47 protein-coding genes and 1 riboswitch (2 of these 48 cut by a window edge) are annotated in these 57,671 nt (G+C 45.4%); of the genes, 29 read left to right on the top strand and 18 right to left on the bottom strand.

All coding sequences use genetic code 11. The features are described 5' to 3' along the window. Positions 1-1,289, top strand: the 3' portion of a protein-coding gene (locus LX99_RS22090; RefSeq protein ID WP_109609808.1) for a carboxypeptidase-like regulatory domain-containing protein. It extends 100 nt beyond the left edge of the window; 1,289 of the gene's 1,389 nt are visible here — the last part of the coding sequence; its start codon lies off the left edge, out of view; it ends in the stop codon at positions 1,287-1,289. A 172-nt stretch (positions 1,290-1,461) separates the two neighbouring features. Here LX99_RS22090 and LX99_RS22095 read toward each other — a convergent pair whose 3' ends face one another. From LX99_RS22095 to LX99_RS22130, 8 genes are read right to left on the bottom strand one after another with little or no spacing between them, the layout of a single operon-like run. After that, on the bottom strand, positions 1,462-2,190 hold the full coding sequence (locus LX99_RS22095) for a DUF4197 domain-containing protein (RefSeq protein WP_109609809.1): 729 nt from the start codon (positions 2,188-2,190) through the stop codon (positions 1,462-1,464). A gap of 31 nt (positions 2,191-2,221) precedes the next feature. After that, positions 2,222-3,232 carry an inorganic phosphate transporter gene (locus LX99_RS22100; protein ID WP_022833995.1) on the bottom strand — a complete coding sequence of 337 codons (1,011 nt, stop codon included), beginning with the start codon at positions 3,230-3,232 and terminating at the stop codon, positions 2,222-2,224. Positions 3,233-3,254: 22 nt separating this feature from the next. Further along, positions 3,255-3,905, bottom strand: a complete 651-nt coding sequence (locus LX99_RS22105) for a DUF47 domain-containing protein (protein ID WP_022833994.1) — start codon at positions 3,903-3,905, stop codon at positions 3,255-3,257. A gap of 47 nt (positions 3,906-3,952) precedes the next feature. Further along, complete coding sequence (locus tag LX99_RS22110; protein ID WP_022833993.1) at positions 3,953-5,017, bottom strand: sensor histidine kinase; 1,065 nt, start codon at positions 5,015-5,017, stop codon at positions 3,953-3,955. A 9-nt stretch (positions 5,018-5,026) separates the two neighbouring features. After that, positions 5,027-5,725, bottom strand: a complete 699-nt coding sequence (locus tag LX99_RS22115) for a methyltransferase domain-containing protein (RefSeq protein ID WP_109609810.1) — start codon at positions 5,723-5,725, stop codon at positions 5,027-5,029. Between the two features lie 19 nt (positions 5,726-5,744). Next, on the bottom strand, positions 5,745-6,869 hold the full coding sequence (locus LX99_RS22120) for an NAD(P)/FAD-dependent oxidoreductase (protein ID WP_109609849.1): 1,125 nt from the start codon (positions 6,867-6,869) through the stop codon (positions 5,745-5,747). Between the two features lie 8 nt (positions 6,870-6,877). Beyond that, entirely contained in the window at positions 6,878-7,984 is a 1,107-nt protein-coding gene (locus LX99_RS22125) for a type III polyketide synthase (protein ID WP_109609811.1), read from the bottom strand. Between the two features lie 17 nt (positions 7,985-8,001). Continuing rightward, a complete protein-coding gene (locus LX99_RS22130; protein ID WP_109609812.1) occupies positions 8,002-8,529 on the bottom strand; it encodes a YceI family protein in 528 nt (175 codons plus the stop codon). 132 nt (positions 8,530-8,661) lie between these two features. Between LX99_RS22130 and LX99_RS22135 the strand changes: the two genes are divergently transcribed. Continuing rightward, complete coding sequence (locus LX99_RS22135) at positions 8,662-9,546, top strand: UbiA family prenyltransferase (RefSeq protein ID WP_109609850.1); 885 nt, start codon at positions 8,662-8,664, stop codon at positions 9,544-9,546. A gap of 263 nt (positions 9,547-9,809) precedes the next feature. Here the strand turns inward: LX99_RS22135 and LX99_RS22140 are convergent, their stop codons facing one another. Continuing rightward, positions 9,810-13,232, bottom strand: a complete 3,423-nt coding sequence (locus tag LX99_RS22140) for a ThuA domain-containing protein (protein ID WP_109609813.1) — start codon at positions 13,230-13,232, stop codon at positions 9,810-9,812. 413 nt (positions 13,233-13,645) lie between these two features. On the opposite strand from LX99_RS22140, the gene LX99_RS22145 reads away from it, so the two are divergent. Beyond that, positions 13,646-14,110 carry a hypothetical protein gene (locus LX99_RS22145; protein ID WP_109609814.1) on the top strand — a complete coding sequence of 155 codons (465 nt, stop codon included), beginning with the start codon at positions 13,646-13,648 and terminating at the stop codon, positions 14,108-14,110. A 64-nt stretch (positions 14,111-14,174) separates the two neighbouring features. On the opposite strand, the gene LX99_RS22150 is transcribed toward LX99_RS22145, so the two are convergent. After that, positions 14,175-14,597, bottom strand: a complete 423-nt coding sequence (locus LX99_RS22150; protein WP_170122768.1) for a VOC family protein — start codon at positions 14,595-14,597, stop codon at positions 14,175-14,177. A gap of 164 nt (positions 14,598-14,761) precedes the next feature. On the opposite strand from LX99_RS22150, the gene bshA reads away from it, so the two are divergent. From bshA to LX99_RS22165, 3 genes are all read left to right on the top strand, one after another. Continuing rightward, on the top strand, positions 14,762-15,904 hold the full coding sequence (bshA, locus tag LX99_RS22155; RefSeq protein WP_109609816.1) for an N-acetyl-alpha-D-glucosaminyl L-malate synthase BshA: 1,143 nt from the start codon (positions 14,762-14,764) through the stop codon (positions 15,902-15,904). Positions 15,905-16,009: 105 nt separating this feature from the next. Continuing rightward, complete coding sequence (locus LX99_RS22160) at positions 16,010-16,201, top strand: hypothetical protein (RefSeq protein WP_022830213.1); 192 nt, start codon at positions 16,010-16,012, stop codon at positions 16,199-16,201. Between the two features lie 109 nt (positions 16,202-16,310). Beyond that, positions 16,311-16,375: riboswitch (Fluoride riboswitch) on the top strand. Positions 16,376-16,434: 59 nt separating this feature from the next. Beyond that, positions 16,435-17,811 carry a voltage-gated chloride channel family protein gene (locus tag LX99_RS22165; RefSeq protein ID WP_109609817.1) on the top strand — a complete coding sequence of 459 codons (1,377 nt, stop codon included), beginning with the start codon at positions 16,435-16,437 and terminating at the stop codon, positions 17,809-17,811. A 303-nt stretch (positions 17,812-18,114) separates the two neighbouring features. Here the strand turns inward: LX99_RS22165 and LX99_RS22170 are convergent, their stop codons facing one another. Beyond that, positions 18,115-18,966 carry a DUF4198 domain-containing protein gene (locus tag LX99_RS22170; RefSeq protein WP_170122769.1) on the bottom strand — a complete coding sequence of 284 codons (852 nt, stop codon included), beginning with the start codon at positions 18,964-18,966 and terminating at the stop codon, positions 18,115-18,117. 59 nt (positions 18,967-19,025) lie between these two features. Here LX99_RS22170 and LX99_RS22175 point away from each other — a divergent pair, with 59 nt between their 5' ends. The 6 genes from LX99_RS22175 (at position 19,026) to LX99_RS22200 (ending at position 28,267) form a co-directional block, all read left to right on the top strand. Further along, positions 19,026-21,005: an alpha-ketoacid dehydrogenase subunit alpha/beta gene (locus LX99_RS22175; protein WP_109609819.1), complete on the top strand. Its 1,980-nt coding sequence runs from the start codon at positions 19,026-19,028 to the stop codon at positions 21,003-21,005. A 343-nt stretch (positions 21,006-21,348) separates the two neighbouring features. Continuing rightward, positions 21,349-21,921: a thiamine diphosphokinase gene (locus LX99_RS22180; RefSeq protein WP_109609820.1), complete on the top strand. Its 573-nt coding sequence runs from the start codon at positions 21,349-21,351 to the stop codon at positions 21,919-21,921. 150 nt (positions 21,922-22,071) lie between these two features. Further along, positions 22,072-23,214: a DUF6515 family protein gene (locus LX99_RS22185; RefSeq protein WP_109609821.1), complete on the top strand. Its 1,143-nt coding sequence runs from the start codon at positions 22,072-22,074 to the stop codon at positions 23,212-23,214. A gap of 1,055 nt (positions 23,215-24,269) precedes the next feature. Next, on the top strand, positions 24,270-25,904 hold the full coding sequence (locus LX99_RS22190; RefSeq protein ID WP_109609822.1) for an ABC-F family ATP-binding cassette domain-containing protein: 1,635 nt from the start codon (positions 24,270-24,272) through the stop codon (positions 25,902-25,904). A gap of 517 nt (positions 25,905-26,421) precedes the next feature. Next, positions 26,422-27,393 (top strand): aldo/keto reductase, encoded by a 972-nt coding sequence (locus LX99_RS22195; protein ID WP_109609823.1) that lies wholly within the window; start codon positions 26,422-26,424, stop codon positions 27,391-27,393. A 61-nt stretch (positions 27,394-27,454) separates the two neighbouring features. Then, positions 27,455-28,267 carry a helix-turn-helix domain-containing protein gene (locus LX99_RS22200; protein ID WP_109609824.1) on the top strand — a complete coding sequence of 271 codons (813 nt, stop codon included), beginning with the start codon at positions 27,455-27,457 and terminating at the stop codon, positions 28,265-28,267. A gap of 99 nt (positions 28,268-28,366) precedes the next feature. On the opposite strand, the gene LX99_RS22205 is transcribed toward LX99_RS22200, so the two are convergent. Continuing rightward, positions 28,367-30,928, bottom strand: a complete 2,562-nt coding sequence (locus tag LX99_RS22205) for a polynucleotide kinase-phosphatase (protein ID WP_109609825.1) — start codon at positions 30,926-30,928, stop codon at positions 28,367-28,369. 16 nt (positions 30,929-30,944) lie between these two features. Next, positions 30,945-32,375, bottom strand: coding sequence for a 3' terminal RNA ribose 2'-O-methyltransferase Hen1 (locus tag LX99_RS22210; RefSeq protein ID WP_109609826.1), 1,431 nt, complete (start codon positions 32,373-32,375; stop codon positions 30,945-30,947). A gap of 533 nt (positions 32,376-32,908) precedes the next feature. On the opposite strand from LX99_RS22210, the gene LX99_RS22215 reads away from it, so the two are divergent. From LX99_RS22215 to LX99_RS22250, 8 genes are all read left to right on the top strand, one after another. Next, complete coding sequence (locus LX99_RS22215; protein ID WP_109609827.1) at positions 32,909-34,312, top strand: RtcB family protein; 1,404 nt, start codon at positions 32,909-32,911, stop codon at positions 34,310-34,312. Further along, entirely contained in the window at positions 34,312-34,932 is a 621-nt protein-coding gene (gene prfH, locus LX99_RS22220; RefSeq protein ID WP_170122770.1) for a peptide chain release factor H, read from the top strand. Before LX99_RS22215 ends, prfH begins: the two co-directional genes overlap by 1 nt. A 27-nt stretch (positions 34,933-34,959) precedes the next feature. Further along, positions 34,960-35,151: a hypothetical protein gene (locus LX99_RS22225; RefSeq protein WP_109609829.1), complete on the top strand. Its 192-nt coding sequence runs from the start codon at positions 34,960-34,962 to the stop codon at positions 35,149-35,151. A gap of 194 nt (positions 35,152-35,345) precedes the next feature. Then, complete coding sequence (locus LX99_RS22230) at positions 35,346-37,706, top strand: glycoside hydrolase family 127 protein (protein WP_109609830.1); 2,361 nt, start codon at positions 35,346-35,348, stop codon at positions 37,704-37,706. 123 nt (positions 37,707-37,829) lie between these two features. Then, complete coding sequence (locus LX99_RS22235) at positions 37,830-39,083, top strand: MFS transporter (protein ID WP_211319073.1); 1,254 nt, start codon at positions 37,830-37,832, stop codon at positions 39,081-39,083. After that, positions 39,080-40,324 carry an arsenic transporter gene (locus tag LX99_RS22240; protein ID WP_109609831.1) on the top strand — a complete coding sequence of 415 codons (1,245 nt, stop codon included), beginning with the start codon at positions 39,080-39,082 and terminating at the stop codon, positions 40,322-40,324. The genes LX99_RS22235 and LX99_RS22240 overlap by 4 nt, the downstream gene beginning before the upstream one ends. Positions 40,325-40,540: 216 nt before the next feature. Next, entirely contained in the window at positions 40,541-40,903 is a 363-nt protein-coding gene (locus LX99_RS22245; protein WP_109609832.1) for a response regulator transcription factor, read from the top strand. Positions 40,904-41,197: 294 nt separating this feature from the next. Then, on the top strand, positions 41,198-41,725 hold the full coding sequence (locus LX99_RS22250) for a DUF892 family protein (RefSeq protein ID WP_109609833.1): 528 nt from the start codon (positions 41,198-41,200) through the stop codon (positions 41,723-41,725). A gap of 134 nt (positions 41,726-41,859) precedes the next feature. Here LX99_RS22250 and LX99_RS22255 read toward each other — a convergent pair whose 3' ends face one another. Continuing rightward, the gene (locus LX99_RS22255; RefSeq protein ID WP_022834258.1) at positions 41,860-42,051 is read right to left on the bottom strand and encodes a cold-shock protein; all 192 of its coding nucleotides are present in this window, start codon (positions 42,049-42,051) and stop codon (positions 41,860-41,862) included. A gap of 509 nt (positions 42,052-42,560) precedes the next feature. Between LX99_RS22255 and cysS the strand changes: the two genes are divergently transcribed. After that, positions 42,561-44,027: a cysteine--tRNA ligase gene (gene cysS, locus LX99_RS22260; protein ID WP_022834256.1), complete on the top strand. Its 1,467-nt coding sequence runs from the start codon at positions 42,561-42,563 to the stop codon at positions 44,025-44,027. Between the two features lie 403 nt (positions 44,028-44,430). Beyond that, on the top strand, positions 44,431-45,294 hold the full coding sequence (locus LX99_RS22265) for a Cif family virulence factor (protein WP_109609834.1): 864 nt from the start codon (positions 44,431-44,433) through the stop codon (positions 45,292-45,294). 140 nt (positions 45,295-45,434) lie between these two features. Here the strand turns inward: LX99_RS22265 and LX99_RS22270 are convergent, their stop codons facing one another. Then, a complete protein-coding gene (locus tag LX99_RS22270) occupies positions 45,435-46,397 on the bottom strand; it encodes an AAA family ATPase (protein WP_109609835.1) in 963 nt (320 codons plus the stop codon). Positions 46,398-46,400: 3 nt separating this feature from the next. Continuing rightward, positions 46,401-47,867 carry a peptidylprolyl isomerase gene (locus LX99_RS22275; protein ID WP_109609836.1) on the bottom strand — a complete coding sequence of 489 codons (1,467 nt, stop codon included), beginning with the start codon at positions 47,865-47,867 and terminating at the stop codon, positions 46,401-46,403. A 179-nt stretch (positions 47,868-48,046) separates the two neighbouring features. Here LX99_RS22275 and LX99_RS22280 point away from each other — a divergent pair, with 179 nt between their 5' ends. The 4 genes from LX99_RS22280 (at position 48,047) to LX99_RS22290 (ending at position 50,246) form a co-directional block, all read left to right on the top strand. Beyond that, on the top strand, positions 48,047-48,706 hold the full coding sequence (locus tag LX99_RS22280) for a hypothetical protein (protein ID WP_109609837.1): 660 nt from the start codon (positions 48,047-48,049) through the stop codon (positions 48,704-48,706). A 10-nt stretch (positions 48,707-48,716) separates the two neighbouring features. Continuing rightward, the gene (locus LX99_RS22285) at positions 48,717-49,295 is read left to right on the top strand and encodes a non-canonical purine NTP diphosphatase (protein ID WP_109609838.1); all 579 of its coding nucleotides are present in this window, start codon (positions 48,717-48,719) and stop codon (positions 49,293-49,295) included. Between the two features lie 252 nt (positions 49,296-49,547). Beyond that, positions 49,548-49,715, top strand: a complete 168-nt coding sequence (locus LX99_RS25800; protein WP_022834250.1) for a hypothetical protein — start codon at positions 49,548-49,550, stop codon at positions 49,713-49,715. 51 nt (positions 49,716-49,766) lie between these two features. Next, positions 49,767-50,246, top strand: a complete 480-nt coding sequence (locus LX99_RS22290; protein WP_109609839.1) for a hypothetical protein — start codon at positions 49,767-49,769, stop codon at positions 50,244-50,246. A gap of 188 nt (positions 50,247-50,434) precedes the next feature. Here LX99_RS22290 and LX99_RS22295 read toward each other — a convergent pair whose 3' ends face one another. Next, positions 50,435-51,568 (bottom strand): lactonase family protein, encoded by a 1,134-nt coding sequence (locus LX99_RS22295; protein WP_109609840.1) that lies wholly within the window; start codon positions 51,566-51,568, stop codon positions 50,435-50,437. A gap of 83 nt (positions 51,569-51,651) precedes the next feature. Continuing rightward, positions 51,652-52,992, bottom strand: a complete 1,341-nt coding sequence (locus LX99_RS22300; RefSeq protein WP_109609841.1) for a pseudouridine synthase — start codon at positions 52,990-52,992, stop codon at positions 51,652-51,654. Positions 52,993-53,223: 231 nt separating this feature from the next. Between LX99_RS22300 and LX99_RS22305 the strand changes: the two genes are divergently transcribed. The 3 genes from LX99_RS22305 to LX99_RS22315 all read left to right on the top strand — a co-directional run. Continuing rightward, on the top strand, positions 53,224-54,012 hold the full coding sequence (locus LX99_RS22305; protein WP_245927992.1) for a lytic transglycosylase domain-containing protein: 789 nt from the start codon (positions 53,224-53,226) through the stop codon (positions 54,010-54,012). Positions 54,013-54,265: 253 nt separating this feature from the next. Beyond that, on the top strand, positions 54,266-57,112 hold the full coding sequence (uvrA, locus tag LX99_RS22310) for an excinuclease ABC subunit UvrA (protein WP_109609842.1): 2,847 nt from the start codon (positions 54,266-54,268) through the stop codon (positions 57,110-57,112). Between the two features lie 12 nt (positions 57,113-57,124). After that, positions 57,125-57,671: the 5' portion of a hypothetical protein gene (locus LX99_RS22315; RefSeq protein ID WP_109609843.1), read on the top strand. It continues 47 nt past the right edge of the window; 547 of the gene's 594 nt are visible here — the first part of the coding sequence; the start codon lies at positions 57,125-57,127; the stop codon falls past the right edge of the window.

Consider the following 57,671-nt stretch of genomic DNA (forward strand, 5'->3'; position numbering starts at 1 on the left):
ATCCCTTTTTAATGGATGCCATTGAAGGCTACGGAAGTGTAAAAGCCGATCAGCAACTTAACCTCGACGATCTGTCACAACGTTTGCAGAAACGCACCCGGGAAGAAAGAGGCTTTGTTATACCCTGGAAGGTTTGGCCTATTGCCGCTTCAGTTTTAATGGTGCTCACTATTGGCGGGCTTTATGTTAGAAGATCTGCAAATAACCAACTTAAACCGGAGAAAAACATTGCAGCCAATAACGCTTTACCCCCTGCGCCAGTTGCCGGCGATACTATAAAAAAAGCGGATACCACAAAAGCCACACTGCTTGCCAGGCGGGCTCCGAAGTTTGTTGTTCCCGTACACAAAGCAAAGTCGACTAAACCATTATCAAATTCTATTTATCAGCAGGAAATTTCGGCGGGCGATAAGGTGGCTAATAATGTTGCTCCTGCTGCTAATAGCGGTTTTGGCTCAGCGCCACCACCTGCATCAGATACCAAAGCTAATTATCAGTACGATACAAAACCGGATGTGAGCCTTGATGAAAGGGTTGCTTTCGGTTATATGTCTTCTGCCAAAAAAGATTCGGCAGCTCAAAACCTGTTGGGCCTAAGGGCAAAAACCACCAAAACATCGTCCGCGCCTGCATTGCTTAAATTACAGGGGAAGGTTGATGGGGTAATTTCAACACCAGCGCCGGGTTATAGCGGTAAAAACGCTGCCGAATCGCGGTATATAGCGGGTACCATTATTTCGAGAAACGATGGTTCGCCTTTAATAGGCGCTGCCATCAGGATCAAAGGCACTAACCGCAGTACCGTAACCGATGTTAACGGGAAATTTTCACTCTCATCCCCGGTTGATAACGCTACGCTTGACGTGGCCTATATCGGTTACCAGCGCAGGCAGGTAAACGCCACCCGCGGCGATAGCGTTAAAATTGCTTTGGCCGAAGATGGAAATGCCCTGAGTGAAGTGGTGGTAGTGGGCCATAAGCAGGATGATGACGACGGCGACGCGCCCGCGGCCATAGCAGCGCATCCGCAACTGGGTTGGGGCGGCCTGAAAAAATACTTACAGGCCAATGCTGTAATGCCGGATGGAACAACAGGCACGGTCACCGTTATGTTCACAGTTTTCCCAAGCGGGATAATTGATGAATTTGGTATTAAAAAAGGACTGAATGAGGCGGTTAATCAAAAAGCCATCGAACTGATTAGAAACGGACCCGCATGGACAGGTAACAGTAATCATAAACCCGAACAGGTTACCGTGAAAGTGAAGTTTCGGAAACAGCAGCAGTAACCATTCTGAGTTATTGGCATTAACTACCCTAAAGAGCGAAAACACCCCTTAAAACACTTTTCTGCTTTGTAGCCTTCGCGTGCTTAAAGCTATACGCCAGGCCTAACTTATCCATAATAAAAAAGGGAATAAGTTACCTCATCCCCTTTAATTAATCAGAAAAAATCTTTTATTACCCCTTTTTCCTATCAGCAAAACCAAACACCTTTTGTAATAAAGGTGTGGTGCGGGCACCGAGATTCTGGCGAATGTTTAACTCCTCTTTGGCGATTTCAACAAATAAACCGTCGATAGCTTTTTGGGTAACGTAATCGCTGATATCCGGGTTAATTTTTGATACGAATGGCACTTTGTTATAAGCCATAGCAGCATCGGTATAGTATTTAGTGGCGTTCACCTTGTTTAAACTACCCTGAATAACCGGTTTAAACTGCAAGCTGAGCTTAGCGGTTGTGGTGCGTTTAAAATATTGCGTAGCTGCATCCTGGCTGCCCAGCAAAATATTGGTAACATCCTGCAGGGTCATTTGCTTAATGGCATCAATAAAAATAGGCTTAGCCTGTTTGGCGGCATCCTCGGCGGCACGGTTAAGCGACAGGATCACATTATCACAAAGGCTGTTCAGGCCAAGGCTGCGTAAGGTTTTTTCTGCCTTTTGGGCTTCGGGCGGGAAAAGGATTTTGATGGCGGCATTGCCAAAAAAGCCGTCAACCGCCGAAAGCTGATCAGAACTTTTACCGGTACCTATTTCAAGCGCCTGTTTTAAACCGTTACCAATTTCGAGCGATGTTGGCGTTCCCTGGTTTTGCACCGCGGCATTAGCTACCTGGTTAAGGGTATCACAACTGCTAAAGGTTATGAATGCGATAAGAACAGGTATAACGAGTAATTTTGTTTTCATGATAGTTGTAACAAAAACACCCCGGTTATGTTTAAGCCAGGAAATGTAATAAAGCGAATACGCAGCCGGCTATCAAGGCGGAGATAGGGATGGTGATGATCCACGCCCAAACCAGGTTAATGGTTACGCCCCAACGCACTGCCGATACCCTTTTGGTTAAACCCACACCTATAATTGAACCGGTAATGGTGTGCGTGGTTGAAACCGGGATCCCGAAACGTTCGGTAATAAATAGCGTGATGGCGCCGGCAGTTTCGGCACTTACACCCTCAAGTGGCGTTACCTTGGTAATTTTCGATCCCATGGTTTTCACAATCTTCCAGCCACCCGACATTGTTCCGGCCGCGATAGCTGAGTAACAGGCCAACGGGATCCATTCCGGCATCATATCACCGGCTTTTATAATTTTTGAAGCGATAAGGCTTACATACAAAATACCCATTACTTTTTGGGCGTCATTACCGCCATGCGCAAAACTCAAAGCTGCAGATGATACCAATTGCGCACGTTTAAACCAACGTTCGGCAACGGCCGGCCTGGCGTTTTTGCACAGGTGTAATATTAAAATAGTAACAATATAAGCGATGATTAACCCGATAAACGGTGCCAGTACAATGTAAGCTATAATTTTAAGCACATACTGCATCTCTACAGCCTTTACAACATTAACCCCGAGGTACAGCGCGTTGGTCATGCCGGCACCGGCAAAACCGCCTATCAGCGTATGTGATGAACTTGAGGGGATACCGAACCACCAGGTAATGAGGTTCCAGGTGATGGCAGCAACCAAACCGGCTAAAATTACATGTAGGGTAACATATTGCTCAATAACAATTTTTGATACGGTATTGGCCACCTTATGGTCTTTGATAAAAAAGTAGGCGGCAAAGTTAAAAACAGCGGCCATTAACACGGCCTGGAAAGGTGTTAACACCTTGGTAGATACTATGGTGGCTATAGAGTTTGCCGCATCATGAAAACCATTGGTATAATCAAACAGCAGGGCAAGTATAACAATAATTACAAGTAGGGAAGTAACCATTTAGCTGGAGATAAGGTAAAACTTAAGCGTTTTTAACTAAAATTGATTCCATAACATTGGCGGCATCTTCGCACATATCGGTAGCGGTTTCTAAAGCGGCCAGGATCTCTTTATATTTTATCAGGCGGATAGCATCCTTTTCGTACAGGAATAAATCGGCTACAGCGCGGTCAAATACATAATCGGCCTGGTTTTCAACGCTGTTTATCCTGATGCATGAATCGGCAATGTTGCGTACGTTACGCAAATCCTTTAACTCTCTTACAGCTTTTTCAAGGTCGATGCTGGCCTGCAGGATCAGGTCAGACAATTTGCGGATGTGCTCATTCAAATCATCAATGCGGTACAGGCTCATGCGGTTGGCAGCGCCCTGTATGTAATCAGCAACATCGTCAATAGCGGTAGCCAGCGCGTGAATGTCTTCACGATCAAACGGGGTGATAAAGTTTTTTCCCAGTTCCAGGTAAATCTGGTGGGTATACTCATCGCCTTTGTTTTCAAGCTTATCTATGTTTTTGTAAAGTTCCTCGCGGGTAACCTCATCGTTGGAGTTTACAGCTTCAACCAATACAGTTGCCATCGCTACAACGTTAGCTGTTGCCTGTTCAAACAATGGAAAGAAGATCTTCTTATCTTTCGGTACAAAATATTGGAATATGCTATTTAACGACATAGTGATTTGAAATTGTGTAAAGGTACGGTTAGTATATTAAATTAATGTTAACTTTTTAACACAGGTAAATTCGGGAACGGAATGGTTTGCTTGGCCCGCTGTAAAGTGAAGCCAAAGGTTGAACCTAACCCTTCGGTACTGCGCACGTTAATGGTTTGCTGGTGCGCCTCAATAATGTGCTTAACAATAGCCAGGCCCAGGCCCGAACCACCAATTTGCCTCGAACGGCTGCTATCTGTGCGGAAGAACCGCTCAAATAAACGGGGTAAATATTTTTCTTCAATGCCAATGCCGTCGTCGGTCACTTCAACCAGCACCTGGTCATGCAGCTGGAACAGGCTCACCGAGGTTTCGCCTTCTTCCTTGCCATATTTAAATGAGTTATCGATGAGGTTAACCAATACCTGGCGAATCTTTTCCCTGTCGGCATTAACCACAATCGGCTCGTCGTACTTTTGTTTAAATACCAGCTTAATATGGTATTGCTTGCCCTTAATCTCTAATGATTCAAATACCTCTTTGATCAGATCATTGATCTTGAACTTGGTGTAATTGATCGGCATCTCGCCCGATTCCAGTTTGGAGATCTCATCCAGATCTTTGATCAGGTAACTTAGCCTGTCAACATTTTTGGAGGCTTTTTCCAGGAACTGCCTGGCCATTTCCTTATCTTCAAAGTCGTCGTCCTGCAGGGCTTCTATATAGCCCTGAATAGCGAAAAGCGGGGTTTTAAACTCGTGCGAGATATTAGATAAAAAATCGCGGCGAAATTTTTCCTGCTTGCGCAGCTCGTCAATTTCGGTTTTCTTTTGTTTAGCCCATTCTTTTACTTCCTGTTCAACATCAGCAATGGGATTGGCCGATACGTGTTCGCCCAGGGCATCGCGCAGGTCGCGCCCCAGTTTCAGGTTATGAATGAGTTTGTAAATAAGCTTAATACGCGAGTAAATGTACTTTTCGATGAGGTAATAAAATACAAAATAGCTTACACCAAGGGCAACGGTGAAGGTTACCATCACATCGTACCACTTATGCTGAAAATAAAAATTAACCGCCGAGAGCGTAATAGCTACGCCAAGGGAGGTTGTTAAAACCAGTACACGCAAATTCATAGCGTAAAGCTACGATTTATAGATGATTAACTCCCACCTGAACGGCCAGCGCCATGTTAATTTAAAGTTATTAATTTGTGCTTTTTGTAATAAAGCTAACAACTCGTGCCTTTTAAAGCCCCGCCTTACCGAAAGCGGGCCGTCATTACGCGCCATTTTGTTACGGGTAAAAACATGGGTAATCAGCATAACGGCATAGTACAAAACGGGGTGCCGGTGCAAATCAGTAATAATAATTCCTTTCCGTGCCGATGTCTGCATGTTTTTAACGAGTGTTACCCATTGTTCATCGTTAAAATGATGGGTAAAAAGGCTGCATACAATCACATCTGTTTTGTTGATCTGGTGGATATCTTCAATCACATCGGCCTGTATATAGCTGATATTGCTAAAACTCCCGGATTGCTCGCGGGCAAACCTCAGCGCCGCGGGTGCGGCATCTATCCCCTTTAGCTTGAGGCGATACTTTTGATGGGCGCCCCATTTCGCTATCGCGATGAGCACATCTCCGCCCCCGCACCCCCAATCAGTTATAGAATAGTTATCCCGCACGGGAAAATTCCGCAGCGTTTGGATAATGCTTTTATGGCCGCCAAACCAGGCGTTCATTTTTCCTAAACCTTCCAAAACAGGATCGATCTGGGCAGGTGGAAGATCAAAATCGTCCATAATCTCAAGGGCAAATGTGCGGTAATCTAAATCGGGCATATAATACAATACGCCTGATTTATCCAAATGGTTTGCCGTGAGTTTTACTTATCAGGTATTGCGCTACCGATGGAAAGCGATTAAGCGTATTTAAAGACAGGGCGGTCATGGTATCATTACCAAATAAATGCTGCAATTGCCGGCCCACCCAAAGCCGCGGGGCAAATTGTTTGTTCCAGGCCCGCGCGTAACCCTGTTCAAGCGCCAGGCGCTTATCGGCATTAAAACTGCCCGGCTTGTAATGCGTAATGATTTTTTCGGAAAGTATTTTGGCCGAATGGATGGCCATGGTCATGCCGTTGCCGCAAAGCGGGGCAATCATCCCGGCGGTATCACCGCTCATGAGTATATGGTTATCCACAGGCGACTTTTTTTCAAAAGATATTTCGTTGATCACTTCGGGTTTATCCAGCACAAATTCGGCATTCCTGAAAATATCATCAAGGTATGGGTTTTTACGGATCACGTTTTCTTCCAATGCCTGTAAAGTACCGCATTTACGCAAATCATCGCGATGGGCCATGTAGCACATACAATACCTGTCGCCATCGGTTTTGCTTACACCGCAGTAGCCATCTTTATAATTATTAAGCTGGATGAGATCGGTTGGAAAATCCATCCTTAAATGAAATTTCACCGCCAGGTAGGGGCTCCGCTTATAAAAAAACGGTCGTTTTAATTTTTGATCGAGATTGGACCGTTTACCGAACGAACCGATAACCAGCGGCGCGGTAAGCGTAGTACCCGGAAAGGTAACCTCAAACCGGTTATCCGTAAAACTGATATCCTCAACCCTGGTATTCACTAACACATTAACACCTTCGGCAAGGGCTTTTTGGTAAAGAAAATGATCAAACGTGTAACGGCTCAATCCAAAACCACCCAGATCCAACTTTTGGGAGAGTTTGGTACCGGATACGGCAGTTACTTCCAGCCTGTTAATGCGGGATACATTCAGTTCACCGAGGTTAATACCCAAAGAAGATAAAAAAGGGATCACCTCGTTCGAGACGTATTCGCCGCAAACGCGGTGCATGGGGTAACTTTTGCGCTCAATTAAGGTAACCTTTAACCCGGCACGATTGAGCAGGATGGCATTGAACAACCCTGCCAATCCGCCGCCAACTATAATTACATCCGCCATACGCAAGCTTAATGCATGTCAAGGATCATTCCCTCAACCGTTAAACCCGGTCCAAAGGCAAAGCTCAGGATCTTTTGATCAATTAGATTACCGGCCTTCAGCATCTTATCCAGCACAAATAAAATAGTGGCCGACGACATATTGCCATACTCGCGCAAAACCTCGTAAGCAAAGCTGTTACTTTCTTCGGGCAGTTCAAGCGCTTCTTCAACAGCCTCTAAAATGGCCCGCCCTCCGGGGTGAACCGCATAGGCCGAAATATCGCTCATCGATGTTTTGGCTTTTTGCAAAAACCTACCGGTAAGCGCGGTGATATGTTTTTTTATTTGTTTGGAAACCTTGGAGGTCAGCTTCATTTCAAAGCCCGTGTTACCCACGTACCAGCCCATCTCGTTACGGGCTTCGGTAACAAATTCGGAATAGAAATTTTTAAGGGCAAGGTATGGTCCGCGGCCGCTCCTGTTAACCGTATTTTCTACAATGACTGCAGCTGCCCCGTCAGAAAACAAGGAATTAGCCACCCAGTTATCCAGGGTATTGTCTTTCTGAAAATGGAGGGTGCAAAGTTCAACGCTTACTACCAATACTTTGGCGTTTGCGTCGGCCCGGCAAATATAATCGGCAACCTTCAGGCCGTTAATGGCACCGTAACAGCCCATAAAATTAATACAGGTGCGTTCGGTATCGGCATTAAGCCCGAGGTGATCAACCAGTTCAATATCAACACCCGGCGCATGCATGCCGGTACAGCTTACAGTTACCAGGTGTGTTATCTGTGCCGTAATATCGGCGTTAAAGCCAGCCATGCAGTTTTTTGCCGCGTTTACAGCTACCGTTATCGCCTCGTTTTGATAAAGCTTAAGCCGCTTTTGGGTGTCAGGAAAGGTTTCAAAATCGCCCTGTTTAAAGAAACTATATTTTGAGGGGTCGCTGAACGCGAAATCAGGAATTACCGAGTAACGGTACTCGATGCCTGAATGATCGTAAATACTTTTTAAGCGGGCCGCGTTAGTTTCATCCAACCCAAAGGCATTAACCATAAAATGGTAAATATCCTGTTGGGCAATACGGTTTTGGGGATTGGCTGTCCCGATGGCACTAATGCAACTTTCCATTAATTTATATAACCTGTTTATTTGCTGATTTCCACCTCTACCGAAACATTGGCTTCATTGGATAATATAAGGTTTTTACCCCCAATACCAAAATCGCTTCGCAATATCATAAAGCTCCCGTTAAACCGGGCTTTACCATCCGACTCGGCGTAAGTAAAAGGGACCTCGATCAACTTTGTTTTATCCTTTATAGTTACGTTAAAATTACCCAAATAGTTGCTACCGCTTTTATGTTTAAATGAAACTGACTTTAATGTGATTTTAGGGTATTTGACCACGTCGAAATAATCTTCACTTTTAAGGTGCTTGTCGCGGCTTTCATTATCTGTGTTAACCGTATTGGATAAAACGGATGCCTCGATACTGCTGCCGGTCAAATCATTGGGGTTAAATTTAATTTCGGCCTGTAAGCCGCTATAAGTACCGCCAACATTGAAACCGAGGTTTTTTATCTTAAACCCGATAACTGATTTGGTTACAGTTTGCGCAAACGCGGTTGTTGTTAAAATGATCAGCGCTACGGCTGCTAAGGTTTTCTTAATCATGACTTATTAACGTATTTTCAAACATAATAATTTATACTGAAGCAAATTTGAAGTTTAACGTTGTATGTTTACACGTACATTGGCAACCCTGCGCTGTTTTTCGGTGTATTAATTAACGGCTTAAAGCAACTCATGAAATTTAAACAATTAATCCCTACCAGATCGACATTAGCGCATTTAAGGTTTATTTTTTCGATCTTCTTATTGCCGGTTTACCTTTTTGCTTTTAGCCAGGTTGATGCCGTAAAGCCTGCAACCGCGTGGCTGGTATTCTTTATATGGCATTTATTGGCTTTCCCGGCCAGCAATGGGTATAACAGCTATTTTGATAAAGACGAAGACAGTATAGCGCTGCTGGCCAAACCACCCGAAGTAGACATCAGCTCCTATTACTTTTCCATACTATTAGAGGTGCTTGGCTTTTTACTCGGCTTCCTGGTGAGCTGGCAGTTTGCCTTCGCGGTGCTCATCTACGGCATTATGTCGAAACTTTACAGCCATCCGGCTACCCGGTTAAAAAAATACCCGGTTATCAGTTTCCTTACGGTATTCATTTTCCAGGGATGTTTTATTTACTACACCACATACGCCGCGCTAAGCGGGATGGATTTGTTTAGCCATTGGGATATCGGCTTTATTATACCGGGTGCAATCAGTTCGTGCCTGATCGGCGCCTCCTACCCCTTAACCCAGGTTTATCAGCATGAAGAAGACAGTAGACGGGGCGATAAAACGCTGAGTATTATTTTAGGTTATAAAGGTTCGTTTATATTTTCGGGGGCGTTGTTTGCCTGCGGGATAGCTTTGTCCTATTATTACTGGCATTTGGCGGGCATGCTGCTTAACTTTTATTTCTTTTTGGTATGCGCCGCACCGATATTCATTTTCTTTAATTACTGGTTTTATAAAGTGGGTCAATCAACAGCCAATGCCAATTTTAAAAATGCCATGCGCATGAATTTTATCAGCTCGGGATGTATGTTGATTTACTTTGGGGTACTTGCGGTATTTAGTTGAGAATTATTCATTTCATAAACAAATCATCATTTCGACAGATAGCAGAGGGCTTACCGTGTTAGAGCAGGAGAAATTTTATATGCCCTGCTCTTTCCCATACGCTGCTGTTTTGCCAGGCGTATAAGATTTCTCTTTCACCCCTGCGGCTCCTTCCCATCCTACTTATCAAAATGCCTTTTTTAAAGATATAGTAGCTCCTAATAGTAACAAAAAGGGTTGATCTTGCTAATAGACCAACCCTTTTTTATTATAAGCGGGTTCCCTTACTTCGCGCTAAAAATAACCGAAGTAACCCCGGCCGTCATGGCCGCTTTGGTTGCCGGTTTATACACAAAGAACAGCTTATGCATTTTGCCATCGGTTACCGGGTTAAGCGTTATATGTACAGCGCCGCCTTTGGCATCTTTTGCCGGTACCGGCATACTGCCTTTGCCTGCTACCGGGCCGGTTTCCGAATCAAGCCTCAGTTCAAAATTGACAGGTGCGGTTGGTGCTGCCTGCCAGAAATTGGTGAGGTTGATAGAACGCACACCGGTTAAATCGATATTATCCAACTCAAACCAGCCATCGCCTGCAGGGTAAATTATCAGGTTGATGCCATTGTATTTAAAGGCTGTAAAGCCGCTAAACTTCTCCGAGCCTTTAAACAGGTATGTGCTGCTGTTTAACGACAGGATAGCATTGCCGGTCATCTTTTTGATGTCGTTACCGCCATCATCAGTATATTTTGCCGAGATCACCAATGCTGCCGACTGCTGTTTTTCGGGCGGAGCAGGTAAAATTGTACCCGATGCAGGCAATGATGGTTTCTGATCGCTCTTATCTAATGACAGCACCCAGTTAATGATCTGGTCGAGATCGCCTTTTTTAATGGTTGGGTGGGCCGACATGGCTGTTTCTCCCCAAACACCGGCACCGCCCTTAATTACCTTCTGGCTTAGCTTAGCCGCGGCGTTAGGATCTTTCTTGTACCGCGCTGCAACCTGTACAAATGACGGACCGATGGATTTGCCGTCTTCCTTATGGCAGCTTTTGCAATCCATAGTTAACATGATGGTTTTGCCGCGGTTTTCGGGCTCGCCCTGTTCAAGCTGAGCTGCCGATTGCGCTTTATCAAAACCATCGATATAATCCACCCCTACATAAATACGTTTCGGATCAACCGCTTTGGTATCAGGCCCGTCTGTTACGGTAACCGCGTATTTAACCGGCAAGCCGGGCAGGTAGAATGATTTATTGCCACCTGATACACTGATGTTAACGGTAGGCTGCTCGTTACCTGCATAAACCGCTATCGGGGCGCTTTTACTGGCCGCGCCTTTATCATCTTTGGTTTCAACGGTAATTTTATAATCGCCTACGGTAGTGTAGGTATAGCTAAGCGTTGGGGTTGTGGTTTGTTTGGTTACGCCGTTACCCAAATTCCAGGTATAGGAGATATTATCTTTTTCAGGATCGCGGGCCGCAACCGAAAGTTTAACGGTAAACGGTAATACGCCTGATTTTTTATCGACCTTGAATGACGAGATCTCCGGCGGACGGTTTCCTGCGATATAATCAATCCTGAACAGGCCCGCGTCAGGGTTGCGGCTAAACCAGCCGCTGCCATACTCCAGGCCGTAAAGCCTGCCATCCGGACCAACCTCCATATCAATCATCGAGTTTACTTTCAGCTTGGGGAAGAAAGGTTCCATCTTATCAAAATCGCCGTTAGGCTGCAGCGTAACCGCTTTGATCCAGCCGCGCATCCAATCGTAAGCTAAAAACTTGCCGTTGTAATAATCGGGCAGGCGGGTATCTTCTGGGAACATGTCGGTATAATAAACCGGACCGGCCATAGCGTTCCTGCCGCCCGTACCTACCTGCGGGAAATCGGCCGATGGCCCGTAAGGGTACCAGATGAACGCCGGGTGTGCCGGAGGCAAATCAACCAAACCGGTGTTATTACGCGAATGGTTTACCGGGTGCTTGGGATCAAAAGCCGGGCCCGATTTGCCTGTTTCATAATTATACTCATGGTAAGGCTTGTTATTACCCACAAAGTACGGCCAGCCGAAGTTACCGGCTTCACGGGCCTGGTTCACCTCATCGTAACCCATCGGGCCGCGCGTGTCAAGGCTATCGTTATGAGCGTCCGGGCCAACTTCGCCCCAGTACAGGTAGCCGTTTTTCTGATCTACCGAAATGCGGTAAGGGTTCCTGTCGCCCATTACATAAATTTCGGGACGCGTTTTGGGTGTGCCTTTCGGGAAGAGGTTTCCTTCCGGAATTTCGTAAGTGCCGTCATCTTTCAGTTTGATACGCAAAATTTTACCGCGAAGATCATTGGTGTTACCGGCAGAGCGGCGGGCATCAAACTGCTGGTGTCCCGGCCTGTCGTCTAAAGGCGCGTAACCACTGCTTACATATTTTTGCCCTTTTTCATCAAACGGGGTGGAGTTATCACCCGCCGAGAAAAACAGCATCTTATCCGGTCCCGGACCAAAGGCTATCGAGCCACCGGTATGGCAGCAGATTTCGCGCTGCGATTTAACCTCCAGTATTACTTTCTCTGTTTTTTTATCTACCGTATCGTTTTTAAAGGTAAACCTTGATAAACGGTTAACCGAACTATCGGCAGGGCTGTAATAAATATAAATCCAGTTGTTATTGGCAAAATCAGGGTCTTTAGCAAGGCCCAGCATGCCTTCTTCGGCATTTACATTGGGCACATGCGCTTTCCAGTACACATCAAAAAAGCCAACCTGCTTTACTTTTTGCGTATCATGTTTGTACAGCATGATCTCGCCGCGGCGCTGGATCACCAGGATATCAAAGTTTGGCAGGATAGTCATTTCGGTAGGCTCAAAAAATTCGCCTGTTGAAAGCTGAGTCTTTTTAAAACGGTCTTCGTCTGGTGGGTTTTGAGTTTTCGCCTTGCCGTAATCCAATTCTTTATTATCGCCTATGGCGTATTTTATACCGGCCAGCAACATTTTAAGGAAACCGGCTTCTTTATAGCTTTCGTCGGTATGGCCCATAGCGGTGTAAAAAGCGCGGCCGCCGTCAAAATCATGAAACCAGGTGGCAGGGTGCAGGCCCATACGCTTGCCCCCTTTGTAACTGTTTTCATCAAGGGTAATCAGTACATGTACGTCTTCGGCCAGTGGCTTGCGGAAACTGTAGAACTCGTCGGTACGTTTCCAAACTTTTGGCAAATCTTTGGTAGCGTCGTTATTGGCATCTACTATATTGTAAGTACCGGCCTGCACATTAGGGTTTTTATCATTAATGCCCGGGTGGTCATAAAACCAGGCGCCCACCAGGCGGCCATACCAGCCCCAATCGTATTCTGTGTCAGCCGCGGCGTGGATGCCCACATAACCGCCGCCCGCCTGGATGTAGCGCTCAAAAGCTGCTTCCTGCCGGTAGTCGAGCACATCGCCGGTAGTGCTTAAAAATATCACGGTTGAGTATTTTTTCAGCGTATCATCGTTAAACATGGCCGAGTTTTTTGTGGTGTCCACATCAAAACCGTTTTCGGCGCCCAGTTTTTTGATGGCTGCGATACCCGCATCGATCGATGCATGGTGAAAGCCCATTGTTTTTGAAAAGATGAGCACCCGCGGTTTATCAGGGCGCGTTTTGTTACAGGATAAATAAATGCAGCTTAAGGCGGCAAACATTACCAGGACGATTTTTTTCATATCGACTTTCGTGTTGGTTTGGGGTTAACTGGTTTATGTATGATTTTTTAGGATTTTGGTTAGCAAATTACTCAATCGATTGCAATAAATTGCTGCCTATCAAATTTATAACTAAATATTTACGAAACAACTATCAATGCGTAAAAATGACACTTTGAATTATGTCCAGGTTTTTCGGCTCATGGGATAAAAGTTGTTTATAGGAGGCCAGCCTGAAAATAACCACGGGCTAAGAATATACTAAGAGCGATGGCAGTTTGAATGAATAAGCAGGTCCACACGCATACATGTTCGTTTGCATGGAAATTTGTAACGCAGCCGGTCGAAAAAGCGAGTGATTATATCGCTGAAAGGCTGTAAAATATTATATACTGCTTAAAATCTTTTCCTTTGCCGTTCGTCATACATTATATATGTACGCCTTTATTTTAGCACTGCACTCCCTCATCCGCTGGTTTGTTTTGGCCGGTTTAGTTTTTGCCTTGTATCGAGCCTATACCGGCTGGTTAGGCAATAAACCTTTTTCAAAGTTTGATAACCGGGTGCGGGTAATTACTGCCACCATTGCCCATGTGCAGCTAACCGTTGGTTTGTGGTTGTATTTTATCAGCCCGGTGGTCAGTTATTTTCTGCATCATTTTAAGGAGGCGGTACATAACCGCCAAATCCGTTTTTTCGGCATGGAGCATATCACCATGATGCTGATCGGTATTACGCTCATCACCATAGCATCGGCCAAGGCCAAACGCAAAACAACCGATCAGGAAAAGTTTAAAACCATGGCCATATGGCTTACCGTCGCTTTGCTGGTAATATTAAGCTCAATACCATGGTCGTTTTCTCCGTTAACCAGCAGGCCATTGTTCAGGGCGTTTTAGCAAATAAATATTTTGTCATGCTGAGGAACGAAGCATGACAAAATCACGGAAACTGATTCCGAAATCAAAGCACCTGGTTAAACTCCAGCCGCTCGCCATCCGGCCCGGTGATGTTAAAATATTTGCAGCCGTTTTTCCAGAATTGTAAAAATACCGGCTCCGGTTCGATGATATTAAAACCGGCTTCCTTAACCGCGTTATAAGCTTTATCTATATTATCCACATCAAAAGCAACATGGTCAATATGCCCGTTACGGCGTGAACGGATTTCGGCCAGGCCTGCTTCAGGCAATTGGTATAGCTCCATAATCATGCTGCCGCGCTGCATCATTACGCAGGTGCCGGTGCCGCCGTTATCAGTAAAAGGGGCCTGCATCACCTTGCTAAAGCCCAACCGCGTGTAAAATTGCTGTGATACTTCTATGTCGGTTACAGGCACCCCGATATGCTGAATGCCGTTAATGGTTAAATTAAGATTGCTTTCCATTTTGATAATCAATACGTTGTTGGTTGTAAATCTGTGTTTAAACGGGCAAAACATGTTTAAGTTTTCCGCTGTTATAATCATATTATCATTGCCTTATCATTTTACATAAGCTTAACATTTTTGATGTAAATTGCTGTTAAACTTGCACTAATCAAAACGTATTAATGAAAATCGGAATTGTTTGTTACCCAACCTTTGGCGGAAGCGGGGTTGTAGCTACGGAGCTTGGTAAGGCCCTTGCGGGTCGCGGTCATCAGGTTCATTTTGTTACCTATAACCAGCCGGCGCGCCTGGATCTCTTTTCCGAAAATTTGTTTTACCACGAGGTTTCGGTATCCAACTACCCGCTGTTTGATTTCCCGCCGTATGAGCTGGCCCTGGCCAGCCGTTTGGTTGATGTGGTACGCCATGAGCAACTGGATGTGCTGCACGTTCACTATGCCATACCGCATGCTTCGGCCGCGTTTATGGCTAAGCAAATTTTGATGACCTATGGCATCTACATCCCGGTGGTAACCACCCTGCATGGTACCGATATTACTTTGGTTGGTAAAGACCGCACCTTTAAACCGGTGGTAACCTTTTCCATCAACCAAAGCGATGGTGTTACAGCTGTATCGCAAAACCTTAAAGATGATACCTATAAATTCTTCGAGATAGAAAAGGATATTTTGGTGATCCCTAACTTTATTGATCTGACCCGCTTCAGCCTGAAACCCAAAGATCATTTTAAGAAAGCTATCGCGCCATCGGGCGAAAAAATAATGGTGCATACTTCTAATTTCCGTAAGGTGAAACGTACGGAAGATGTGGTGAAAATTTTTGCGAAGGTGATCAAAAAAATCCCGTCGAAACTGCTGATGGTTGGCGACGGCCCGGAACGTTCCATGTGCGAACAGCTCTGCCGTGATTTGGGTGTGACTGACGATGTACGCTTTTTAGGTAAACAGGACGCCATTGAAGAGATCCTTTCGGTTTCCGATCTGTTCCTGATGCCCTCACAATCCGAAAGTTTTGGCCTGGCGGCGCTTGAAGCTATGGCCTGCAAAGTACCGGTGATCAGCAGTAACGCGGGCGGCCTCCCCGAGTTGAATGTGGATGGGGTAACCGGCTTTTTGAAAGCCCCCGGAGATGTTGACGGGATGGCTGAAAAAGCAATATTTATTTTGGAAAATGAAGAACGTTTAACTACCTTTAAGGAGAACGCGCTGGCCCGTGCCAAAGAGTTCGAGTTATCTACCATTCTGCCTAAATACGAAAACTTTTATCTCGAGGTAATTGAGCAGAGTAAAGCCAAAGCTGTTTAAAGAACAGTTGTAATAAAGCTGATACAGTGCGGCTTTATTATTCAAAAGTTAAATTTTGTCGTTTATATTAATTAACTTAGTTTTTCACTCCTAAAAGTTAAACTTATGGCAAAGCACACACTAAAAAGCGGACAACTCCTTAGGTACATCGGCAAAAAGTGGAGAAACCTCCAGATTGGCCATCCATTAAAATTTATGGGGTACGAGGAAAATGGCTTCGCCGACATCTGGGTAGAGTACCAGGGCAAGTTAATGCTGCTGGCCCTTAAGGATGTGGAAACCTTGAGCCTTGCTTAGGTAGTATAACTTAAGCGATCTGTTATCAGGTCAGGAAAATAGCCTTACTGCTGCATGCGCGCTTAGTAAGGCTATTTTATTTTAAATAAAAACATCCTATCTTAGCGGCATTAAAAAAGGAAATGGTGTCTTCCTACTCAACCGCCCTGAAAAGCTGATGGCGCCTACAGAATAATTAAAACATGGGTTTATAACCTGTGCTAATTTTTTGTGGGCTTTTAAATATCAGCATTATGCAAAACAAGCTTTTCTCATCGCAGCATTTTTCAATTTTAAAAAACGCTTTAAAGTTTACAGTAATTGTTATTCCGGTTGCCATGGTTATAGGCAGCGCGGTAGCTTTGTTCCTATGGGTTTTAAGCCTGGCTATTCATTTCCGTTTTGCGCATAACCGGCTGTTATACCTGTTGCCTTTGGCCGGTATTGCCATTTATTTTATTTATAAGCTTTTCGGCCGTTCGGCCGAAAAGGGCAATAACCTCATTATTGACGAAATTCACACGCCCGGGGGCGGCGTACCTAAACGCATGGCGCCGCTGGTGTTGCTTACCACTATTATCACCCACTTGTTTGGCGGTTCGGCCGGACGCGAGGGTACGGCGGTGCAAATGGGGGGCAGCATTGCCCAGATGATGGGTAAGTGGTTTAACTTAAACCCGGCCGATACGCAAACCTTGCTTACTGCGGGCATAGCCGCAGGCTTCGGGGCTGTGTTTGGCACACCCCTAACGGGCGCTGTTTTTGCCATCGAGGTGCTAACCATTGGCCGGGTACAATACAACGCGCTGTTACCCTGCCTTATAGCGGGCATTACCGGCGATATTACCGTGGCCGCCTGGGGTATACACCACACCGCTTACCATATTGATATTATACCTGCCGCTCCGCATTGGTTTTCGGGTTATGTTTCAGTTGATTTGCTGTTGATTATCAAAATAATTATCGCCTCAATAGCCTTTGGTTTAACCAGCTACCTATTTGCCCGTATGGTGCACGGTATCAAAAGCTTTTTTGTGCGATATGTAAAAACGCCATGGCTTATCCCGGCCATAGGCGGTTTAATTATTATTGCGCTCTTCCTGATCAACGGGAAACCCGATTACCTGAGTTTAGGAGTAGATGCCGAAGATCCGGGCGCGGTTACCATCCCTTCCGCTTTTCATGTCGGCGGGGCAGATACCTGGAGCTGGCTCTGGAAAACTATTTATACTACCGTTACCCTTGGCACAGGCTTTAAAGGCGGCGAAGTTACCCCGCTTTTTTATATCGGCGCTACATTGGGCAACACATTGGCCGCGTTGCTTAACGCGCCGGTAAGCCTGTTTGCCGCTTTAGGCTTTATAGCGGTTTTTGCAGGCGCCACCAATACCCCGCTGGCCTGTACTTTTATGGGGATTGAATTGTTTGGCGGCGAGTATGCGTTGCTTTTCGCGATAGCCTGTATTACAGCGTACCTTTTTAGCGGGCATACCGGCATTTACAGTTCACAACGGATTGGCGTAGGGAAGTTTGACGACACGGACGACAAAACCCTTTCGGACTCGATGAAGCGGGATGGTTACCTATATGAAAAGCTGGCGAAGTATAAATTTTTGAAGAGGAAAGAATAACTGCCTTGTGCTGAATTACTCCTTATTCGCCATGGCAGAAATATGAAAAAGGCGATGATATATTAGTGAGCTTTATTACGTAATTTTCCGGGCGCCTCACCCTTTAGGGCATAGCCGTTAACTAAAGTAAATCATAGAGCCCATGGTCGTTGTGTTATCTTATCACACCGACCATGCTCCAGGGTGGAATGTTATCGTTCAATTAGCGCAACTTCTTTAAATTATGTGGTATGGTGAAAACACCGACTACAGGCTCGAATAGGCTTAAACTGCCACCGAGTCTGCAACTGTCACCAATCAAAATCAGTGTTTATTCCCAAACCCAAACTCGCGGTAAGTATTAGGCTCATCGTCGGTATTGGCAAAGGCGAAAGTGAAAGTGGCGCTCCAGCTTTCGTAGTCGGCTTTTTTATCCTGCGATGGCTCAACGTGGGTTGTGCTGATCATATAAACGCCCTCGCGGCTTAATTTAAAAAACACCAGCCCGCTACCGTCTGTTAGTAGTTTTTGAGGGATTACGGTACCGTTAATGGTGCGTACATATTGAATTACCACCGCGTCTTTTAAAGGTTTACCTTTAAAAAGCACCTGCGCGGTAACATCATCGCCATAAGCGGCTTTATAGGGGTTTTGTTGTATCACAATTTCGTAATCCTGGCCTAAGGGCTTATCGAAGTCTTTTCCACTGGCCTTGTCAACAATAACCAGGGTTTTGGTATAGCGGTGAAACCTTTCCACAAAGTACTGCTGACTGCTGGCTTTCGCGTCTTCGGCCATTTTATCAAGGCCCTCACTCTCCAGGTTTCGTAAAAACTTGTTTCGTTCCGATTCTGTTTCGTCTTCCCGTTGCAGTTCAAAAAGTGCCAGTCCCGGGTTTTGCATCGGGTAACTCAGCAACACACTATCGGTGGGGTTACCGCTTTTGGATACGTCTGTTTTTTTTGATCCTTCGTACAGCATAAACTTAGTGGCTTTGGCTGTCGCTGATTTAAATTCATTGTCGGTTTTAAACTCGCTGCCGCTTAACAGGTGCAGGTTAAGCTTATCACCTTTATGTACAAAAAAAGTTCGTGGCAATAAAAAGAAGTCCTGCGCGCCGGCGGTAAATCCGCATAGCCATAGCAGCACAAAAAGCAAAATACGCTTATGTTTCATAGTTTTTGGATAGTAACACCAAACATACAAAGTTTTGAAAACTTCAGTAGTTTTACAGTATGATTTTTGACAGGAAAAACCTCGATAATGAAACCCTGCTGGCATTTTATAAAAAATTGCTGTTTCCCCGCATGGTTGAAGAGAAGATGCTGATACTGTTAAGACAGGGGCGCATTGGCAAGTGGTTTTCGGGTATTGGCCAGGAAGCTATAGCTGTTGGCAGTACCCTGGCCATGAATGCCGATGAGTACATTTTACCCATGCACCGTAACCTCGGTGTTTTTACAACAAGGGAGATTCCGCTTTCGCGCCTGATGGCGCAATGGCAGGGTAAGCCCTCGGGTTTTACCAAGGGGCGCGACCGTTCATTTCATTTCGGTACGCAGGAGTATAAGATCATCGGGATGATTTCGCACCTCGGCCCGCAGCTTGCCCTGGCCGATGGCATTGCCCTGGCTGACGTGTTATCTAAAAGGAAAAAATCGACATTGGTTTATACCGGCGAGGGCGGCACCAGCGAAGGCGATTTTCACGAAGCGCTGAATATCGCTTCGGTATGGAAGCTGCCGGTGATATTTTTAATTGAAAATAATGGTTATGCCCTCTCTACGCCAACCAGCGAGCAATACAATTGCCGCGAACTGGTTGATAAGGCTATTGGCTATGGTATTGAAGGCCGCCGGATAGATGGAAATAACATATTGGAGGTTTACCACACCATTACCGAATTAAATAAAGCCATCCGCGAAAACCCACGCCCGGTTTTGCTGGAGTGCATGACTTTCAGGATGCGCGGCCACGAAGAAGCCTCGGGGATTAAATATGTACCGCAAAACCTGTTTGAATGGTGGGCAGCTAAAGACCCGGTTACCAACTTCGAAAAATACCTGCTTGCGTCGGGGGTATTGTTAAAAGACCAAATCCCGGCGATCAGGCAGGAGTTCAGCAAAATTATTGAAAACGAGATAGAAAAGGCCGATGCAGAGCCTGATATTGTACCGGATATAGCTACCGAATTGAAGGATATGTATGCGCCTTACAGATTCGCGGTAGCGCAACAACCGGCACTCCCCGTTACCAATAAGCGCTATATAGATGCCATTAGCGATGGCCTGAAAAGCGCGATGCGAAGGCACAACAACCTGGTAATTATGGGCCAGGATATTGCCGAATACGGCGGTGCCTTTAAAATTACCCAGGGTTTTGTTGAAGAGTTTGGAAAAAGCCGGGTACGCAATACCCCCATTTGCGAATCGGGCATTGTGGGCGCGGCCATGGGGCTTGCGCTTAACGGCTACAAGGCCATTGTTGAAATGCAGTTTGCCGATTTTGTGAGCTGTGGCTTTAACCAGATTGTGAATAACCTGGCCAAAACACATTACCGCTGGGGCCAGGGAGTTGATGTGGTGATCAGGATGCCGGCAGGTGCGGGCACCGGCGCCGGGCCGTTCCACTCGCAAAGCAACGAGGCCTGGTTTACCAAAACTCCCGGGCTAAAAATAGTGTACCCCGCTTTCCCGGCAGATGCCAAGGCATTGCTGCTGGCCGCGGTTGATGACCCGAACCCGGTACTTTATTTTGAGCATAAGTATTTATACCGCGGCATTCACGGCGATGTGCCCGATGGTGATATGATGATTGAAATAGGCAAGGCTAACGTCATCAGGCAAGGTAGCCAGGCCAGCATCATCACCTTTGGTCTGGGCGTGCATTGGGCTATGGAATACGCGGAAAAACATCCGGATCAATCTGTCGAGATTATTGATTTGCGCAGCCTGCAGCCCTGGGATCAGGAAGCAGTTGAAGCAAGCTTAAAAAAAACAGGCAGGGCGCTGGTGCTGCATGAAGATACGCTTACCAGCGGTTTTGGCGCCGAAATTGCTGCCCACCTCTCTGAACATTGTTTTAAATACCTCGACGCCCCGGTAATGCGTTGCGGCAGCCTGGACACCGCCATCCCGATGAGCAAAGCCCTCGAAGAGCAGTTTCTGGCGAAGGCCCGGCTGGAGGAAACGATGCAGAAGTTATTGGGGTATTGAGGCGTGTAGCCGCTCGCGATAAAGTTCTTGTCGCTCAAGGGGGATCGTAATAAAATACACACACTATTTGCGCTGGATACCAATTATGAGCAATCGGATGTTTGAGCTTGTGATCGGTGTTTTCACCGCACCACCCTTATGCTATCGGCAGATTGCTCCAAATTAAACATTACACTATTAAATCATGGGGTACGTTTAAAACACCGACCACTGGCTTGAATATCGACAAAGGGAGCTTTAGCACCACCCTTCCGTCATAAAATGTTAATTGGCCGTTGGTTTCCGATAAAAATCTCATCTTTATATTTTCATTTAATATTCATCTCGTCCATCTACATTAGCAATGTCATCACACCATATTGTTCGCGAAAAACAGGAGCCTGCCTTACTGGTGTTAAGTATGGATGCTTTTGATGAGGAGATGCTGGGGCAACTGCTGGAATGGAGCCCTACAGTGCTCTGCACAACCGACATGGCCGAAAAGCTGGACGCGCTGGGTACTAAGGTTGACTGGATAGTTGGTGATGGTGATTGGAGCCATTTTCAATCGGATGTGAAAGTGATGCCGGTTGGTAGTGACAAGCCTCCTGTAACAGCATTAAAATACCTGGTAGCAAATAGTTACCCGGCGGTTAATGTGGTTACCGACCGTTTTAGCGAAACTGATTATTTGTTTTATGCAGATAAAATCAACCTTGTGGTTTTCTGCAAAAAACAAAAGATTTACCCGGTTGGTCCGGGTTTCAGCAAATGGAAGCCCGCCGGCGAAGTGATTGAAATACTATCTTCTCCGGTAGCTTTGCAGGTAAACGGGCTTGAAATTTTGAGCGGAAACAGGTATCAAACCACGGGCGACGGTTTTTTCAGCCTGCAGTTTGAACAGCCTTTTTTGTTTATTGCCGAGGATGTGGAGTAGCGAAACCGTTAGTAACTACGTACAGGCAAAAAATGGTTCGCTTTTTGAGTAAAAATAATTAAAAACGCATTAAACCGTTTAAACTTTTAATAGTCTATATATTTATATCAGCAAAAATACCCTGCTGATCTGTTAAAAAAATCTTTCATCATGAAAAGGACATATAAAAATCTGTTAACAATCGCTTTGGGGGGCTTGTTGAGCTTATCCTTAGCATTCAATGCCGATGCACAACGCGGTGGTGGATCTCGTGGCGGTGGTGGAGGCGGCGGAGGCGGTTCACGCCCGTCTGGCGGTGGTGGCGGAGGCGGCGGTTTTTCCCGTCCTTCCGGTGGTAGTTTTTCCCGTCCGTCTCAATCATTTGGCGGCGGCCAGGCAATTGCCCCTCCTTCACGTAGTTATGGTGCAAGCCCACGTGGCAGCATAGGCAGTTCAATCAGCCCGTCGTCAGGGCAACAGTATGGTGGTCGCGGCAGTTACGGAATCAGGCCAAACCCATCATCGGTAGCGCCTCAACGTAGTTATGGCAGCACCGGTCGTACCGTATATGGCGGTATTGGCGGCCGTGGAAGCTACGCTACTGTAGACGGACGTTCCTATAACGGCGGCCGTGGCAGTTTTTACCGCGGCGGTAACTACAGCTATGGTGGCCGCAGAGTTTATCCGGGCACTTATGGTTACGGTGGCCATTATGGCGGTCGCGGTGGTTATTTTGGTAACCACTACTATTATCCGTACCGCAATTATTACTGGTCATATTATTACCCACGTTTAGGTTTTAGCATTGGCTACCTGCCATACGGCTACTATCCATTCTGGTGGGGCGATTACCAGTACTATTATGCCGATGGTTTATACTATCGTCAATATAATGATCAATATACTGTAGTTGAGCCGCCGGTAGGCGCAGAAATTAAAAACCTGCCTTCAGGTGCTGAATCAATCATGATCAATGGCGAACAGTATTATGAATTAAATGGCGTTTATTATCAGCCATATACCAAGGATGACGGCACAACCGTATATGTAATTGCCGGTAAAGACGGTCAGTTAAATACCGATCAGGGCGGAAGCGGCGATTACGATCAGGGCCCGCAAATGGGTGATATTGTAACCCAATTGCCTCCTGATTGCAGGAAGATCAAAATAAACGGCGAAAAGCTGTTTGTATCTCCCGACGGCTTTTATTACCAGGAAACCGAGCAGAATGGCAGCAAGGCTTACAAAATTGTAGGTACCCCTTCTGATGACCCGGCAGATAACGGTGATGGCAGCGATCAAAGCTCTGATTAAGGTAATTAATAAAAATTCAATATATATCCGAGGCTGCTTCTGTAAAGAGGCAGCCTTTTTTAATGGCCGGAGGCGTGAATAAATGAGTAATGGCGGAAACCGGCTTATATCCGTTTATACGGCAAAATCAACGCGATAGACGGTTAATTTCGAGGTAATAGCTGCTTGAACGGATAACTGTGATCTTTGATAATACGAGTTACTTATGCTTAGCCAAATAAAATATAACATTAAAAAAAACAATGCGCTGCCCCTGTACGGCGCATTATTTATTAACTAAAACTGTATTTTTTAATAAAAAAACACAAATTAAAGAACACTAGGGAATATCGTTAAAACCGGTGATGAACTGGTTAGCTAAGGATTGAAAATGTTAAATATTGGTTACGGAAAACCAGATAATGAAGCAATAGGTAGCATAAACGCCGCGAATATATGAAGATGGAACGCAATGGCCCGTTTTATATAGTTATAACTTAAGCTATAGACGTATTTGATAAGCAAACGTTACAATCTGCAAAAAATTTCATTCGCGGTAATTTATTTTTAACTGTCGTTTAAATCTGTTTGCGCACCCCCGGTGTCGTATTGCACAGCCCCTTAGTGGTAAACCGGGGGATTATAATTGGATGATTTTTTCAATTTGTGCGATCCCGCGCCTGATTTATGATAAGGTTGTTGCAATATTTATCGGGCAAAGTTTCCTCCCTTCCCTTTTTATAAATATTATGTCGTGAAATTAAGAAATTATTTCACAATTATCCAATACGTTTTAGGTAGCAATCGGGATTTTGTTTAACCTAACTATAAAAAACCTTAAACAATAGTTACATAAATGACAAGGTTCATTGCTGGTTAGGCAAAATCGGTCTCAAAAGCTTTTTAAAGAGCTATAACATCCTTAAATAATTATGGCCGGTACAATAACAGGTTGCTGAACCAATTATAATGAAGTGTTTAAAGCTAACCGTTTGCCGGTTTTGCACCTGTCATTTCTTTAGCTGTAATCCTGTGTCTTTCACTTATCTTTGCGCAAAATTCAATATCTCCATATAGTGATTAATGTCAACAATATTTCGGTTTCGTTTGGCGGAACCACCTTGTTCAGCGATGTAACCTTCTCTATCAATGAGAATGATAAAATTGCCCTGATGGGTAAAAACGGTGCGGGCAAATCAACCATCCTTAAAATAATTGCCGGTGCGGCTAAGCCTACATCTGGCAATGTAACCGGCCCTAAAGATGCCGTAATTGCCTATTTGCCGCAGCATTTGCTAACTGAAGACAACGTTACCGTTTTTGAAGAAACAATGAAAGCTTTTGACGAAGCTAATAAAATGCAAAAGGAGCTTGAGGAAGTTAATGAGCAGCTTAACATCCGTACCGACTATGATAGCGACGATTATATGAAGCTCATTGAGCGGGTATCTGAACTGAGCGAGAAAGTGTATTCGCAGGAAGAGGTAAATTACGATGAGGAAGTTGAAAAAGTATTAAAAGGGCTTGGCTTTGAGCGAAAAGACTTTACGCGCCAAACTTCTGAATTTTCGGGCGGCTGGCGTATGCGTATCGAACTGGCAAAAATACTTTTGAAAAAGCCCGATCTGATCTTGTTGGATGAGCCTACCAATCACATGGATATCGAGAGTATCCAATGGCTGGAAGATTTCCTGGTAAACTCGGCCAAGGCGGTGATGGTGATCTCGCATGACCGTGCTTTTGTAGACAATATCGCCAACCGTACCATCGAGGTTACGATGGGCAGGATCTATGATTATAAGGCTAAGTACAGCCATTATCTTCAGTTACGTGCCGAGCGCCGGGTGCACCAGCTTAAGGCCTACGAGGAACAACAGCGTTTTATTGCCGATAACCAGGAATTTATAGATCGGTTTAGGGGAACGTATTCCAAAACGTTACAAGTGCAATCGCGTGTAAAAATGCTCGAAAAGCTGGAGATCATCCAGATAGATGAGGTTGATACTTCGGCGTTGCGGTTGAAATTTCCGCCCTCGCCCCGCTCCGGCCAATACCCCGTGATGGTGGAAGACCTCACAAAAAAATATGGCGGCCACGTAGTGTTTGAGAAGGCGGCCATGGTTATTGAACGCGGCGAAAAAGTGGCTTTTGTTGGTAAAAACGGCGAAGGTAAATCAACCATGATCAAAGCAATTATGGGCGAAATTGACTTTGAAGGAAGCTTAAAAGTTGGCCATAACGCTAAAATCGGCTACTTTGCCCAAAACCAGGCTTCGTTGTTGGATGAAAATTTAACAGTATTTGAAACTATCGACCAGATTCCCTTAAGCGACGGCACGATAAAGATCAAAGACCTGTTGGGCGCGTTTATGTTTAGCGGCGACGATACCACCAAAAAAGTAAAGGTACTTTCGGGCGGCGAAAAAACACGTTTAGCTATGATCAAGTTGTTGCTTGAACCGGTAAACGTATTGATACTGGATGAGCCAACCAACCATTTGGATATGAAGACCAAGGATATCATCAAAGATGCCCTGCGCGACTTCGACGGTACGTTGATCCTCGTTTCTCACGACCGTGACTTCCTGGATGGCCTGGTGAAAAAGGTGTTTGAATTTGGCAACAAACGCGTACGTGAACACTTTGAGGATATAAAAGGGTTTTTAGCGTATAAAAAAATGGATAGCCTGAAGGAGATTGAGCAGAACTAAATGATTGGTTATTAAAATATTGTTTGCGGGTGATGTTTTTATGATCTTATCCGCGATAGCTGCACTTGATTATAATCGGCCCCCCCTTTCAATTTAAGGCGTTAAATTATCAAGCGGGATGCCTGTTTATTACCGCTGTATTTAAGTAAACACAATTTTAATCTCCGAAAACGCGGCTTACCTTATCTGGATTGGCGCTGCCGTGCATAGCAATCGATTTTAAAAAAGATGCCCGCTGCAAGAGGATAACTAAGAGATTTTCACACGAATTTTTATTAGAGTAAAATTTGAAATTCGTGTAATTCGAATAATTGTGGACAGTTTGAAAATCAATTCGTGTAGAAATTTCTTACCGCGATTTCTTCAAATGGATGCAATTAATTTTAAAAGTAATTTTCGCGAGTTGCACAACCGGGGCTGTTTGAGCCGAACAGGCAACAAAATTGAGCCGTAGGCGAAAACCCTCGCCCTGCAAACAGGCTGATCTTTGTATCGTTAAACATTAAAACATCAATCAATGACAACGATATCAAAAATACAACTGGGCAACAACGGCCCGCTGGTTTCAAAATTAGGATTAGGCTGCATGCGCATGTCGTCGGTATGGGGAAGCAAGGCTAATGATGAAGCCGAAAGCATAGCCACCATAAACGAAGCGCTGGATAAGGGAATAAACTTTTTAAACACCGGCGATTTTTATGGTGCCGGCCATAACGAACTATTGGTGGGCAAAGCTGTTAAAGGCCGTCGCCACGATGCGTTTATCAGCGTAAAATTCGGCGCTATTTTCCATAACGGGCAATGGCTTGGTTTAGATCTGAGGCCCATCGCCATTAAAAACTTTATCAATTATTCGCTGGTAAGGTTAGGCATCGATACGATTGATCTGTACCAGCCCTGCCGTATGGACAACAGCGTGCCGGTAGAGGATATAATGGGCACCGTGGCCGATTTAATTAAAGAGGGGAAAGTGCGCCACCTGGGCGTATCGGAGATCACTGCTGATCAGCTGCGCAAAGCCAACAGCGAATACCCGGTATCGGCGCTGGAAATAGGTTATTCGTTAGCCGACCGCCAGATAGAGGCCGACCTTTTGCCGACAGCTAAAGAATTAGGCATAACCGTAGTAGCCTTCGCCAATACTGCCGAGGGTTTGTTAACCGGCGATATGAAAGCGCCGCTGCCTGCCGATAGCTATCATAACCATTTTTCCCGCTTCCAGGGCGATAACCTGGTGAAAAACCTCGAAAAGGTAGAAGTGTTTAAGCAAATGGCAGCAGATAAAGGCTTCACGCCAACCCAACTGGCCATTGCCTGGGTAAACGCTCAGGGCCATCACATTATGCCGCTGGTAAGCATGAGCCGCCGCTCAAGGTTGCCCGAAAACATCAAAGCCATGGAAATTGAATTTACTGCCGCAGAAATGGATTTGCTTAATACCGAATTTGCTCCTGGAGCTATATTGGGCGGCACCTACCTGCAACGATAATCAATAACCATAACCGGGGGGCTTGCATATGAGCCCCTCTTGTTTTATATCTTTACCTGAAATGATCAATCCAACCGAAATTGTGCCCGGGGTTATTTTTTACTCATACCTCTCGGCCATGCGAAAAGATAAAGTCGGCTTTTTAAAGCACAACACGCTGGTGATGCAGGTTTCGGGATTATTTACGCTCGAAACGGCCACGCAAAAAATATCCATGCGCAGGGGCCAGATGCTGCTGATCGGTAAAAACCAGTTAGGGCAGATCACCAAAACACCCCTCCCCGGCGAAAACTATGAAACCATTGTAATCTCTTTACAGGAAGATCTGCTCAGGAAAATAGCCTTGGAAGAACGGATAGAGATAACCGAAAAATATGTTGGTCCGCAAAATATCCTGGTGCCGCGGGATGCCTTTTTGCAGGGATATTTTCAATCGGTAGTACCTTATGTACGTAACCCCGGCGAGAAGATAACAAGCGAGATGGGCATCTTAAAGGTAAGGGAAGGCGTGAAATTGTTACTGAACGCAATGCCCGGATTGAGCAAGTTTTTATTTGATTTTTCAGACCCGTATAAAATCGATCTGGAAGAATTTATGCTGAGCAATTTTCATTACAATATCCCGGTAGAAAAATTCGCGCAGCTAACCGGGCGCAGCCTCGCCGGTTTTAAGCGCGATTTTCAAAAAACGTTTAACTCTTCGCCCCGGCACTGGCTGCAGGAACGCAGGCTAACCGAGGCCCTGCACCTTATTGAACACAAAAACAAAAAACCATCGGCCATTTACCTCGATCTGGGCTTTGAAAGCCTTTCGCACTTTTCGCATTCCTTTAAAAAGCGGTTTGGTAAAACTCCCACCGAATGGGCGGCGTAGGTGACAAACCCGCACCAAACCTGCGATAGTGCCGTGTTCTGAGAATCTAAGGATCAACTGTTTAGCATTGATTGAATGCTAAACAGTTAAGCTTAATGATTACAACCTCGGGTCTACCGGTTCGCTTTCCATAGCCAGTACGCCAAATACGCATTGATGTACACGCCTTAAAGGTTCCTTATCGGTAAAACGCTGCAGGCCTTCAATGCCCAGGGCAAATTCGCGCATGGCCATACCTCGCTTAGCATTGAGGCCCCGTTGTTTAAGGCGTTCCAGGTTTTCGGGGGCCGTATATTCCGGGCCGTAGATGATCCTGAGATACTCGCGCCCCCTTATTTTAATAGCCGGTTGAATTAAACCTTTACCGTTTTTTTCAATAAAACTATAGGGTTTAACAACCATACCCTCGCCGCCTTTACCGGTTAAGTTTAACCACCATTCGGTAGCTCCCTGTATATCGGCAGCGTTATCAAGTTCAACTATCCTGTAAGGAGTAGCTAACAACAGGGCCTCATCGGCCTGGCAGATTTTTTTAATCTCTTCCATATGCCACTCGTGGTTTTGGCTTGTCCACTGTTTACCTTCCGAAGCAAGGATATGGAAAGGTGCCAGTTTATAATCATCAATACTGTTAACCTCCCAGCAATATTGCCTGTAGGCATTGATAAACTGCCCGGCTTCTTTCGCCCTCAAACTATATTCATCCAGCAAAGCCTGCCCGCTGGCATCCCTGCTCACCAGTTTCTCCAAAGCAGCCTTTGCGCTAAAGAGCGCGTTTGTGGCCGCACTGCCTACCTGCGCGTATTGCGATTGTAACAGCGTTTGCGCTTTGGCATTCCAGGGCATCAGTTCGGTATCCAAACAAACCCAATCCGTATTGAACTGGTTATAAAAGCCCGAAGCTTCAAGCGCTTGATTAAGCCGCTGCAATATAGCCTGTTCGGTTTCCTGATCATTAAAAAAGGCCCTGCCGGTGCGGGTGTAAATAGTGCCGATACCTTCGCCGCTGATGCCGAATGCTTTACTTATGGCGGTTTCATTACGCCCCACAATAACCACAGCTCTCGAGCCCATGTGCTTTTCCTGGCAAACAACTTTGTTAATGCCGGCAGTTTGATAGTATTCAAATGCCTCGGCCGGGAACTCCAGGTAGTTATCCAGGGTACTTGTTTTGGATGGGCTCATGGTAGGCGGCAAATAGATCAACCATTTCGGGTTGATGGCAAAGCGGCTCATTACTTCCAGCGCTGCTATCGCATTTTCTTCACGGATGGTGATGTTGTTTGCCAGCCTTGTTTCAACTATGTGCCTGCCGGTAAATTCGGCAATATCAAGTACGGTATCATTTTCCTGTTGCAAGGTAAGGTTAGCTGACTGCGCTTTACCATGATCCAGGGGCTTCGCCGGGATACAATACACTTCGGCTGCCTTTACGGCAACCAGTTCACGTTCGGGATAGCGCAGGGCTGTTAACGAGCCTCCAAATACGCAGCCTGTATCAATATCAATGGTATTGTTGAGCCATTGTGCTTCGGGTACAGGGGTGTGCCCGTAAACCACCATCGCCTTTCCGGAGTATTCGCTTGCCCAGTTCAGGCGCACGGGCAAACCAAACTCATCGATCTCGCCGGTGGTTTCACCATAGTAGCAAAACTCGCGCACTGCGCCCGAGCCGCGGCCATGCATATTTTCCTTAAGGCCGGCATGCGCTACTACCAGCTTTCCGCCGTCAAAAACGTAGTGGCTTACCAATTGATCTAAAAAGCGTTTTACCTGTTCCTTAAACTGAGGTGTTTCCAGGCTAAGCTGATCAATCGATTCCTGAAGGCCGTGCGTTGGCTGTACATTTTTACCGTTAAGCCAGCGCACCAGTTTAATATCATGGTTACCAGGTACGCAGTAGGCATTACCTGCCGTGGTCATGTTCATTACCAACCTGAGCACTTCGGGCGTTTTAGGGCCGCGGTCAACAAGGTCGCCTACAAAAACGGCTTTTCGGCCTTCGGGATGCGCCCAGGTACCACTATTATTATCATAACCAAGCTTAGTTAAAAGACCGGCCAGTTCATCATAACAGCCATGCACATCGCCTATAATGTCCAGCGGACCAGCCTCCTCCTTTTTATTGTTGTATAAGGGATCGCGTACAATGGCGGTGATAGTGTCTACCTCTTCGGGCGAGCGCAACTCGATGATATGCCTGAAACCTTCAACCTTCAGTTTTTTTAAGCTGCGCTTTAGTTGGGCTATATGCTGCGGGATAACGTGGGCGCCAAAATTCCGGTCGGGCCGCAAGGCGTTGCGCCGGGCGCATACGTTTTCGGGCATGTTCAAAATAATGGCTACCGGCAGGCAGTGGTATTCGCGGGCCAGGTTTATCCAGTCTTTGCGTGCTTCCTCCTGCACGTTGGTGGCATCAATTACAGTTAGTAAACCGTTTTTTAAACGCATCCCGGCAATATACCGGGCCAGCGCGAAGGCATCGGCTGATGCGGCCTGATTATTTTCATCATCACTTACCAGGCCGCGGCAGGTATCTGAGGATACGATTTCCGTAGTCTTAAAATACCTGCGCGCAAATGATGATTTGCCCGAACCTGTAGCGCCCATCAGTATTACCAATGATAGCTCGGGTATTTGTATAGTTTTATTGGTCGACATTTTTGATCTTTAAAAATTAAATAAACTGACCGGCATCTTTTACGCGGATACAAAACACAGCCATCTGGCTTAATGAACCTACCGCCGGGTCTGATTCGCCTATCGGTTTAAATATTACATCGTAGTTGTACTTAAGGGCCAGGCTGGTTCCCCATGCTTCAAACTGTTTTCGTGTCCACTCAAAACGGTGGTCGGTATGGCGCATTTTACCACCCTCTAAGTTTTCGAACTTTACGTTGTACTCCGCGTTGGGCGTGGTAACTACCACTACTTCGGGCTTTGCATACTCAAAAACTGAGCGCTCCAGGGCTGCCAGCCGTGCTTCGTCAAGGTGTTCAATTACTTCAACCAGTGCAGCGCCGTCAAACCCTTCCAACCGCCTATCACGATAGGTAAGCGATCCCTGGATCAGTTTTACACGCTCACGCTGTTTTTCGGGCAGGCGCTCCAACCTTAAACGGCTTTTAGCTATCTCGAGCGAGCGGTAGCTTACATCCATACCCAGTATAAATTCAAACTGTTTCTCGGCCATTAATAATTTCATGAGTTTGCCTTCGCCGCAGCCCAAATCTGCTACACGTTTTGCCCCGGCCGCTAATAGTTCATTGCGGGCGGCCAGCAGGCGCAGATCATGAATGCGAGGTTTTGGATCGGCGGGTTCAACAGGGTTCTCCTCCGCTTCTGTTTTTTCGTCGGTTTCTTCCTCCATCTCATCCTCATTCACCAAAACCTCGAAAGCGAGGTTAGTTAGTTTACGCTGATTTTTAAGATAGCGGCGCACAATGAGTTCCCGGGCCGGATGCGTTTCGAGCCAGGCCTTACCTTTATCAAGCAATTTTTCGATCTCATCCTTCGCAATCCAGTAATGCTTATCGTTATCGCAAACCGGGATCAATACATATAAATGCGAAAGCAGTTGCTGCAGGGTGATGGTATTGGTTAACTCTACGGTAAAATAACGGCTCATACCCCATTCAGGAAAAGCCGGATCGAGCGGGTGCTGTGTAGCTGCAACCGTGTAACCGAGCGGCTCAAATAACGCGTTAAGCAACCCTTCGCCGCCACGTACAGGCAACACCGAAAGTTTTGCAACAAAAGGCATGGCAACATCAAGCAGTTCGGGTTTATCTTTACAACGGCCATTTAATGCCGATGAAAATGCTTTGGCAATAGCCGCGCTCATAAACGAACTGCATACATAAGGGCGATCATTCACATATTGCTCCAGCGCGAAATCGTTGCCCTTTGGCCCGGCGCTTCGTACCAATCCTATCGGATCAATATCCAGCAACAAGGCGGCGGTGCATTGATCCGCGCTTACTTCGGGATAAAAAATATGAGCCTTGCCGGCCGATAACTCCACTTGCTGGATCCTGCCGGGGTGCTTATGCAGCAAAAAGCTCAGATCATCTGCGGGGGTATGCGTTGTGGTTATGGTTAATAACATTTGTGTAAATTATTTCTTTTGATTTGTAGGTATAGGTTATCGTTGCAACCAGTTTACAATGATACAAAAGTATAACCGAGCTGCGCAGTGTATTTGCGCAGAGAAAATATTTTAAGATATTTTCAAAAACAAAATCCTATCTTTGCCGCAATTCCTGATTTATTAACTTTTTAAACATCAAGGAATCATGACAGAGCAACGCTACATATCGCCCCTTTCGCTCATTGCCCAATAAGGCAGTAAAACACTGTATTTTATTGTATTGAAATAATTGCATGGCTGGATCGCCATGCCTGTAAGTGTTTTGCCTGTCGCCGTTACCGGGTTTCCTGAGCGCTGTTAAAAAGGGTATATCCTCATCTTCGGGGATAAACGGAAGCCAACCATCAATTTAAAACATTTATTGACCTGCGCAAATGCGTGTATAAACTATTGTGCCGTAAATATTGGCGCTGTTTTGCATCGCGTTAGCAAGATTAAAAAAACACCCGGCGAGGCCAAAGCGTGCTTTCCGGGAATAAAATATAACCCACATGGGCAATTTAAGAACAAAAGATCTGAGTAAAATAGGTTATCATAATGATCAGCTACGAAGCCTGGTTATTGGCATAGCCTCAAAAAATTTTAAACACTATAGCAAACAGCAATTGCTTGATCTGCTGGTGGAAATAAAAAACAATCCGGAAGCATTCCTGGATAATGAGCTTACAGCCAAGATAGCACAAAAGGTGATCGGCAAAACCGATGGCCCGGCGTTTAAGGCTTATGAGCTGCGTGACGAACCTGTATTTTGCAAAACCTACGGCGGCAAGGGAATCGAAACATCGGCCAAAAAACAAATGGAGCTGGCTAACCTGCTGCCGGTGAGCGTACAAGGCGCGCTGATGCCCGACGCGCATATGGGCTTCGGGTTGCCTGTTGGCGGGGTACTGGCTACCGATAACGCGGTGATCCCCTACGCGGTAGGTATGGATATCGGCTGCAGGATGGCCTTGTCTGTTATCGACGAAACTGACGGATTCCTGAAGCGTTTTGATTATCAAATTAAACAAGCCTTGAAAAACCATACCCACTTTGGCATGGAAGGCGGACTGGATGTGAGGCAGGAGCATGAGGTGCTGGATAACCTGCTGTTTCGTGAAATGCAGCTTTTAAGGCCGTTGCACGGCAAAGCCGCGAGGCAATTAGGAACATCGGGCAACGGCAACCATTTTGTGGAATTTGGCGAAATAGAACTTTTGGCTGATAACGCCTTAGGTTGTTTGCCGGCTAAAAAGTATGTTGCGCTGTTATCGCACTCCGGCAGCCGTGGTTTAGGTTCGGCCATAGCAAGGCATTTTACACAAATAGCCATGAATACCTGCAAGCTGCCCCGCCATGCGCAGCAACTGGCCTGGCTTGATCTGGATACCGAAGCCGGGCAGGAGTACTGGCTGGCCATGACCCTTGCCGGCGATTATGCAAAAGCCTGCCACGAGCGCATCCACTCCAACCTGCTGAAGGCCCTGGGCCTGGAAGCTTTGCACGTGGTAGAAAACCATCACAACTTTGCCTGGAAAGAGCAACTGGCCAATGGCCGGGAGGTGATTATGCACCGTAAAGGCGCTACCCCTGCACATGCCGGTGAACTGGGTATTATTCCCGGCAGCATGACCACCCCAGCCTACCTGGTATCGGGCAAAGGTGTAGGCGACGCGCTGTATTCGGCATCGCACGGCGCGGGCAGGGCCATGAGCAGGCAAAAAGCTAAGGAGAGCATGACCGTATCCGCCATGAAAAAGCTGTTGAGCGGCGCCGGCGTTGCGCTGATTGGCGGTACGGTGGAAGAAAATCCTTTGGCTTATAAGGATATCGAAACCGTAATAGCCGCCCAGCGCGACCTGGTTGATATTCAGGGCCGGTTTTTTCCGCGGATTGTACGAATGAATAAGGAGTAATGATGAAAAAGATAATGATCCAGGTTACATCAGGCAAAGGCCCGGCAGAATGCTGCCGGGTTGTAGCCTGCGTACAAAGCCTGATGATGAAGCAGGCCAAAAAACAAAACATCAACTTACAGGTACTCGAAAACAAAGCCGCCGGGTTAAACGGCACTTTACTATCGGCAACCATGATGGCCGAAGGCGACCAGCTTGATGCTTTCATTACAGAATGGGTCGGCACCATCCAATGGATAGCGCAAAGCCCTTACCGAAAGTTTCATAAACGCAAAAACTGGTTTGTAGGCGTAGCCGCTTTTGATGTGAAGGAACTAATGCAATGGAATCCCAAAGATGTGAAACTGGAAACAATCCGCGCCTCAGGCCCCGGTGGGCAAAACGTTAACAAGGTTGAAACGGCTGTCAGGGCTACGCATATGCCATCGGGCCTGCAGGTGTTAGCGATGGATAGCCGCTCGCAGCTTGAAAATAAAAAGTTGTGTTTGGCCCGGCTGGAGGCTAAGGTGATGGTTTGGCAAACCGAGCACCTGGTGGCGCAGCAGCAAAGCCAGTGGATGGAACATCATATGCTGGAGCGCGGCAACCCGGTTAAAACAATTAAGGCGGACTTGTATTAGGATATAAAACCTTGTTTTTTTGTTTAAATGTATAGTAATTATGTACACGATAGCCGCTTGAAAGTGTTTGTATTTTTATTTGATCGCCTGCTGATGTTTGCTTCTTCAGAAACTAACACCTTATTTTTGCCGGTTGATCTGCTTAACGCGGCAATGACGGGTAACAACATCCGTTCCCGTAGTGTTCTGGATAAGAAAAACAATTTTACCGAAATATAAAATCTGTATTTTTTGGGCCCTTCCAATTATCTATATTTGCCAGCAATCAATTATAAGTGTTTTTTTAACAATTAATCGCATTTCCGGAACAGGGTAGTCACCTATGTGGCGTTGGCCTGCCGGGTTGTGCTTTGAGATCGTATAGAACGGTAGATGATAACCTTTAAATAATATTCGGGGGGATTCAAAATCACATGAAAAATAAAGCTGTTTTAACCATTAAACTACTGGTTGTTTTGACGCTACCTGTCGCCTCGTTGTATGGTCAGTCGGGCAAAATGCAATTATTTAAGTTAGATCATGTGCGCCTGTTGGAAAGCCCTTTTAAGCAGGCAGAACAGGTTGACCTGAATTATATTTTGAAAATGGAGCCCGATAGGTTGCTGGCCCCGTATCTGCGCGAAGCAGGGCTTGTTCCCCAAGCCGAAAGTTACGGCAATTGGGAAAATTCGGGTCTGGACGGTCATACCGGCGGGCATTATTTAACCGCCCTCGCACAAATGTATGCATCTGCCGGTAATATGGAATGCAAACATCGGTTGGATTATATGGTTAACGAACTGGCCCGCTGCCAGGAAAAAAACGGCAATGGTTATGTGGGCGGCGTTCCGGGTGGCAACAGGATGTGGGCGCAGCTGAAAACCGGCGATCTGAGCGATTTTAATACAAAGTGGGTGCCCTGGTACAACTTACACAAATTATACGCCGGTTTACGCGATGCTTATTTGCTTGCGGGTAACGCGAAAGCGAAAGCGGTTTTTATTAAATTATGCGATTGGGCTGATAGTGAAGTGGCCGGACTGAACACCACGCAGATGCAGCAGATGTTAGGAACTGAACATGGCGGGATGAATGAAGTTTTTGCCGATGCGTATGCTATTACCGGTGATAAAAAATACCTGGCGCTGGCAGAGAAATTCTCGCACCGGGCCATACTGGTACCGCTGGAGCGGCATGAAGATAAGCTGAGCGGCCTGCATGCCAACACGCAAATACCCAAGGTTATTGGTTTTGAACGCATAGCCGGGCTAAGCAATGATACAGGTTATAGTTCTGCCGCCCGTTTTTTTTGGAATACGGTGGTGAACAAACGGTCGATAGCTATTGGTGGCAACAGCGTGCGCGAGCATTTTAATCCCGTTAACGATTTTGCTACCATGTTAGAGTCGGAGCAGGGCCCGGAAACCTGTAACAGCAATAATATGCTTAAACTGAGCAAAATGCTGTTTGTTGATGATACGCGGCTTGCCTACATCGATTTTTATGAACGTTTGCTGTATAATCATATTTTGTCATCGCAACACCCGGTAACCGGCGGCTTTGTTTACTTTACACCTATACACCCGCAGCATTACCGTGTTTACTCAACGGCCGATCAAAGTTTTTGGTGTTGTGTAGGTACTGGTATTGAAAACCATGGCAAATATGGCGAACTGATCTATTCGCATAAAGGCGACGATCTGTATGTAAATCTTTTTATTCCCTCGGTACTTAACTGGAAAGAGAAAGGGTTTGAGGTAACTCAGCAAACAAAGTTTCCGGATGCCGGGAGCACTTCTTTATCGCTTAAATTAAGCCGCCCGGGTAAATTTGCCATTTATATCCGTAAACCAGGATGGTTGAGTTCCGACGGATTCAATGTTACGATAAACAACCGCGCTGTTAAGTACACCCATAACGCGGAAGGATATGTAAAACTGGTGCATCCCTGGAAAACGGGCGACCGCATAACCGTATCCCTGCCAATGAAAACCAGCGTTGAGTACCTACCTGATCACTCGGCCTGGGTATCATTTTTACGGGGGCCTATTGTGCTTGCGGCGCCTACAGATACTACGCAGCTTACTGGCTTATTTGCAGGTGATAGCCGTTGGGGGCACATAGCCGGAGGGCCGCTTTATCCCTTACCGGCTTCGCCATTGCTGGCCGGCAGCGGTACAGACCTGGTAACTAAAGTTAAGGCAGTTGCCGGCGCAGCTCCGCTAACTTACAAGATCAGCGACCTGGTTGTACAGCCGAAATTTAAAAATCTTAAACTGATCCCGTTTTATAAAGTGCATGATAGCCGGTACATGCTGTATTGGCCGGTAGCTAAACCCGATAGCATCCAACAACGGGAGCAGGAACTGGCCCTGCTTGACGAGCGTTACATTAAGTTGGCTGCCCGTTCGGTAGATGCGGTTGCTCCCGGCGAACAGCAGCCCGAGAACGACCACGGCATGATAGCAGAAAAATCAGAAACAGGTATCTTCAGAAATCTACATTGGCGCAGCGCGACCGGGTTTTTCAGTTATCGCCTGCGTACAAATGCAGATGTTAAAGTTTTGGGTATCACTTATTATGGCAGGGAAAACGGCCGTGAGTTTGATATTTACCTGGACGATTTGAAGCTGGCGCATGTATCGCTCAACGGTACAGGACCTGATACCTTTGTAACCAAAGAATACGCGATACCAGAAAGCCTGAAGACCAATGCTGGTGCAATAACGGTGAAGTTTGTAGCTGCCGATGGAAATAAAACCGCCGCTATTTATGGTGTGCGCCTGATGCGCTGAGGGCCCTGAGGGGTTTACCGGGCAAAGCGCTGATTCATTATGGATAACTTTAAACTAAATGGCCGGGCAGTGTGCGCGAACAAATGACCGGTGATTTGGTTATAAAGGTGCCATAAAAATCACATGAAGAAAAAACAACACGATATTGTTAATCGCAATTCCGTATCAGCCTTTCGGAAACCCCTCGAAGCATTGAATTTTTTTATGGCAGACATGCAGGCGGGCATTGGGCCCTTCCTCGGGATCTTCCTGCTGGCGCATCAATGGAAAGCAGGGCCCATCGGAACAGTGATGACGCTGGGAGGCATCGCGGGCGTTTTAGTTACCATTCCGGCTGGCGCGCTGATAGACAAAGCGAAGCATAAAAAACGCTACGTAATCATTCCGGGTATTTGCACCGTATTGGCCTCCGCTATTATCCTGATCTCACAACGTTTTTGGATAGTTGGCGTATCGCAGGTTGCCACCGCCATAGCCGGCGCGGCAATTGTGCCTGCCGTTATTGCTATCACGCTTGGCCTTACCGGTCAGCAGGGGTTTAACCGCCAAAACGGTCGGAACCAGGCCTGGAACCACGCCGGCAATATGATCGGCGCGGGCCTTTCCGGATATTTGGGAACAAAACTCGGAATGCCTTTTATATTTTATCTGTCGGCACTATTCGGGCTTTTCTCCATCATTTCGGTGAGCCTTATTCCATCCAAAGCCATAGACTACCGCGCCGCGAGGGGACTAAAATCTGACGATGACCACGGCGAGCAGGTGAGTGGCTTTAAAGCGTTATTTGAATGTAAGCCCTTATTGCTGCTTGCCGCGGCGTTGGCTTTTTTTCATTTAGGAAATGGCGCCATGCTGCCGCTGTACGGTTTGGGCGCAGCCAGTAACGGCCAGGAAAATGCCGCCATGTTTGTGGCCATGACCATCGTAATAGCGCAGTTGGTTATGATCGGCGCTTCCATCGCGGCCATGAAGCTGGCAGATGAACGGGGTTACTGGCTGGTGTTGCTCATTTCGTTCGTCGCTTTGCCTGTAAGGGGAGCCATCGCTGCTTCGCTTAGTTATCATGCAGGCCTGTACCCGGTACAGGCGCTTGATGGTATAGGTGCCGGTTTACAAAGTGTTGCCGTGCCCGGGCTTGTTGCGCATATCCTTAACGGCACGGGGCGCATCAATGTAGGCCAGGGAGCAGTGATGACTGTACAAGGCATTGGGGCCGCGTTAAGCCCGGCCATTGGCGGGTGGATGGCGCAGGGGTTGGGTTATCCGCTTACATTTTTACTGCTTGGCGGTTTAGCGCTCTTATCAATAATTTTATGGTTACTTTACAGCCGCACCTTAAAGGCGGCTTGTGATATACGTTATTCCGCACAACAATGAGTCATCTTTTGATCTTTATTATTTCGCTTTTAGCTATAGCCGGGGTTATTATCAGGCCATTTCGCCTCCCGGAGGCAACCTGGGCCGCGGCCGGGGCCATCCTGCTGCTTTTAACCGGGCAGATTACCTTAACACAGGCCGGTGCCGGTGTAGCAAAAGGCACTGATGTGTACCTGTTTCTTGCCGGTATGATGCTGCTGTCTGAAACGGCGAGGGAAGAAAAACTTTTCGACTGGCTGGCCGCCCAGGCTGTAAAAGCGTCAAAAGGGTCGGCGTCGGGGCTTTTTTTTATGATCTACATTTCCGGTATATTGGTAACCGCGTTGCTATCCAATGATGCTACTGCGGTTGTGCTTACGCCGGCTGTTATAGCCGCAACAAAGGCAGCAGGTGTAAAAAATCAGCTCCCTTATTTATTGATTTGCGCTTTTATAGCCAATGCCGCTTCTTTTTTGTTGCCGATATCTAACCCTGCCAACCTGGTAATTTACGCCGCGCACCTGCCAACGTTAATCAGCTGGCTAAAGGCTTTTTTGCTCCCTTCGGTCATCGCCATTGCCGCCACTTATTTTACGTTGAAATTTACACAGCGGAGGGCTTTAAAAGAGCAGTTTGATACACCTGCCACAATTATAAAATTAAGCCAAACGGGGCAGCTGGCACTGTACAGTATCCTGGCTACGGTAGTTGTATTGCTTATTTGTTCGGCGTTTGATGTGCCTTTAGGCTTGCCTACCTTCATCACCGGGCTTTTAGCCACCCTTATTATTGCCCTGGCAGCGCGTAAGTCTGTTTATAAAACCTTTCGTGAAGTATCCTGGAGCGTTTTGTTTTTGGTGGCGGGCCTGTTTGTCATAGTAGAAGCCTTATCAGGCACAGGCATCACTGGTCACCTGGCATCCGCCCTGTCTCGGGCATCCGATATGCATCCTGCCAAGGTTGCGTTGAGCGTTGGAAGCGGGATCGCCTTCATCTGTAATTTGATGAATAACCTACCTGTGGGGTTAATGGCCGGGCAGGTTGCGCAAAGCGCTACCTTGCCCGAGGTGGTGCGGAAGGCCATATTGATCGGGATTGATCTTGGCCCTAATTTATCAGTTACCGGTTCGCTGGCTACCATACTTTGGCTTGTAGCGCTGCGGCGCGAGGGCGTAAAGGTAAGTAATTGGAGCTTTCTTAAAACAGGTGTTTTAGTGATGACCATACCGCTGATCTTGACCTTATTGATTATACTTATTTGATAGCCCGGCGCTTCATAACCGTAATATATTTATTCAGATAGTATCTTATTTAAAACAGGACATAAAGTATAAATTATGCAACAATTGGTGCCTCAGATTTAATGTTATTTAAAAGTTGAGTGCCAGAGTAGTTGAAAATTATACGTGACGTAAAATAAATTAACTTATTAAAATTAAATTTTAATCATTGGGTATAGAAGTTGATATCGTGTACCCATGAACAAGCGGATCCTCATAATTGATGACGACGAAGACATCCTCGATATTCTGCATATCATATTCCGGGATGAGGGTTTTAACGTAGTGGTTTCAAATACAGGCGAGGCAGCTGACCATATTCACATCATTAGCCCTGATCTTATTTTGCTTGATGTCCGCATCGCGGGGTCGGCGAAAAGGGGCGATCAGATCTGCGCGGAAATAAAAGCCCGGTATCCGGGAAATAAGCTACCGGTGGTGCTTGTTTCCGCCGAGACCGATCTGGAGATGCTTGCCAATCAATGCGGCGCGGATTTTTATGTTAAAAAACCATTTGATATTTATGAGCTGTTATCGAGGGTAAAAGCTTACCTGGCCTGATCAACTTAAAGGGAAAATTGCTTTTAAAATAGTTATCGCTATTGATAGAAATTGTATAAAGAAATTTTAACACGAATTAACTTTTAAATCGGACAAAATTAAAACGAATTACACGAATGGCCGTTTTTCTATGATTGAGACATTCGTGTAATTGGATAATTCGTAACAATTCGTGTGAAAAATTTTGAACTATACATACCGATAACCTTTTTGAAAAGGTTCAAAAGCGATGTCCCTTGATCAACTTACATAATCCGTGTGGTTTAATGTAATAGTTGTAACTTAGTTAAACCTATGGAAAAAAGATCAAATCAATTTAAACCTGGCAATGTCATTTTCGGCCCCGAAAAACTGCGTGCCTATTTCGTTAACAATCTTAACAAGATCTATGCGGCAAAAAAACACCTGGTCAAACATCTCCCCGAAATTGCTGAGGAGGCTCATTTTGTTGACCTGCGCTCTGCCATCTTAGAAACACTGGAGGATGTGGAACGGCAACTGGCCAGGATGGATATCATTTATGCCATGTTAGATGCCGATCAGGACGAAGGCGCTTTCAGCGGTTTAGCCGGGTTAATTGATGACGCTTTTGAGGATATCAGGTTACATAGTAAAGACCCCGAGTTGCGGGATCTTGCTATTGCCTATTATTTGCAAAATGTAGAAAGTATGGAAATGGCATCTTTCCAGGTATTGGAAATGGCCGCTGTAAAGCTTGAAAACAGGCAGATCAAGCAATTGATTAAAGAAAATTATGATGAAGCGAAAGCTGACAGGACACTTTTATTATTAATTACAGCAAAATACATCACTGCTAAATAGCCAATGATGCCTACACTCTTTTAAAACTCCAACTCACTTAAAGTGAATGTGATTTTGAGTGGCGGAAAACAGGGTATTCAAAAAAAAAGCATCCTCTAAAGGATGCTTTCAATAAACTTATAATAGGTTAGGAGTTAAGCTACTCTTACGTTTACGGCATTAGGGCCTTTGCGACCTTGTTCGATGTCAAAATCAACCACATTGTTTTCACGAATATTATCGATCAGACCTGAAGAATGAACGAAGATTTCGCTGCCACCATTGTTAGGTGTGATAAATCCGAAACCTTTCGTTTCATTAAAAAATTTTACTGTTCCTTGTTGCATTATATTTTATTTAATAAGTGTGCAATATAAATAGAACATTTGGTTGATTTTCTCTTTGATGAAAATATTTAATTTTTATTTAAATTAATCAAACTCATTTAAGCTTCGAGCTGGTGTAAGTTTATTTTTCATATCAATCAAAGCGGGCCCTAAAAATGTAAACGTGCCGCTTTCGATGACGTTTATAATGCCTTCATTTGGCAGCCTCGTTTTTAAAAGCGGTCGCTGGCCGACGATACCAGGGAAATCACTTTAAGATAATTGCAGCTATTCAAATAAATCGCGATAAGAAATTTTCACACGAATTGATTTTCAAACTGTCCACAATTATTCGAATTACACGAATTTTAAATTTTATCAAATAAAAATTAGTAATTCGATAATTCGCAAAAAATCGTGTGGAAATTTCTTAGTTATCCGCTTGCAGCGGACATCTGTTTTTAAAAGCGATTTCCTTGCCGGAGATACCGGTTGTTAGCTTAAATTTAAAAAAATCGTAAGTTTGCGCCATGCAACAAAATTTGTTTGTTTACAATACTTTATCCCGTAAAAAAGAATTATTTAAACCGCTTAATGCCCCGCACGTGGGCATGTATGTTTGCGGCCCCACTGTTTACAGCGATGTTCATTTAGGCAACTGCCGTACTTATATATCTTTCGATTTAATGTTCAGGTACCTCACCGCTATTGGCTATAAGGTACGTTACGTGCGTAACGTAACCGATGCCGGTCACCTTGAAGGTGATGCAGGCGATGAGGGCGAAGATAAAATTGCAAAAAAAGCCAAGCTGGCGCAGCTTGAACCCATGGAAATTGTTCAGAAATACACGGTGGGTTTCAGGGATGTGATGAAAGTGTTGAACAACCTGCCGCCAAGCATCGAGCCTACGGCAACCGGCCATATTATTGAGCAGATTGAAATGGTGAAAGTGATCCTTGAAAAAGGCTATGCCTACGAGGTTGACGGTACCATTTATTTTGATGTAGAGAAATACAACAAGAGCCAGGATTACGGCGTACTGAGCGGCCGTAACCTCGAAGATTTGATGAACAACACCCGCGCCCTCGGCGGTCAGCAGGAAAAACGCGGGAAGCTTGATTTCGCGCTATGGATAAAAGCCAAACCCGAGCACCTGATGAAATGGCCTTCGCCCTGGGGTGTAGGTTTTCCGGGCTGGCACCTGGAATGCTCGGCCATGAGCCAGAAATACCTGGGCAGCCACTTTGATATTCACGGCGGCGGCATCGATCTGGTGCCAACACATCATACCAACGAGATTGCGCAAAACGTAGCCTGCTGCGGCACCAACCCGGCTACTTATTGGGTGCATACCAATATGCTTACGGTTAACGGGCAAAAAATGTCGAAATCATTGGGGAACAGTTTTTTGCCACATGAGCTTTTCAGCGGCGAAAACTCCATCCTGAATAAGGGTTACAGTCCCATGACCGTGCGTTTCTTTATGCTGCAGGCCCATTACCGCAGTACGCTCGATTTTGGCAACGAGGCCATGGAAGCTTCAGAAAAAGGCTTTAAACGCCTGATGAATGCTTTCGCGCTGCTAAACGACGGACTGAAAACATCGGCTGCTACGGAGGTTGAGATAGCGCCGTTAATGGAGCGCTGCTACGCCGCTATGAACGATGATTTTAACAGCCCCGTTTTAATTGCCGAACTTTTTGAGGCTTCGCGCATTATCAATTCGGTATATGATGGTAAAATGAAAATTGATACCGCTAACCTGGAGCAGTTAACCCTGTTGATGAACACCTTTGTAGTTGATGTGCTGGGCTTACAGAATGAGCAGGCCGCCAATGACGATCTGCCCAAAGTATTGAATTTTATTGTTGATCTGCGCAGCGCAGCAAAAGCCAATAAGGACTACGCCACATCAGATAAAATCCGTGATGGACTATCGCAGATTGGTTTTCAGTTAAAGGATAGCAAAGAGGGTACTACCTGGAGTAAGGCGTAGTTTAGAGATTCGTGATTGGAGAATAGAGATTAGTTGAAACCGGCTCTCAGGATCTTTTAATGTTGTTCGAAACAGTATCCTGTAAAACGTCATTGAGTAATGCCTCAATGACGTTTTTTGCTAAAAAGATATCTACGGCATATTTAAATGTTATAACGGAATAACTTTTATACTACTCTAAACAAAAAAGCGAATGATTGGTTATGGAGTTAATAATTTTAATTACTTCAGTTTTAAATGATCAAGGCAGTACTTCGCAATTATTCGGGCTTTTTCCCGTTTTACCATCAAATAAAAATAACGCCATTGTTAAATTATATTTTATGCGCCCGCGCATTTTGACTATTGCGTTTCCTACTTAAAATTTATTACTAAATTGCTCCCCATAAAACCCGCTACACGCATGAAAAAAATCATATTAGCTGCTACATTTATTGGTTATGGCGTTTTTGCATTTGCCCAGGACGTTGTTAACGTAAACAAGGTAGTTAGTGTTGAACAGGCTTTTAATAAGTTAGTTGAACGTAAAGGAATAAAAGACGGATTTTTGGCAGTTGCCGACCCCGACGGTATTATATTTAAGCCCGATGTTGTAAAAATTGTTGATTTTTACAGTAAGATAGATAAGCAGGCAGGTAAACTGAGCTGGGAACCCAAATTTGCCCGCATCTCGGCTAATGGCGATCTGGCTTTTACCGCAGGGCCATATGTATATCAAAACGGTAAAACCGATGATGATAAAGTTTTTGGAGATTACGTATCCATATGGCGCAACAACGGCGAGGGCAAGTTGAAGTTATTGATTGATCTTGGCATCCAGCACCCCGAGGCCGAAGAAGAGGTGGTTACTGATTTTAAAGAACCAGACCCTGCACAACGTTCGGGCCCGGCTAAAGATCCGTTTGGCGCCAAAAATGTGATCATTGGTACCGATAAAACCTTTAACCACGGCTTAAGCCTTTCGGCCATGGCCAGCTATAAAGAATTTATGAGCCCTGAAGGCCGCTACTACTTCCCTGGTTTCGGGCCCATGACCGGTACCGATGTGGTGATGAAATTTATCAATAACGAAGCCATCAGCATCACTGCCGAAACTACCGACGGTGGCCGTTCCTCAAGTAATGACCTGGCTTACACCTACGGGCACGCCCGTATTACCAAAGGCAACGTAGTAGGTAACTACAACTATGTACGTGTTTGGGAAATTGATAAAACAAAAAAGTGGAATATTTTATTAGAGATCTTCTCGCCGATTGAGAATGAGTAGATTGTCTGAATCAGAATTTACAGAATTTTAGAATTTACAGAATGAAAAGGCCTTGCATTAGCAGGCCTTTTTCTATAATGAAAGATTAACCAATCATTATTCTGCTAATTTTAAAATTCTGTAAATTCTGATTCAGATAACTAAAACAACTTCTCGATAATATCCGCGGCAGATAATCCTTCTGCTTCGGCATGGTAGCTGCGCACAATGCGGTGGCTCAGGATGGGTTTGGCTACGGCCTGTACATCTTCAATATCGGGCGAGTATTTGCCGTTAAGTACGGCATGGCATTTTGCACCAAGGATAAGAAATTGTGATGCCCTGGGGCCTGCGCCCCAACTTAGCAGGCGGTTAATTTGAGGCGTTGAAAACTCGCCGTTGGGGCGGGTTTTTGATACCAGCTTCACCGCGTACTCCAGCACATTATCGGTTACGGGGATATTGCGTACCAGTTGTTGAAAATAAATGATCTGTTGGGCGTTAAGCAGTTTTTTTACCTCAACCCTATTGGTACTGGTGGTGTTTTTAACTACTTGTAACTCTTCTTTAAACGAGGGATAGCTTAGCGCCACGTTAAACATAAACCTGTCTAACTGGGCTTCGGGCAGGGGATAGGTTCCTTCCTGCTCAATGGGGTTTTGGGTTGCCAGTACAAAAAATGGCTGCGCCAGTTTGTGGGTAACGCCCGCAGCGGTCACCGCTTTCTCCTGCATGGCCTCTAACAGGGCGGCCTGCGTTTTGGGCGGTGTGCGGTTTATCTCGTCGGCCAGGATAATGTTGGAAAACACCGGACCGGGAATAAATTTAAAATTGCGGTCCTCGCCTAAAATCTCCGAGCCAATGATGTCTGAGGGCATCAGGTCGGGTGTAAACTGGATCCGTTTAAAATCAAGGTCAAGCACTTGCGCTACTGTTTGTACAAGCAGCGTTTTGGCCAAGCCCGGTACGCCTACAAGCAGGCAATGCCCGTTGCTGAAAATAGAAATGAGCACGAATTTAATCACTTCCTCCTGGCCCACTATCACCTTGCCAATTTCGGCACCAATTTGCTGGTAAGCCTGCTTTAAAGCATCGGCGGCTTCTACATCCGAGCGGTGTTGCATAAATTATTTAGACGATGATTTGATCTTAGTTTCGGGAATCACCATTTCGGGATTGGTGTTAACCCATTTTTTCAATACATCATAAGCCTGGAACTCTTTATCAATTTTAATAAAGGTTTCCTTGCGGCGTTTATCAAACCAGGCGCTTACCGTTTTATTAACCTTATCGTTATAAGCATACTCCTTCAGTTTAGGGAAGTCCTGCTCCAGGTTAGCTTTGTGCGCGTTGGTTGCCGATTTTAATAACAGTATTTTGTAGCTTTTTTTGCCATCGGCAGCAGTAAACAGGTCTGGTTTTGATATGCTGCCCACTTTTAAAGTATCGGTGATCAAAGCAACTTTAGGATCCAGCTTATCGGTTGGGATAAAGGTTGAGCGGTTTTGTACATCTTCGGCATTCAGCATCATACCGCCATTGTATTTGGTGTCTTTATCGTCTGAATAATAGGCAGCAGCGCTCGAAAAATCAACCGCGATATTTTTGTCTTTGATCAAGATTTTGTAAATGCTATCCGCTTTTACTTTCGCTCTGTCTAAACTGGCCTGTGTAATTACCGGCGAAATCAGGATATGCCTTACATGCACCTGTTCGCCGCGGCGCTCAATAACCTGTAAAAAGTGAAAACCGAAATCAGTTTCAAATACCGGCGAAATTTCACCCGCTTTTAATTTAAAGGCATTGGCTGTAAATTCTTTTACAAATGTTGTACGGTCGGCAAAGCCCAGATCGCCACCTTCGGGCGCCGAGCCCGGATCCTGCGAGTAGAGCCTGGCCAGTGTGCCAAAGTCTTCGCCTTTTTTAACGCGCTGGCGCAGTTCTTCAGCTTTGGCTTTGTAAAGGTCTTTTTCTTCTTTGGTTAATTTAGGCTGAAAAACTATTTCGCCAACTTCAACTTCTTTATTGAATGAAGGGAGGCTGTCTTTCGGGATGCCGTCATAAAACTTTTTAACATCCTGCGGGGTAACGTTTAGCTTTTCGGTGATATGCTGTTGCATCTTCTGCGCAACCATCTGCTCTTTCAGGTCAGGGCGGATCTCGTCTTTATACTGGATCACCGAGCGGCCTAAAAATGCCTCCAGTTTATCCTGCCCGCCGGCACGCTGGGTCATTTCGCGCATACGGCGGTCAACGTTGGCGTCAACATCTTCCTCTTTCACCTCAATACTATCAATGGCCGCCTGCTGGGCAAGCAGTTTTTGGGTTAACAGGGTTTGCAGTATGCGGGCCTTAACCGTTGGGTCGGGCTGGTTGCCCTGTACCAAAAAGTTGGCGTATGATAATTCGATATCTGAAAGCAATATGGGGCTGTTACCTACCACCGCCGCTATTTTATCAAGTGTTTTTCCGGGCGTACGGGCAACCGAATCAGTTTTAACCAGTTTTTTTGCCGATGTATCTGATGCTACCTGTGCCTTTGCAAATGTTATTGTTAAAATAAAACCAAGTACTAATACTCCTAACTTTCTCATGTAACGCTGTATGCTAAATAAAACGGGCACACTTAACCCGTTAAAAACTACGAATTTCGGTAAAATTTATTAATTATAGCCCGATAAATATTTTATGTAAAAATCATGATGCTATAATTGTGCTAATATGCCTATAAACCCTGAAACACTTTAACTACTTTTGGTTAAAATTTGTTAAAGTGAAAGTTGAGAACCCGGCTGCGTTGCGTTTTATTTTAGAGGATGAGCTTTACCTGCTTAACGCGGATAAGGCATTGTATGAAAAGGCTGTTGAACCTGTACCTGCAGAAACTCCGGTTGCCCCGCCTCAAAATATTTCAACGCCACCTGCCGTAACTACTGCTGTTATTCCCGAACCGGTAACAGCTGAGGCTGCGCCTGTGGTAAATATCCCAACTCCATCAATTACAATTCCTTCCATTGCTCCCGAACCTACGGCCGAAATAAAAACGCAGGATACCGGCTTTAAGTATATGGGCAAAAATTTACAGCATTTTTTGGTATTCACCCATTATACCGATGCCGAATTCATCAGGCCCGAGCATTGGGCTGCCCTCGAAAATATACTGAAACGCAAAGGCTATAGCCCGGATGATGTGGCTATTTTAAATACTGCAACCTACAGTGCTACCAAATTCAGCGAGTTCAAGGTTTTTTTCAAACCGGTTAAAGTATTGCTTTTAGGGGCCGAAGCCCTTCCTCCTGATTTGAAGGTTTTAAAACCTAATAAGCCTGTTACATCCAACGGGATCACCGCGCTTTACAGTTATTCATTTAACGATATGATGGATAATGTGGAGTATAAAAAAATATTTTGGGAGCAGGTAAAAACCTTATAAGCTTTAAATTATGCATCAATTAGTATTCGCTACCAATAACCGCCATAAACTTGATGAAGTTTCGGCCAAGCTTAACGGGGAAATTAAGCTTTTAACCCTGCATGATATTGGTTGTTATGATGATATTGAAGAAACAGGCACTACCTTTAAGGCTAATGCCTCTATCAAAAGCCATCATGTATATGCCGGGTATAAGCTGAATTGTTTTGGCGACGACAGCGGGTTGGAAATAGACGCCCTTAACGGCGAGCCGGGTGTTTATTCGGCCAGGTATGCCGGTACGCATGGCAACCACGCCGCCAACATCAGCAAGGTGCTTGAAAATTTAAAAGATGAAACCAATCGCAGGGCGCGCTTCCGCACCGTAATTTCATTGATATGGGAAGGTGCCGAGCATTTTTTTGAAGGCACGGTTGAAGGTACCATCCGCCAGGAAATTGCCGGGGAAGGCGGTTTTGGCTACGACCCTATTTTTCAACCGGATGGGTATGAGATCACGTTTGCCGAAATGAGTATGACCGAGAAAAATGCCATCAGTCACCGGGCAAAAGCCATGGAGCAACTTGTTGATTTTTTAAATAAAGCCTGATTAAGTGGTTTGACCGCTGAGTTGCCAATGCCCTTGTTTATTGTATGAAGGAGTTTTTGAATCGAAGAATTTATCGAATTCGATTGAATTCTGTTCATTACTCAAATTTCATAAAATTCGGGTTCAGAGAAATTGCCCTGATAAGGTATACCGCTTTTGGTAAAACGTTAAACTAAATACAATGCAAAAATTGCAATAAATCGAAACCCTGCCGATATTTGTTGCGTAAAACAGCATTATACAGCCTATTTTATGAATATCATTGAGCGCATCGGTAAAATCTTATCAGACAGGAGCACTAATCCAAGGTTCATCAGCAGCCTGAGAAAGGTTAAAGAGGCCGACAGGGTTACAGAATCGATAAACAAACAATTAAAGGAACTGGATAAAAAGATGCGGCGGCAGACTGTTAACTCCTGATTTGCACCTTTGGCAGGATTTATGCTATTTATGCATAAAAAATACACTGTCATGAAAAAGTTAGTTCAAACCTCAATCGCAATCTTGTCTCTTATTTTCGTTTTTTCGGCTTGTTCCAGCACTAAAAGCACTACAACATCCAATGTATCCCGCGGAAAATTTGTGGGCACCTGGACCTGCAATAATGTAAGTTATGACGGCCTTGTACAAAATGCAGTACAAAGCGTATTTGACCAGGCCCCACCCGAAGCCTTTGTGGGCAGTACCTGGAAATTAACCAACAGCGGCAACGGAATTTTCACATTAACCAACGGAACATCGCAAACCATATTCTGGTCGGTTTATAACGGCGGTACCACCGGCACACAATTCCAGTTCAAAAAATTATATGAAGGCGATAAAGCCAAAAACGTAGCCGAAGGCTACCGTTTGGATATCGCTGCCAACGATGGTTCAACCATGACCTTAAAATCGCCTGTTACTGTAGGTAACAGTACCGGTTATGTTATTTATTCGTTCACCAAGAACTAAGTTTTTTGAGGTGAAAGGATAAAGGTGAAAGGCAAAAGGTGTCTTTCAGGTTTTATAAAATAAAAGGCGCAGCTTGAGATGTTTCAAACTGCGCCTTTTTTATTTTCAAAGTAAGGAAGAACCTTTAACCTTTTACCTTTCGCCTTTCGCCTTTCACCTTTCACCTTTATCCTTCCACCTCAAAAGCCCTATTCGGCTGGTGCAAATTTCAGGCATACGGGGTTGCCTATTTCAACCCTGATGCCGGTTTGGTTAAGCTTGCCGCTGGCTTGATCAATTTTAAATACCCATATGTTATCGCTGCCCTGGTTGGCTACAATCAGGAAATGACCGGTTGGGTCGATTGCGAAATCGCGCGGGTTTTTACCGAAAGTCGACTGGCGGGCTACAAACGTAAGCATCCCGGTTTCCTGGTTAACCGAGTAGATATTGATCTCGTTGGTTTCTAAACGGTTTGAGGCATACAGGAAGCGGCCATCGGGCGATAAATGGATAGCAGCGCCGGCTGTTTGCCCGCTAAAGCCATCGGGCAGCATCGTGATGGATTGCTTTTGTTTCAGCTGGCCGTTTTTATAATCAAACACAATAACGTTCGATCCCATTTCGGTTACGAGGTAAACATACTTTTTATCCGCCGAAAACTCGAGGTGCCTTGGGCCTTCACCGGGCGCTACGCTTACAAAAGCAGGATTGGCCGGTTCGATACGGGGCTCTTTTGACGGGCGATATTTGAATATGTTAATCTTATCGGTACCTAAATCATTGTATAGTACATATTTCTCATCGGGCGAAAATACGGCCATGTGCGCGTGGGCAGCCTCCTGGCGCTCTTTGTTTATGCTATGCCCGTCATCATGCACGGTTTGTATGCCGTTGGCTATCGAACCATCTTTATTTAAAGGCATTACCGCAACGTTACCGCTCGAATAATTGGCAACAAGCAGGTTTCTCTGATCTTTATCAACCGAAATATGGCACGGATCGGCGCCCAGGGTTGATTGTTTGTTGATGAAAGTAAGCTTACCGGTTTTAGCCTCGAACGAGAAAGCGCTTACCTCGCCTTTAGGCAATTCATTAACGGCGTAAACAAATTTATTATTGGCGCTTAGGGTTAGGTATGAGGGGTTATTAACACCATCAATTTCGCTCAGGTAGGCCAGTTTGCCTGTTTCGGCATAAAAGCGGTAAACTACAATGCCTTTGCTTTTGCCTGTAGTGTATGTGCCCACAATCAGATCGAACGTTTTGGGGCCTGTTTTTTTATTTTGTGCGAAAGTGAGCGCGGGTGAAAGCATAGCTATGATCAACAAAATTTTTTTCATGGTTAGTTATTGATGGTTTATTGCCTTGCAAGATAGCAAATAGACACAAAAAAAGCCCCGCGGATTAACGGAGCTTTTTAAATTTATTTAATAAGATGCTTTAGCTGGATCACTTCTTTTTCTTCAAGATATCGCCAGCGGCCCCGCGGAAGGTCTTTTTTGGTAAGGTTGGCGTAAATAACCCGGTCCAGTTTTACCACTTCATAACCTAAATGCTCAAACATACGCCTAACAATACGGTTTTTGCCGCTATGGATCTGGATGCCCACTTCACGTTTTGAACCTCCGGTAACATACGATACCGAATCGGGTTTAATAAGGCCATCTTCCAGTTCCAGGCCAAACGCCAATTTATTCAAATCGCCCTGGGTTAAGCTTTTGCTCAATTCAACCTGGTATAGCTTGGTGATGCTGTTACGCGGATGCGAAAGCTTATCGGCCAGATCGCCATCGTTGGTCATCAATAACAAACCTGTGGTGTTGCGGTCAAGGCGGCCAACCGGGTAAATGCGCTCGCGGGTTGCTTTTTCAACCAGGTGCATTACGGTGCGGCGTTCCTGCGGGTCATCGGTAGTGGTAATGTAATCCTTTGGTTTATTTAATAATACATAAACCATTTTTTCGCGTTTCAGCGTTTCGCCGTTGTATTTGATGGTGTCTTTGGTAGGATCAACCTTTGTGCCCAGTTCGGTTACCACTTCGCCGTTTACAGATACCACACCGGCCTCAATCAGTTCGTCGGCTTTACGGCGCGAGCAAATCCCCGCGTTTGAGATATAACGGTTTAAACGGATCAGTCCGTCATCCTCTGTCTTAGTTGATTTAGCAGTGGCTTTTTTACGGCCGCGCAGGGTTTTAGGCGCGTCGGCCTGGTTAGCCAGGTCTTGCGGGCGGTGTGCCGGTCTTTCGCCAAATGGTTTATCTTTAAAACCACCTTCGCGTTTTCTGAAACCTCCTTCAGATGAGCGGGGCTTAAAGTTACCATCGCCTGATCTTGAACCGGTGCCAAATTTACGTTCGCCGCCTTGCTCGCCGCTAAAGCTTCTTTTAGGTTTACCTTCAAAGCCTGCTGATGAGCGGCCGCGCGGGGCAAATGATTTTTTATCTTCTCCGGCATCATTGCCAAAGCTTCTTCTTGCTCTCTCGTTATTGCCTTCAGTTGGCCTGCCGGAATATGGGCCTGATTTGGCGCCAAATTTTTTATCGCCTCCGGCTGATGATCCACCCCTGAAATTGTTTTTGGGTTTATCGTCACTGAACCTGTTGGTTTGAAATGTTTTTTCGGGGCGGGTAAGTTTTTTCTTTTCGCCATTTGGGGTAGCTTTACCCTTTGGAGTTGATGGCGATTTGCGTGGCCTGTTTTCACCACTTTTTTTATTTTCGGGCCTGTCTTCGCGACTACCTGCTGGTCTCTTAAATACCATAATTTTTTGTTTAGCGCTTTCGCAGCGTGAGGGTCAAAGGTACGCTTTTTAGTTAAAATCCGATCAAAAAAATCAAAAAAAAGAAAGTAAACAAAATCGGCGTTTAAACGGTTTTAAAGGCGGTTTTTGAACCCAAAACCACCGCTAAAAAACTTGGTATTTTGCTAAGTATTTGATAATGTGCCCGGTGTAGCATACCTTTGCGGCACATTCTACCAAAATGTATAGTTAATGATAAGAAAAGAAATGATCAAAAAACACTTACTTACGCGCTCCGTAATGCTGGTGCTGGTTCTCATTTCAATGCTTAATATTTTCGGTACAACAATTACTGAAACGGGTGCAAAACCCTTGCCATTAAGCCTCCGAACCTCGAAGTTTATTTTTATTACAAAAAGCAGAACGGCAGTTGCATACAACTTTGCCAACGAAGCTTTACCGGTTAATGATGCGAAAGTTAATTACAAGCTTTTTAAAACGTTAAGGAAACATGATTTCCGTACGGTTCAAAGCAACATCCTGCATCGAAAAGCCGAAAAATGGTTCCCTATTATTGAGCCGATTTTAAAGTTTTACGGTATCCCCGACGATTTTAAGTACATCCCTTTGGTTGAATCGGGCTTTAAGTCTGGCCGGTCGCCAAAAGGGGCCAACGGCATCTGGCAGTTTATGCCGGGTACGGCACGCACTTATGGCTTAAGGGTTGGCCATGGTACCGATGAGCGCTTAAACCTGCGTAAATCAACCATTGCGGCCTGCAAGTATATCAAAGAACTATACGGTGAATTTAACAGCTGGACACTGGCGGCTGCCGCCTACAACAATGGCTCAATCAAATTAGCGCGCGCCATTAACAGGCAAAACGAAGATAACTACTTCCGCATGAAGCTGAACCGCGAAACCGGTTCGTACGTTTATAAGCTGATTGCCATGAAGGCGGTTATTGAACAGCCGAAAGAACACGGGTACCAGAATTATTTTTTTCTGCCCCCCGCGCCACAGTTGCTGGCATTTAATTAAGCACAGTAATTACACTGTAAATTAATTAAAAGATTACATTACGGAGCATTTTGAGGCCGGTTGTCTATAGTAGACTACCGGCCTTTTTTGCTTACATTTGTAGATTAATTATTGGTTTACTGAATGGTGATTTAGTGAATTCTTTTCTTTTTTTTTTCGATCAAGACGGCTTTTTTTGCATTGAAAAATCCTTCAGCATAACTTTTCAAATCACTAATTCAGTAACTCACTAATTCAACAATTAAAACAACGTATGAGTACAAAAGCAGCTGTTGACCTGGGCGAGCAAAGTGAAGTTGAAGTTTATGGTGCCCGGGTGCATAACCTTAAAAATATTGATGTTTCCTTCCCGCGTAACAAGCTGGTGGTAATTACAGGCTTAAGCGGCAGCGGTAAATCGTCATTGGCGTTTGATACTATTTATGCCGAGGGGCAGCGCCGTTATATGGAAACATTCTCGGCCTATTCGCGCCAGTTTATGGGGGGAATGGAGCGCCCGGATGTGGATAAAGTTTCGGGTTTAAGCCCGGTTATCGCCATCGAGCAGAAAACCACCAGTAAAAACCCGCGCTCTACGGTTGGTACCATTACCGAGATTTACGATTTTATGCGCTTGCTTTTTGCCCGCGCGGGCGATGCTTACTCGTACACCACCGGCGAGAAGATGGAGCGCATGAGCGAAGACCAGATCCTGAAAACCATCAGCGAGAAATTCGACGGGCAGCCGGTGAACATCCTGGCCCCGGTAGTAAAAGCCCGTAAAGGCCATTACCGTGAGCTATTCGAATCCATCCGCAAGCAAGGCTTTTTAAAAGTTTGGATAGATGGCGCCATTGCCGATGTTGAACCTAAAATGCAGGTAGACCGCTACAAGATCCACGATATTGATATTGTGGTTGACCGCCTGGTGATCAGCGAAAAAGACAGCAAGCGTTTATACACCTCGGTGCAGCAGGCTTTAAAAATTGCCAAGGGTATTATCCGCATTGCCGATAAAGACAATAACTTATCCTATTATAGTAAGTACCTGATGGACCCGGTTTCTGGTATCTCGTACGATGAGCCACAGCCAAATACATTTTCGTTCAACTCGCCCTACGGCGCCTGCGAAAAGTGTAACGGCCTGGGTTATATTTTTGAGGTAGATGAGGCTTCGGTAATCCCAAACCCTAAACTCAGCATCATGAACGGCGGTTTGGCCCCGATAGGAGAATATCGCGAAACCTGGATTTTCCAGGTGCTGAAATCGCTGGCGAAGAAATATGAATTTTCGCTATCTACCCCGATAGAGAAACTGAACCGCGACCAGTTGGATATCATCCTGAATGGCGCGCCCGATCCGTTAAGCGTTGCTGTTGAATACAACAAATGGAACGTTCAAAACTATCAGATCACCTTCGAGGGTATTATCCGCATGCTGGAAGAACAGCAGGAACGCCGAAACGACGAAGGTGTAGATGATATGGAAAACTACCGCGTACTGCGCACCTGCCCGGTTTGCGAAGGCGCGAGGCTGAAGAAGGAATCGCTGCACTTTAAGGTAGACGGCAAAAATATTTTTGAACTGGCTACTATGGATATTAACCATTTACAGGAATGGTTTAATGGCCTGGAAGAGCGTTTAAGCGAGCGCCAGAACGTAATAGCTAAAGAGATATTGAAAGAGATCCGCGCGCGCATCGTGTTTTTGCTGGATGTGGGGTTGAGTTACCTAACGCTCGACCGTACGGCCAAAACGCTTTCGGGCGGTGAGGCACAGCGCATCAGGCTGGCTACGCAAATTGGTTCGCAACTGATGAACGTGATGTATATTTTAGATGAGCCGAGCATCGGCCTGCACCAGCGCGATAACGAACGCCTGATCAATGCCCTGAAAAACCTGCGCGACCTGGGCAATACCGTATTGGTGGTTGAGCACGATAAAGACATGATACTGGAAGCCGACCATGTAATAGATATGGGCCCGGCAGCCGGTGTACACGGCGGGCAGGTGGTGGCCGAAGGTACGCCAGCCCAGCTGATGGAAAAACATACGCTCACCACATCATATATTAACGGTGAACGCGAAATTGCTGTGCCGAAGAAACGACGCGAAGGCAACGGCAAAAAACTCAGCCTGAAAAAGGCCACCGGCCACAACCTGAAAAAAGTATCGGTCGATTTTCCGTTGGGTAAACTGATCGGTATTACCGGCGTATCGGGTAGTGGTAAATCAAGCCTGATCACCGAAACGCTGTACCCTATATTAAACCACCATTTTTTCAGGGCGAAGAAACATCCGCTGCCTTATGAAAAAATTGATGGGCTGGAGCATATTGATAAGGTAATTGAAATAGATCAAACGCCAATCGGTCGTACGCCGCGTTCAAACCCTGCTACTTACACCGGGGTGTTCTCGGATATCCGGAACCTGTTTGTAGCCCTGCCCGAGTCGAGGATCAGGGGATATAAGCCGGGGCGCTTTTCGTTTAACGTAAAAGGCGGTCGTTGCGAAACCTGCCAGGGCGGTGGTATGAAGGTGATAGAAATGAACTTTTTACCCGATGTACAGGTACCCTGCGAAGAATGCGGCGGCAAACGCTACAACCGCGAAACGCTGGAAGTGCGCTATCGCGGCAAATCCATCAGCGATGTGCTGGATATGAGCATTGAAGATGCCACGCCATTTTTTGAACATATCCCATCCATCTATCGTAAAGTAAAAACGCTTAACGATGTAGGTTTGGGCTATATCACCTTGGGCCAGGCTTCAACTACTTTGTCCGGCGGTGAAGCGCAACGTGTTAAACTGGCTACCGAACTATCTAAAAAAGATACCGGTAACACTTTCTATATTTTGGATGAACCTACCACCGGTTTACACTTTGAAGATATCAACGTATTGCTGGGTGTGCTTAACCAATTGGTTGATAAAGGCAACACTGTATTGGTGATTGAGCATAACCTTGATGTGATCAAGGTGGTTGACCACGTAATTGATCTTGGGCCGGAAGGTGGATCGGGTGGTGGAACCATCCTTTTCTCCGGAACGCCCGAAGGTTTGTGTAAGGTGAAAGAAAGCTTTACAGGGAGATTTTTGAAAAAGGAAATGGGGCTGTAATTTTTTGATATTATGCCTGTTGGAGAAAGACAAAGACTGATCACTAAAATCTTATCGGTAGTTTTAGATGAACCTGCTCAAGTAGATGTCAAGTTTAATTGGTTTATTAACCAACATCAAATAGAACATTTTAAAAGCTCATTTCAAATAATAGATAAAATATATATAGATTTAAAAGGCAATAATTTAGTGAAGAAGGTTCAATCTTTACAGTCTGATGCCTATTTTGGAGGTAGGTATAATTTTCTTTTCGAGTTTGATGAGATTCAACATTTTAGCTCAGCTCGATTAAAATCACTAAACAATTATCCGCCAACTTTAAAAGTAAATTATTCTATCGCCGATTGGAAAAATTGGTGTGTTACCTACTCAAGCAAAGCTGATACATACAGATTTAACAAAACTACTAAGGATTTCGATTTTAAAGGTGGCAGAACTTGTCAAAGGGCATATTTAGATTGTTTTAGAGATATTCTGCCTCAACATAATGGTTTAAATCCAACACTAAGAATAGCAGATTTTGAAGTGAAGGGCATATTTACCTTTGATTCAAATTCTG

The organism is Mucilaginibacter oryzae (assembly GCF_003148845.1).
GTDB lineage: Bacteria > Bacteroidota > Bacteroidia > Sphingobacteriales > Sphingobacteriaceae > Mucilaginibacter > Mucilaginibacter oryzae.

Excerpts from the sequence above, each read along its gene's own strand:
- LX99_RS22095 (WP_109609809.1), bottom strand. The coding sequence starts at position 2,190 with ATGAAAACAAAATTACTCGTTATACCTGTTCTTATCGCATTCATAACC.
- LX99_RS22100 (WP_022833995.1), bottom strand. The coding sequence starts at position 3,232 with ATGGTTACTTCCCTACTTGTAATTATTGTTATACTTGCCCTGCTGTTT.
- LX99_RS22105 (WP_022833994.1), bottom strand. The coding sequence starts at position 3,905 with ATGTCGTTAAATAGCATATTCCAATATTTTGTACCGAAAGATAAGAAG.
- LX99_RS22110 (WP_022833993.1), bottom strand. The coding sequence starts at position 5,017 with ATGAATTTGCGTGTACTGGTTTTAACAACCTCCCTTGGCGTAGCTATT.
- LX99_RS22115 (WP_109609810.1), bottom strand. The coding sequence starts at position 5,725 with ATGCCCGATTTAGATTACCGCACATTTGCCCTTGAGATTATGGACGAT.
- LX99_RS22120 (WP_109609849.1), bottom strand. The coding sequence starts at position 6,869 with ATGGCGGATGTAATTATAGTTGGCGGCGGATTGGCAGGGTTGTTCAAT.
- LX99_RS22125 (WP_109609811.1), bottom strand. The coding sequence starts at position 7,984 with ATGGAAAGTTGCATTAGTGCCATCGGGACAGCCAATCCCCAAAACCGT.
- LX99_RS22130 (WP_109609812.1), bottom strand. The coding sequence starts at position 8,529 with ATGATTAAGAAAACCTTAGCAGCCGTAGCGCTGATCATTTTAACAACA.
- LX99_RS22135 (WP_109609850.1), top strand. The coding sequence starts at position 8,662 with ATGAAATTTAAACAATTAATCCCTACCAGATCGACATTAGCGCATTTA.
- LX99_RS22140 (WP_109609813.1), bottom strand. The coding sequence starts at position 13,232 with ATGAAAAAAATCGTCCTGGTAATGTTTGCCGCCTTAAGCTGCATTTAT.
- LX99_RS22145 (WP_109609814.1), top strand. The coding sequence starts at position 13,646 with ATGTACGCCTTTATTTTAGCACTGCACTCCCTCATCCGCTGGTTTGTT.
- LX99_RS22150 (WP_170122768.1), bottom strand. The coding sequence starts at position 14,597 with ATGGAAAGCAATCTTAATTTAACCATTAACGGCATTCAGCATATCGGG.
- bshA (WP_109609816.1), top strand. The coding sequence starts at position 14,762 with ATGAAAATCGGAATTGTTTGTTACCCAACCTTTGGCGGAAGCGGGGTT.
- LX99_RS22160 (WP_022830213.1), top strand. The coding sequence starts at position 16,010 with ATGGCAAAGCACACACTAAAAAGCGGACAACTCCTTAGGTACATCGGC.
- LX99_RS22165 (WP_109609817.1), top strand. The coding sequence starts at position 16,435 with ATGCAAAACAAGCTTTTCTCATCGCAGCATTTTTCAATTTTAAAAAAC.
- LX99_RS22170 (WP_170122769.1), bottom strand. The coding sequence starts at position 18,966 with ATGAAACATAAGCGTATTTTGCTTTTTGTGCTGCTATGGCTATGCGGA.
- LX99_RS22175 (WP_109609819.1), top strand. The coding sequence starts at position 19,026 with ATGATTTTTGACAGGAAAAACCTCGATAATGAAACCCTGCTGGCATTT.
- LX99_RS22180 (WP_109609820.1), top strand. The coding sequence starts at position 21,349 with ATGTCATCACACCATATTGTTCGCGAAAAACAGGAGCCTGCCTTACTG.
- LX99_RS22185 (WP_109609821.1), top strand. The coding sequence starts at position 22,072 with ATGAAAAGGACATATAAAAATCTGTTAACAATCGCTTTGGGGGGCTTG.
- LX99_RS22195 (WP_109609823.1), top strand. The coding sequence starts at position 26,422 with ATGACAACGATATCAAAAATACAACTGGGCAACAACGGCCCGCTGGTT.
- LX99_RS22200 (WP_109609824.1), top strand. The coding sequence starts at position 27,455 with ATGATCAATCCAACCGAAATTGTGCCCGGGGTTATTTTTTACTCATAC.
- LX99_RS22205 (WP_109609825.1), bottom strand. The coding sequence starts at position 30,928 with ATGTCGACCAATAAAACTATACAAATACCCGAGCTATCATTGGTAATA.
- LX99_RS22210 (WP_109609826.1), bottom strand. The coding sequence starts at position 32,375 with ATGTTATTAACCATAACCACAACGCATACCCCCGCAGATGATCTGAGC.
- LX99_RS22215 (WP_109609827.1), top strand. The coding sequence starts at position 32,909 with ATGGGCAATTTAAGAACAAAAGATCTGAGTAAAATAGGTTATCATAAT.
- prfH (WP_170122770.1), top strand. The coding sequence starts at position 34,312 with ATGATGAAAAAGATAATGATCCAGGTTACATCAGGCAAAGGCCCGGCA.
- LX99_RS22225 (WP_109609829.1), top strand. The coding sequence starts at position 34,960 with ATGTATAGTAATTATGTACACGATAGCCGCTTGAAAGTGTTTGTATTT.
- LX99_RS22230 (WP_109609830.1), top strand. The coding sequence starts at position 35,346 with ATGAAAAATAAAGCTGTTTTAACCATTAAACTACTGGTTGTTTTGACG.
- LX99_RS22235 (WP_211319073.1), top strand. The coding sequence starts at position 37,830 with ATGAAGAAAAAACAACACGATATTGTTAATCGCAATTCCGTATCAGCC.
- LX99_RS22240 (WP_109609831.1), top strand. The coding sequence starts at position 39,080 with ATGAGTCATCTTTTGATCTTTATTATTTCGCTTTTAGCTATAGCCGGG.
- LX99_RS22245 (WP_109609832.1), top strand. The coding sequence starts at position 40,541 with ATGAACAAGCGGATCCTCATAATTGATGACGACGAAGACATCCTCGAT.
- LX99_RS22250 (WP_109609833.1), top strand. The coding sequence starts at position 41,198 with ATGGAAAAAAGATCAAATCAATTTAAACCTGGCAATGTCATTTTCGGC.
- LX99_RS22255 (WP_022834258.1), bottom strand. The coding sequence starts at position 42,051 with ATGCAACAAGGAACAGTAAAATTTTTTAATGAAACGAAAGGTTTCGGA.
- cysS (WP_022834256.1), top strand. The coding sequence starts at position 42,561 with ATGCAACAAAATTTGTTTGTTTACAATACTTTATCCCGTAAAAAAGAA.
- LX99_RS22265 (WP_109609834.1), top strand. The coding sequence starts at position 44,431 with ATGAAAAAAATCATATTAGCTGCTACATTTATTGGTTATGGCGTTTTT.
- LX99_RS22270 (WP_109609835.1), bottom strand. The coding sequence starts at position 46,397 with ATGCAACACCGCTCGGATGTAGAAGCCGCCGATGCTTTAAAGCAGGCT.
- LX99_RS22275 (WP_109609836.1), bottom strand. The coding sequence starts at position 47,867 with ATGAGAAAGTTAGGAGTATTAGTACTTGGTTTTATTTTAACAATAACA.
- LX99_RS22285 (WP_109609838.1), top strand. The coding sequence starts at position 48,717 with ATGCATCAATTAGTATTCGCTACCAATAACCGCCATAAACTTGATGAA.
- LX99_RS25800 (WP_022834250.1), top strand. The coding sequence starts at position 49,548 with ATGAATATCATTGAGCGCATCGGTAAAATCTTATCAGACAGGAGCACT.
- LX99_RS22290 (WP_109609839.1), top strand. The coding sequence starts at position 49,767 with ATGAAAAAGTTAGTTCAAACCTCAATCGCAATCTTGTCTCTTATTTTC.
- LX99_RS22295 (WP_109609840.1), bottom strand. The coding sequence starts at position 51,568 with ATGAAAAAAATTTTGTTGATCATAGCTATGCTTTCACCCGCGCTCACT.
- LX99_RS22300 (WP_109609841.1), bottom strand. The coding sequence starts at position 52,992 with ATGGTATTTAAGAGACCAGCAGGTAGTCGCGAAGACAGGCCCGAAAAT.
- LX99_RS22305 (WP_245927992.1), top strand. The coding sequence starts at position 53,224 with ATGATAAGAAAAGAAATGATCAAAAAACACTTACTTACGCGCTCCGTA.
- uvrA (WP_109609842.1), top strand. The coding sequence starts at position 54,266 with ATGAGTACAAAAGCAGCTGTTGACCTGGGCGAGCAAAGTGAAGTTGAA.